Raw genomic sequence first — 57671 nt, 5'->3', positions numbered from 1 at the left:
AATCTTGTAGCTATGGAATACAAGTTTTCGTCGGACAAACTTTCTATAAATGCGAAGACGCGGTCTAATGAGACTGTATTATTTTTCAAATATGTTGTAATATATTGCTTTTGTTCAACCGTCAATAGTGGGGAGATTTTATCATTAATCTGTTGCCTTAGCTGTGCAAATAGTTGTGTCGGTAGCTGTTCTATAGATGGAGAAAGTGTTTTCCAAAAAGATATCATTTTTTTGGCTTCCTCCATTAATATCATTTTATTCTCAACCATTTTTGTTAGCTGAGAAGGTAAATTACCCATCAACTCTGGTCGTAAATTGCTTAGGGCTGCCCCCATTTCACTTGATAAGGCTGAATTAGGATTAGTTTTATTTACTTGTGCCATCAAGTTTTCTTGCTCAGTACTACGTATTCCTCCCCCACTCATACCAGTAAAACGAAAAAACCTGTCCATGTCATAACCTGCTACTTTCATTTCATTGTATAGTTGCCTGCTAACAATATTTTCTATACCTCGCGGACGTTGTAACAGATCATGTAATTGATCATGTAATACTCGGTGGTCGCCATTGTTTTGTAACTGGTTATATAAGGCTTTTAACTCTTCGTTTAGTGAAATGGAACCAAACCTCGTTTCAAAAGCTGCGTAGGTTGAAGTAGTTAAAGGGATTTTCCCTTCGATCATCTGCACTAGTATGCGAATGGCATCGGTTTTATTTTTTGTAGCCCCTAATAGCTGGAGTGCTTTTACTAATTGGTGTTTATCAAAAGGGATTTTTTTGTTAATTAATTCATCTACAAGAGTAGTGGAATATTTAGTTACCTTTAGACCTAAATGATTTATCAGCTCATCTATATTTTCTTTTCCCTTACTTTTGCTTATCTTTCCCAACACCTTTAATCGTACCATTTGGTCTGTAGAGGTTACTAAAAAATGATACCTTCCTCCAATTGTTAAGGAAGCTTCTAATTGAGCATTCATCCTTTTATTACCAAGCTGGATTAAAGCTTTATTATCAGGAAATATTTTCAAAATATGACCTTTTAGAATCTGACCAGACTGTAGCTTAGGTTGATTGGATATTATTTTGGCAGAATGATATCCATTTATTTTAAATGCATCCAATCAGAGAACCTCCTTGTAAATTATATTAAATCTTTTATTGGAGCAAATGATTTTCTATGGTACGGCGTTATACCAAATTCATCTATAGAAGCAAGGTGCTCCTTTGTTCCATAACCCATATTTGTAGCAAACTTGTACACAGGGTATTCTTTATGTAAATCCTTCATAATACGATCTCGAGTTACTTTGGCCAGCACACTCGCTGCTGCAATTGATATGCTTTTTGTATCCCCTTTTATGAGAGATTCTGATGGACATGATAAACCTTTCAGTTCAACTGCATCTATTAAAACGTAATCAGCATTTGGCTGAAGCTTATTAATTGCTTCGTTCATAGCTGTTTTTGTTGCCTCAAATATATTTATTGCATCAATTTGTTTACTATTAATAATGGAAATACCGTAACTGATTGCTTTCTCTGTTATAATTGAATAAAAACTATTTCTTTGGCTTTCGTTTAATTGCTTCGAATCGTTCAATCCAGGTAATTTAAACTCTTGTGGGAGAATTACTGCGGCAGCAACTACAGGGCCAGCTAAAGGCCCTCTTCCTGCCTCGTCCACGCCAGCAATTAATTGATATCCTTCTTTATAACATTTATTTTCATATGTACTCATTTTCAAAAAGGCTTCTTCCAACTCTCTCTCTTTTCGTTTTTTATTTTCAAACCGATTTAAAAGTTGCTGCACGCCTTTTCGCTCATCATTTTTCAGAGCTAAAAATAATTCTTCACTGATCTCTCCTGTATCAAATAAATTTCTTATTTCCTTAATTGATTGTTTTTCCACTGGCTCCCCATACCTTCCTCTATCTATTTATATCGGCAATTTATTCTATTTGTTTATGACCGGCCATAATAACAGTTTAATAAAATTACTTGTATACATTATTGTAGTAAAATAGAAAAGCCGAACTGATTCGAATTTCAATTAGAAAGTTCGAATAATCGTTCGGCTAAAACATTATTCCACCAATTCCCTTGAATCCTCCGGAGATTCCAAAGTAATTCTTCCAAGCCTGCCTGTTCTTAGATCACGAAGTACAAGGTCGGACACTTTTTGAAGATTAACATTTCCTCCGCTCTCTAGGGCTCCTCTATTCTTGCCTATCGATTCAAAAATATGCAGCATATCTGTTGTTTCACCGGCAAGATCATACCTTTGCTCTAGTAAACCAGGGTAATGTATTTGCATATATTTTATAACAAACACAACAATATCCTGTAAAGAGAGTAATTGATCTTTAATTGTTCCAATAGCGGCTAGTCGGTATCCGACAGTTTCATCTTCAAATTTAGGCCATAGTATACCTGGAGTATCTAGCAGTTCAAAGTCTTTTTTTACTTTTATCCAAAGCTGTTGTTTGGTTACACCGGGACGGTCGCCAGTCTTGGCAATTTTTTTGTTCGCAAGCCGATTTATCAGAGTGGACTTACCTACGTTGGGAATCCCGATAATCATCGCCCGCGCAGGTCTTGGTTGTATTCCTTTTTTCTTAAGTTTTTCCATTTTTTCTTTTCCTAGCTCTTTAGCTAATTGAATTACTTTGTTTATATCAGCTTTTTCATTTACATTTACTGCTAAAGAGGGTATGGATTGACTTTGAAAATAATTTATCCAGTTTTCCGTTTCCTTCTGATCAGCTAAATCCCTCTTCATTAAGACAACCATTTTCGGTTTATTTTGCAAAACCTGTTGCAACATAGGATTTTGTGATGATAGTGGAGCACGAGCATCAACTAATTCCATTACAAAGTCAACTAACTTTAATTTCTCTTCAACTTCACGTTTTGCTTTTGCCATATGGCCTGGAAACCATTGTATTGTCATATTTATTACCTACTCTCCTAATGTCTGTATCCTCTGAAAAGGCCAATATATAATACTTGTTCTTCCAACAAGCTCATCAACTGGAATAACACCGAGCATTCGGCTATCTGTAGAATTACCTCGGTTATCCCCTAATACAAGCACATGGCCTTCAGGGATCACTTCATGATTGCCAGGAAGCTCCTCCAATGTAAAGTCACTGGTGAGAATTTGATATGATTTCATGTCTTTTTTTTGTTCGCTTAAAAAAGGCTCTTCCACTAAGTCCCCGTCAATATAAAGATTGTTATCACTAACTTCGACATGTTCTCCAGGTAAACCGATGACCCTTTTAATAAAATCTTTTTCCTCCGAAGCATGAAATACAACTACATCAAATCGTTCTGGCTCGTGTAAACGATATACAAACTTATTTACAATCATTTGATCACGGTCGTGTAAGGTCGGCAACATCGAGGGTCCGTCTACCACAATAGGAGCGAAAAAAAACATACGCACGATAAATGCTAACCCAAATGCTATTAATAAAGCTTTTAACCAATCAAACCACTCATTTTTCTTTTTAGCCATGGCGCTTCCTCCGAATTTCTTCTTCCTCTATTGTATCCTTATTTACTTTTCTATAAAAGCAAAAAGGAGCTTGTACATAAGACAAGCTCCTTTCCAAGTTTTTATTATCTGCGTTCTTTAATACGTGCTGCTTTACCACGTAGATTACGTAGATAGTAAAGTTTAGCACGACGTACAATACCACGACGAGAAACTTCAATCTTATCGATACGAGGTGAATGTACTGGGAATGTACGTTCAACACCTACGCCATAAGAAAGTTTTCTTACTGTAAATGTTTCGCTGATTCCACCGTTTTGGCGCTTAATAACAACACCTTCGAATACCTGAATACGCTCACGAGTTCCTTCTACAACTTTAACGTGAACTTTTACAGTGTCACCCGGGCGGAAATCAGGATGATCTGTACGAAGCTGTTCCTTCGTAATATCTTCGATTAATTTTTGCATCCTGTTCACTCCTTCCAAACCAATGCTCATATCTCAATAAGTGACAGCGGAACATCGTTTATGCGGCTTAAATAACTCTTTAAGCACATCATATAATATACCATAACAAGAAAAATAGATCAATAATAATTAAGAATTATTTTTCCTCACTCATTACCTCTTCTAATAAAACGTTGTCTTCTTCCGTTAAGCACGTTTCATCAATTAAATCTCTTCTGCGTTGATAGGTTCTTTTTAATGATTCTTTTCTTCGCCATGTCTCTATCTTGGCATGATCTCCTGAAAGTAGTATTGGGGGCACCGATAACCCACGAAAGTTTGCAGGTCTTGTGTAATGAGGATATTCTAATAATCCTGTGGAAAAAGAATCTTCGGGAGCAGATTGCTTATTCCCCAATACATCTGGAAGCAGCCGAACAACACTATCAATAACTACCATAGCTCCAAGCTCTCCCCCGGTTAGGATATAATCACCAATAGAAATCTCATCTGTCACCAAATGTTCTCTGATCCTTTCATCATACCCTTCATAATGCCCACAAATAAATATTAGATGTTCCTCTTCTGAAAGCTCCTCCGCCTTTTTTTGAGTGTAAGCTTCCCCTTGTGGACACATTAAAATAATGCGCGGTTCTTTTGTGGAATTCGTCTGTTTCTTTGCACAATCAACCGCATCAAAAATAGGCTGGGGTGTTAACACCATTCCGGCGCCACCGCCATATGGATAATCATCTACTTTTTGATGCTTATTCTCCGTAAAATCACGAAAATTAATTAAATCATAACTGTATTTATTTTTCTCATGTGCTTTATTTAATATGGATGACTGGAACATCCCTGTCAACATTTCCGGGAACAGTGTCAAGACATCTATATGCATCTTAATCAAGCAACCCTTCCATCGGCTTAATCACAACTTTTTTTTCCTGAGTATCTACTTCCTTAACCACTTCTTCTATATATGGAATAAGCAAATCTTTTTGACCAGCACGTTGGACAACCCAAACATCATTGGCTCCAGGAGAAAGTATCTCTTTAATCTTTCCTATTTCTTCATTTTCTTCGGAAAATACGGTGCAGCCAATAATTTCGTGATAATAGAATTCATTCTCTTCCAGTTCAGTAAGCTGATCTTCTGTTATTTCTAAAGATGCTCCTTTAAAGCCTTCAACGTCGTTTATAGAGTCATAACCCTCAAAAACAAGTAAATCAAATCCCTTGTGTATACGGTGCGATTTAATTACTACTGGAAGTGGTTCTTTATTTTCTTTGATCACATAAACTGTATTTCCCTTATTAAAACGTTCTTCAAAGTCACTTATCCGAACCACTTTGATTTCCCCGCGTATTCCGTGGGTATTTACTATTTTACCTATTTTGTACATTATCTTATTCATGCTTTCACCTACTAACTATTCATCTATTCGAACGACAGTTTCGTCCTTAATTATAATTGCTTTTTCTTTTATTGGTTCATTCCAATCCATACCTACAGAAACCTCAACAAGAGCTTCAACTTGGTCTTCTATAATCTCACTACCCATTTCAAGCATATCCAATTGCTCAATTTTAAAGTCTGCTAACTTTATTTTTTCTTTTCGATTTTTTATCTCTTGTTGAAAACGTTGACTAATATCTTGTTTGGATACCCCTGGTTTATTTTGTAGCTTTCTTTGTTCAAAAAGCAGTTGTTGACACTCTTGTTCAAGCCGCATTTTATGGCTTGTAAAGTTGTTCTTTAACTTTTCTTTACTTCTCTCTGTTACAATTTGTTTAATCAGGACTTTTTGGATAATTTTCACGTAATTTCCTCACTCTCACAAGTAATACAACTACCAGAGATGTAGAAAAAGGGAAAGGTATCCCCCTTCCCCTTCACATAATATCAAGATAAATACGTTTTCCACTATCCGTCTTTGCAGCATAAACTACAGTACGGATTGCCTTTGCAATACGTCCATTTTTGCCAATCACCTTGCCTACATCCTCTTGATTTACAGAAAGGTGATAAACTACTTTTTCATTCTCTTCGGTCTCTGTCACCACGATATCTTCGGGATGATCAACGAGAGAAGTAACAATAGTTTCAATTAGGGCTTTCATGATATATCACACTACTTTACTATTGATTTTTCTGTTCGTGGAATTTCTTCATGATGCCTTCTTTTGAGAAAAGATTGCGAACTGTATCACTTGGCTTAGCACCTTTTGTCATCCAATCCAATGCTTTTTCTTCATCTATTTTAACTTCAATTGGATTAACTACTGGGTTGTATGTCCCGATTTGCTCAATCTGACGTCCATCACGAGGAGAACGTGAATCAGCTACAACGATACGGTAAAATGGATTTCTTTTTGAACCCATACGTTTCAAACGAATTTTAACAGCCATGATTTGCACCTCCAAATTTAAATGTCTCACACAAGATTAAATTCTAACAGAAAGTAATTTGTCTGTAAAGTGTTTTTACATTACATTATAATTTTATTCTAATACCAACATTTCATTTTGCTATCTTACATAAACGGGAAATTTAATCCTTTGCCTTTTTTCCCCTTTTGCATATTTGTCATTTGTTTCATCATTTTCTTCATTTCTTCAAATTGCTTTAACAAACGGTTTACTTGGGAAACCGAAGTCCCCGATCCTTTAGCAATCCTTTTCTTGCGACTAGCGTTCATAATACTTGGGTCTTTACGCTCTTTTTTTGTCATTGATTGAATGATTGCTTCCACATGTGAAAGTTGCTTTTCATCAATTTGGGCGTTTTTAAGACCTTTCATTTTATTAGCACCTGGAATCATAGACATTAACTCATCTAACGGGCCCATGTTTTTTACTTGACCCATTTGCTCGAGAAAATCATCGAAAGTGAAGGACATCGTCCGCATTTTTTCTTCTAATTCCTTTGCCTGTTTCTCATCCACATTTGTCTGAGCTTTTTCAATCAAAGAAAGGACGTCACCCATACCTAAAATCCTTGATGCCATACGGTCTGGATGGAATGCCTCGAGTTGGTCCAGTTTTTCTCCCATACCAGCAAATTTAATTGGTTTGTCCGTGACTGCTTTTATGGAAAGAGCAGCCCCTCCACGAGTGTCGCCATCAAGCTTCGTTAACACCACACCAGAAATATCCAATTGATCATTAAAGCTCTCAGCGACGTTTACTGCGTCTTGCCCTGTCATAGCATCCACAACTAAAAATATTTCATCAGGTTTTACAGTTGATTTAATTTGCTGTAATTCATCCATGAGGTCATTATCAACATGCAAACGACCAGCTGTATCAATAATTACATAATCCCGATGTTCTTCCTTTGCCTTTTCAATAGATTGTTTGGCAATATCTACTGGATTCGCATCAGTTCCCATAGAGAATACAGGCATATCAAGCTGTTCACCTAATGTCTCCAATTGATTTATCGCTGCAGGTCGGTATACATCACATGCCACCAATAACGGAGATCTATTATGCTTTTTTCGCAAGAGATTAGCCAGTTTGCCAGATGTAGTTGTTTTACCTGCACCTTGTAAACCAACCATCATAATCACTGTAGGCGAGCGGTCAGCAACAGCTATTTTACTTTGCTCTCCCCCCATTAACTCACGTAATTCATCCTGAACAACCTTAATAACCTGTTGACCAGGAGTTAAGCTTTCCATCACTTCTTGACCAATAGCCCGTTCTTTAATTCTTTTAATTAAATCTTTAACCACTTTAAAGTTTACATCAGCCTCTAACAAGGCAAGACGAACTTCTCTTGTCATTTCCTTTACGTCTTGTTCAGATACCTTCCCTTTACCAGTGATCTTCTTAATTGTACTCTGTAAACGGTCGGCCAATCCTTCAAATGCCATAGAAGGTTTCCCCCTAATCTATATCTTTTAATTGATGGAGTTTATGCAATAGCTCCGTAAATTCTTTGGGAACCATTGTCTCGAGTTCTTTAATTAAAACAACTCTATTCTTAAATTTACTGTATAAATGCAATTTTTCTTCATAAGATTCAAGCATCGCTTCCGTCCGTTTTATATTATCATATACAGCCTGTCTGGAAACATTGGAAACCTCGGATATTTCCCCTAATGAATAGTCTTCCAAGTAATACATTTCCATATAATTTCTTTGTTTGGGTGTCAGCAACGCTTGATAGAAATCGAAAAGATAATTGATTCTGGTAGTTTTTTCGAGCATTATACACCCCGCCTTGTTAAGTGATTTCACTTTACAATTTATATTTATCTTACAGAAATAAAACAAGACTTGTCAAGCTGGCTTAATTTATTCCTCTTCTTGTAGCATATCAGCAAAAAGACCGTAAACAAAGGCATGCGCATCAAATTCTCTTAAATCGTCCATTTGTTCACCCAAGCCAACGAACTTAACCGGTATTTGCAGCTCATTACGAATAGCCAGGACGATTCCACCTTTAGCAGTCCCATCCAATTTAGTTAATACAATGCCAGAAACATCTGTTGCCTCTGAAAAGGTTTTGGCCTGGGTAAGTGCATTTTGGCCAGTGGTCGCATCAAGTACGAGAAGTACTTCATGAGGAGCCCCTGGGACTTCTTTCTCAATTACTCGTTTTACTTTTGACAGTTCGTTCATTAAGTTCACTTTATTTTGCAGTCTACCAGCTGTATCACAAATTAAAACGTCAGCATTACGTGATTTAGCTGCTTTAATGCCGTCGAAAATCACAGCCGCTGGATCGCTTCCGGCATTTTGCTTGATTACGTCTACACTTGCACGCTCACCCCATATCTCTAATTGCTCTATGCTCCTGCCCTAAAGGTATCGCCTGCAGCAAGCACAACATTTTTCCCTTTTTGTTTTAATTGATGAGCTAATTTCCCTATAGATGTCGTTTTACCAACTCCATTAACACCAACAACTAATATAATGGAAAGTTGCCCTTCCTCCAAATGTAACTCTTCTATCTTTTCATCTGCTTCTCCGTAGTATATCTCTACTAATTTTTCGGAAATTATATCTTTAACTTCTTTCGTATCACTTATATTCTGTCGCTTCACTTCCATTTTCAATTCATCAATAAGATCCATTACCGTCATTACACCTACATCAGCAGAGATTAAGATCTCTTCCAACTCTTCAAAGAAATCTTCATCCACTTTACGATACCGGGCAATTAAATTATTGATTTTTCCTGAAAAAGAGCTGCGAGTCTTCTTCATACCTTCCTTGTATTTTGCTGATACTTCTTCTTTTTCTTCGCTCTGTTTAAATTTATTTCTAAATTTATCCATAAATCCCATGATCGATGGTCCTCCTTATGAATTCACTAGTTCTTTTGTATCCTCAAGCCGTACAGAAACTAGCCTTGAGACACCAGATTCCTGCATGGTCACCCCATACAATACATCTGCTTCTTCCATTGTACCTTTTCGGTGGGTGATTACAATAAACTGAGTATCTTCACTATATAATTTTACGTATTTCGCAAATCTGACTACGTTCGCTTCATCCAAGGCTGCCTCTACTTCATCTAGTATACAAAAAGGCACAGGTCTAACACGTAAAATAGCAAATAATAAAGCAATTGCAGTTAATGCTCTCTCTCCACCAGATAACAAGCCAAGGTTTTGTAATTTTTTCCCTGGGGGTTGGGCTACAATTTCTACACCAGTTTCAAGCAGTTTTTTTGGATCCGTCAGCTTTAACTCTGCACGTCCTCCCCCGAATAACTGATGAAATACGACTGCAAACTCCTCTTTGATTTGAGAAAATGTCTCATCAAAACGCTTAATCATTTCTTCGTCCATCTCTTTTATTATCGCATAGAGAGTTTGCTTTGCTTCTATTAGATCTGCTCTCTGTTCAGTTAAAAATGAATAGCGTTCATTAATCCGTTTAAATTCATCAATTGCGCCAATATTGACTGTTCCTAAGTTTTCTATTTGTTGCTTTAATTGATTAACAACGGCCTTTGATTTTTCTATATCCTTCGTTTTTTCGTAAGCTTGCAGTGCTTTTTCATAGGTAATCATATAGTCACTCTGAAGTTGAGAAAGATGGTTTTCCAACTCAACATCCAGCCGATTCGCTTTTACTTCCTTTTGTTGAATTAATTGTAACTGTGTTTGATGTTTTTTATTTTCTTCCTTAATTTCTCTTTCGTTATCTTCCAAAAGTTGGCTTCGATTGGTTCGTTCCAATCGTTTTCTTTGAATAGAGTCAGTCAGACTGGTTTTACTTTCTTTATTTGAAATAATAATATTATCTAATTCTTCTTCCGTGTGAGTGGAATTGTCTACATATTTTATCTCGACAAGTTCTTTCTGAAATAAATCATACTGTTGTTGTAATTCTTCTAATTGATTTTGTACTCCATTGGTCTTTTCCTTTTGGCTTTTCATTCGTTCTTCTTGCTCAGCCAATAAAACTTGTTTCTGATGAAGTTTGCTTTTGTTGGCATCTTGCTGCTCATTATACATCTTTTCCTGCTTGGTTAAATCATCCATTTTGTTTTGCAGAGAATTCAATTCCTCTTTAATCTTGGTAAGTTCAATGGTTAATTGTTTTTCACGTTGAATAAGAGAGTTATGGTCATTTTTATATTGGTTTCTATCATAATCATACATTTCAAGCTGGCTATTAAGTGCATCAAGCTTCATTTCTTGTTCTTTCGAATTAGAATAATGTTGCTGAAGCTTTTCTTTAGATTCAATTAATATCGATTCCTCATCGCTTAATTGTTGTTCAAGTTCTTTAATACGCTGCCTTTTATCCTTCACTTGCTGTTCAAACGAGAGTGTCTTCTCTTGAAAGTCTTTTAACTTATCCGTTAACTCTTGAAGTTCTTTTTCTCTTGTAAATAAAGATTGATTTGTTTTCTTATTTGCTCCGCCAGACATTGCACCACCTGGATTAACTACATCCCCGTCCACGGTAACAATACGAAACTTTCTCTTTACAATTCCTGCTATTTCGTTTGCATCTTTCAGCGACTGGGCAATAACCACATGTCCCATTAAATGTTTAACTGCTCGGGAAAATGATGCGTCTATTTTTATCAGATCGGCGGCAATGCCAACAAAGCCGGATGTTCTTTTAATTTATAGAGTAAATCTGGAGAAATATACCTTTCTTGAATGCTGTCTAACGGAAGAAAGGTTGCTCTACCGTTGTTTGTTTTTTTCAGCCAGTAAATAGCATCCCTAGCTGCTTTTTCATTTTTTACAACGACATGTTGGGATTGTCCACCAAGGACTGTCTCAATAGCAGTTATGTATCTATTTGGCACATCAATAAGTTCAATAACTGCACCATATATGTCATGCAATTTTTCATTCTCACGTGCTTTAAGTATTGCTTTTACCCCTTGGAAGAAACCTTGAAAATCCTGTTTCATTTCTTGGAGCATTTCTTGTTTAGATTTCAGCTTCTCAATATACTGGTATCCTTGATAAAGTTTACTTTGAGCTTGCTCGAAAACAGTCCTTTCAGCACTTATGGAATCCTTTATATGCTGGATCAATTTTTCTTTATCTTCAACTTCTGCTTTAGAGATTGATAAAGAGGAGGAGAGTTTCTTCACAGATAGTTGTGTATCTTCTCTGTTCTTTAGTAATTCCTTAAACTTCACATCCTGTTGATCCTTTTTACCATTAATTTGTTGCAATTGCTTTGCAATAGATTGTAATTCATTTCTTTTAGCTGCTTGCTGATTTAATAACTCAATATAATCAGATTTCAAATCCTCAATTTGTTCAGCAAGTGCTTCCTGATCAAGCTCTAAATAACCTTTTAGTTCCTTTATACTTTGCTGTGTAGATTTCTTTCTATCATTAAGTGCAGATAATTTCTTTTTTTCCTTGATAAATTCTTCATGAAGTTTACCAATTTTCACTGAAGTTTGATCTATTTGCTTCTCTAATTTCTCTCTATTCTCGGTAGCATGCTTTGTTCGTTCATGAAGCAACTTCTTTCTTCCTTCATACTTTTCCAATTCCTGGGTAGTCTTTAGCAAATCTTCCTGAAACTTTTCTATTTCTTGATCCAATAGCTGCAGCGCATTTCTTTCCCGTTCAACAGTAGCCTCCTTACCCTGTATCGCGGTTTTCAAAGAAATTTCTTTCTCTTTCTCCACTTCAATGTCTTTTAATAAATTTCTCCATTGGGTGTGAAGTGTATCTATGACAGTTATAAGTAAGGAAACTTCACTCTGTGTAAGTTCATCTTTAAACTGTAAATACTTCTCAGCCGTCTTGGCCTGATTCTCAAGAGAACTCATCTGCTGTTCAACCTCATTGACAATATCCTCTACACGGTTTAAGTTTTCCTGAGTTTCTGCTAATTTATATTCTGCTTTTTTCTTTCTTTGCTTATATTTTAATACTCCTGCAGCTTCTTCAAATATGGTTCTTCTCTCTACAGCTTTTGAACTGAGAATCTCTTCCACTTTTCCTTGGCTTATTATGGAGAAAGCCTCCCTGCCAAGACCAGAATCCATAAATAAATCGACAATATCTTTCAGTCTGCAAGCTTGTTTATTAATATAATATTCACTTTCTCCTGAGCGGTATACACGTCTTGTTACGCTAACCTCCTCATAATCCAAAGGAAGAGCATGGTCATTATTATCAAGAACTAAGGTAACTTCCGCGACATTTAATGCCCTTCTTGTGTCACTGCCTTGAAAAATGATATCTTCCATTTTAGAACCACGTAGCGATTTTGCTGATTGTTCCCCAAGGACCCATCGTACCGCATCAGTAATATTACTTTTCCCGCTTCCATTTGGGCCAACTACTGCAGTAACACCGGGCACAAAATCAACATGGATTCTCTCTGCAAAAGATTTAAAACCCACACTTTCCAACCGTTTTAAAAACATATACATTTCTCCTACAAATTATAAGACGAAATAAGTCTCATATTAAATTTCTTTAGAAACAATTTGGCTTTTTAACGCATTTATTTTATCATAAACATAGTAACAAAAGAAGTAGCGTAAACGTTGTTATTCTAGTAATAAGATATTAAGAGGTGTTAATATGACATTGGATCAAGCAACAGAGGAAAACTTAAAAATACTCTTGGATGAATTGGCCGATCGTTTAGGGGTTGTAAATCGCTCGATAATGGACCCTAAAGACTATGATTTGGCAAAGTACGATGAACTGAAAATGATGCATGATATGATCGTACAAAAAGGGCACTTAAGCGCTTCAGAAACACAAGCTTTTATCGAAGAGCTGCGATCAGTTCGCAAGAGTTAACGATAGAAAACAGGCTGTAATAACAGCCTGTTTTCTATGTTCTATTAAAAAATGCTGAGAGACGAATTATTTCGTAAAACTTCACTTTTTATAGCAGAAATGCTGGGAACTAGAGATGATTAAGAATTAAATTTATCCAAAGCTGTTTTAGCAGCTCTTTGTTCCGCTTCTTTCTTGGTTCTACCAACACCCATTCCTGAATCTTTTTCTTTAATCAGCACTTGAGCAACAAATTCTTTGTTATGAGACGGACCTCTTTCTTCAATAATTTTATACTCAACCGTTTGATCTTTGTATTGCTGTACCAATTCCTGCAATTGACTCTTATAATCCATCGCATGCGAAAAAGCACCTGTTTTAATTTTTGGAAAAACATATTTCTCTAGAAATTCCATTGCCACTAAAAAGCCTTTATCCAAATACAAAGCACCTAAAAATGCTTCAAAAACGTCTGCTAGTAATGCAGGCCTATCTCTTCCACCTGTTTGTTCTTCTCCTTTACCCAATAATATATATTGGCCAAAGTTTAAGTCCCTCGCAAAGTTCATAAGAGAGGCTTCACAAACAATAGAAGCACGCAATTTGGTCATTTCTCCTTCAGGCATCATGGTATTTTTTTTGTATAAATACTGAGAAACACCTAATTCCAACACAGCATCCCCTAAAAATTCCAACCGTTCATTATCTGAGAATGCTTCTTTTCGATGCTCATTCACATAAGATGAATGTGTAAAGGCTTGTCTTAACAGCTTTAGGTCATCGAACTTAATTTCAAGCTGATCTTCTAAATGTTTAACATCCATTTATGCCACCCTCAATCATTATAAATATACGGAAAGTCCCGCAAATGCGAGACTCTCAAAAAGTAAGATGCTATATAGGCCTTTTGTGAAACTGAAGAATCAACACCTATTGTAAACTATTTATGTAGTTTACAGCATCACCTACTGTATTAATTTTTTCAGCTTCTTCATCAGCGATTTCCATGTCAAACTCATCTTCAAGCTCCATAACAAGTTCAACAACGTCTAATGAATCTGCATCAAGATCATCTTTAAAAGATGCCTCCATAGTTACTTTTTCTTCTTCTACGTCAAGACGATCTATGATAATTGTTTTAACACGATCAAATACGTCTGCCATCATGCTTCACCTCCTTTCAAGTAAAGGTGGTCCTTTTCATTTTTAAACTACATTACCATACCACCATCTATATGAATAGTTTGTCCAGTAATATAGTTAGCGTCCTCCGATGCAAGGAAGCGCACTACCTTTGCAACATCCTCAGGTTCTCCCAATTTTGCAAGTGGAATCATATCAAGCATGTCTTTACGTTGTTCTTCCGTAAGTGCATTTGTCATATCGGTCGAAATAAAACCAGGTGCAATAGCATTGACAAGTATGTTACGTGAAGCCAATTCCTTTGCAGTAGTTTTTGTCAAGCCAATCACACCCGCTTTAGCTGCAACATAATTAGCTTGTCCCGGGTTTCCACTTACGCCAACAATAGAAGAAACATTAATAATTCTACCAGCCTTTTGCTTCATCATTTGTCTTGTTACAGCTTTGGTGCAGACAAACACACCTTTTAGATTTGTATTAATAACCTGATCAAATTCCTCTTCCTTCATCCGCATAAGTAGATTATCCCTTGTTATCCCTGCATTATTCACTAAAATATCCAAGCTGTTAAACTGATCGACAACTTGCTTTATCATTTGTTTAACTTCTGCTTCATTAGACACATCTGCTTTTACTTTAAATGATTTCACACCTAATTCTTCAATTTCTTCAACAACGGACTGAGCTTTTTCCTCATTACCAGAAAAGTTCACGGCAACGTTAGCACCTTGTTTCGCCAGCTCTAAAGCAATTGCTCTGCCAATACCTCGAGATGAGCCTGTTACAAGAGCACTTTTACCTTTCAACATTATGCTTCCCCCTTATACCAAGTAACAAATTCCTGCAATGATTCTTTATCCTGTACTGCGAACGTTTTTGCTTGTTTATCTATCTTTCTAACTAAGCCACTTAAGACTTTGCCATTTCCGACCTCAACAAAGGCATCAACACCTGCTTCTATCATTTTGCGTATTGATTCTTCAAAGCGAACGGGTGAATATAGTTGCTTAATAAGCAATTCCTTCATTCTCTGATGTTCTGTAACTGGCGAAGCAGAAACATTTGCATATACAGGTATGCTCGTGTCCGAGAAGTGTACTTCATTTAAATGATTAGAAAACTTCTCGTTTGCAGATTTCATTAATCTGGAATGGAAAGGTCCACTAACATTTAGTGGCATTACTCGTTTTGCTCCATTTGCTTTTAATACTTCTGTCGCCTCTTCAATGCCTTCTTTTGAGCCTGAAATAACTATTTGACCAGGGCAATTTAAATTTGCTATATCAACTATTTCATCCTCTACTTCATTTAAGCAATCTTGAATTTTCTCTTCATTCATCCCAAGTACAGCAGCCATGGTTCCCTGACCTTTAGGAAAAGCCTCTTCCATTAATTTTCCTCGAGTTGCTACAAGCGGAAGTGCTTCTTCTAATGAAATTGCACCAGCGGCTACTAATGCGCTATATTCTCCCAGACTGTGTCCTACTGTCATAACAGGCTGAATTTCTTCTTCGATCAATAATGTATGCACAGCGATACTGGATAGTAATAACGCTGGTTGAGTATTTTCTGTTTCGGTAAGTATCTCTTTCGGCCCTTCAAACATTATTTTTGTAATATCTTTTTTCAGTAAACTATTAGCTTCATCATACAATTCTCTAATTTTCTGGTATTCATTATAAAATGATTGGCCCATTCCTACAGCTTGTGACCCTTGACCGGGAAACATGAAAGCTACCTTTTTCAATTTTCTTCCTCCTTGCTGTTTTCCATTGATTCTACAGTTTCCTTAATGGTATCAGTCACATGATGTTCCACCATATGACAAGCTTGTTTTATAGCATTATATACTGCTCTGCGATTGGAAGACCCATGAGCTTTGATCACAGGAGAGCTTAATCCAAATAGACCAGCACCACCATATTCGGAATAATCGAGCTTACTTTTTAGCCCCTTTAAGTCATTCTTTACCATTCCTGCAGCGAGTTTTGTTTTTAAAGAAGTCATAAAGGTTCCTTTTAACATAGAAAACATTGTCTCTGCCGTACCCTCAATTGTTTTCAAAGCAATATTCCCACTAAACCCATCAGTTATTACTACATCTGCTGCACCATTTAAAATATCGCGTGCCTCTACATTTCCAATAAAATTAATAGGCGCTTCCTGAAGTAAAACAAATGCTTTTTTAGCAAGATCATTACCTTTTCCGTCTTCTGTCCCTACGTTTAATAAGCCTACAGTAGGATTAGAAATAGAGCGAACCTTCTGGGTATAAATGGAACCCATAATTGCATATTGCATTAGATGATGTGGCTTCGCATCTACATTTGCACCCACATCTAACATTAAAAATCCTTTTCCGTCAATAGTAGGTAGTGTTGGACTCAATGCAGGACGATCAATACCAGGAATTCTTCCAACAACGAATAATCCAGCACTCATTAGAGCACCTGTATTACCTGCAGAAATACAGGCATCGGCTTTGTTATCCTTAACTGCTTGTGCCATTAGAACAAGAGAAGCATTTTTTTTCCGCTTTACCGCTCGGACGGGCTCATCTTCACCCGTAATTCTTTCCGTTGTATGAACTATCTCTAAATTCGTATGATTACTCACATATTGTTTGATTTTCTTTTCATCACCAAATAAAGTGATTTGTAGATTTTCAATTTGGGCTAAAGCATCCATAGCACCAAGAACTATTTCTTTGGGTGCATGATCCCCTCCCATTGCATCAATTGCCAGTCTCATTAATTTCTACTCCTTTTCCGCTTGAATGGTACATTTGGAAAGTACCCATGAAGACCTTTTCCTCACCTACAAAACTGTTTACATGAACAACGGTTAATCCTTTACTGTTATTTCCCTCAACTATTGCCTTTGCAATTACCCTTTCGCCTTCCCGAACCTGTCTTGTAAATTTCAGTTGGGTTTTAGAAGTTAGAGCCAGTTCATCGTTAATAACAGCAACGGCCAATGAATTAGCTTGTGCAAACAGATGATGTCCCCTCGCTATTTTGTTTCGGGAAAACACATGCTCTTCACGGATGTCCAATATGGAAATAGCTCGTTTATCCAACTCCAAATCAATGATTTCACCAATAACCTCTTCTAATGGTAGAGCCTTTACTGTTTCATTCCATTGATCAGTTGCTACTGATTTGATTCGTTGTCGCAGTTCCGGAATAGAAAGCTCCAGTCTGTCCAAACGAATTGTCTGGATGCTAACCGAGAACTTTTTAGCTAGATCTTCGTCAGTAATAAAAGGTGTTTCGTCTATTGTTTTTTTTAATAAATTTTGGCGTTCGGCTTTTGTTCGTTTCATTAATGGCACCGTCCATATTACTAATATTGTCGATTATCTATAATAAAAAAATAGAAAAACAAAAATTTATGACTTGGTCCTAATAGTAATATATAATACCATATTTATTTATGCAAGTATCCCATTTAATCTAATTTATCTTCAATAAAGGAATTTTCTTCAAGATAACATTTAAGTTGATAGTAGTCCTCTTTTGTTTCTAACAAGTTCAAATCAATAATTTCCGCTGCATCCTTCCTTGCGGTTTCCAGGGCACGGTAATCATGTACCATGTCAGCAACTTTAAATTCAGGTATTCCGCTTTGTTTTTTTCCAAAAAAGTCCCCCGGTCCTCTCAATTTCAAGTCTTGTTCGGATAACTCAAAGCCATTTGTTGTTTCTGTCATGATCCGCATCCTCTCTTTTCCTACTTCGCCCTTTGGATCGGATATTAAAATACAATAACTTTGGCTTTTTCCTCTACCGACTCGCCTCGTAGCTGGTGCAGTTGTGAGAGACCAAAGCGTTCAGCATCATAAATAACCATAATAGTTGCATTTGGAACATTTACACCGACTTCGACTACAGTAGTTGATACAAGGATCTGAATTTCATTCGCTGCAAACTTCTTCATGACAGTATCTTTTTCTTCGTTACTTAGCCTTCCATGCATTAACCCTACCTCAATGGATGGAAGGTAATATTCATTAAGCTGATGATAAAGGTCTACTGCATTCTGGATATCCAGCTTATCCGACTCTTCAATAAGCGGGCAAATAACATAGGCTTGTTCCCCCTGCATTACATGTTTTTGCATAAATTCCAGTACACGTTCTATCGTATTTTCCTTTGTCCAGTACGTTTCTACTGCCTTTCTACCAACAGGCATCTCATCAATAACAGATACGTCCATGTCCCCAAATGCAGTTATTGCTAGTGTTCGAGGAATAGGTGTGGCCGTCATAAACAAAACATCCGGCAGCAGTCCTTTATCTCTTAATGCTCTTCTTTGCTCCACTCCAAAACGGTGCTGTTCATCTACTATTGCAAAGCCCAAGTCATGGAATCGAACATCATCCTGAATCAGAGCATGAGTTCCCACGACAATATGTATTTCATCACGCTCAATAGCTGCAACTAGTTCCTTTCTCTTCTTTCCTTTAACAGACCCTGTTAGCAATCCAATTTTCGCTTTGTCACCAAATAGTTCTTGCAATGATTGAAAGTGTTGTTCAGCTAAAATTTCTGTTGGTACCATAAGGGCCCCTTGCTTACCTGCTGTCACAGATGCGTAAAGGCAAATGGCAGCCACAGCTGTTTTACCGGACCCGACATCCCCCTGGAGAAGGCGATTCATTCGAAATGGAGACTTCATATCAGCTAAAATCTGTTTCAATGCTTTATTTTGTGCCTCAGTTAATGAAAAAGGAAACAGTTGTATGAATTCTTGTATTTTTTGAGGGTCATACTGTTGTTGATTTCCCTGGGTAGCTTCTCTTTTATATTTTCGCAGCAACTGCATTTTTAATTGAAATATTAGAAATTCCTCATAAACAAAACGTCGCCTGGCATGCTTTAAAGCTTTTCGATTGGGAGGAAAATGCATTACTTCATAAGCGTTTCTACGAGTTGGCAACTTATACTGGTTTAGAAATTGTTCTGGCAATAACTCAGGTATTTCCTTACCATACCCATTTATTGCAGATTGAATGGTTTTTCTTAATTTAGCATTGGTAACTTTTCCTTTCACAGAATACACCGGTTGAATTTTGGCGTGGACATCGGCTGGTCCCGTCTTATAATTACTCACTGTAATCTGCAGTCTATGAGCATCCCATTTCCCTGTCAATGTGACAATTTCTCCTGCATGGATATGCTTCTTAGCAAAAGCTCGATTAAACATTACTGCTTTTATAGCAATATTTTCAACTTCTATCGTGAAAGTTAATCTTGATTTCTTTTTTCCATAAAAAGTAAGGGAAGGCTCGTGCACAACCCTTCCCTCAATCGTCACTTTATCCTCATGAATCAATTCACTAAGTGGCTTAACTTCAAAAAAATCATATTTATATGGAAAATAATTAAATAAATTCTCGACAGTAGAAATGCCCATGATCTCCAGGTCTTCGGCGAATTTCTCACCTACACCTTTTATATTCGTTACTTCTTTGTTTAACAAGCGAATCACTCTTCCTACATTGACATTCCAAATATTTTTTCTTTTAGCAACCGTCCTGTTGGTGTATCAGCCAATCCACCCTCACCAGTCTCCCTTAGACTTGACGGCATCTGTTTGCCAATTCGATACATAGCACCAATGACCTCGTCACATGGAATCCGGCTTGTTACACCTGCTAATGCCATATCTGCGGATACAATAGCTAAAGAAGAACCAGCTGCGTTTCGTTTTACACATGGAACTTCTACTAAACCCGCCACAGGATCACAAACTAACCCAAGCATGTTTTTTAATGTCATTGCAAATGCTTCTGCAGATTGTTGAGGTGTCCCTCCTGCCATTTCGACTATTGCAGCAGACGCCATAGCTCCAGCTGAGCCAACTTCGGCTTGGCATCCGCCTGCTGCACCAGAGATAAATGCATTATTTGCCACTACAAAGCCAAAGGCTCCTGAAGTAAACAAATAACGAATCATTTGCTCACGTGTAGGATTCAATTGATTTTTAACAGCAAATAATGTACCTGGTACACAGCCGGCACTTCCTGCAGTAGGAGTGGCACAGATGGTCCCCATAGCAGCATTCACTTCATTTGTCCCCATTGCTTTGCTAACTGCATCCAGCAGCAGGTTTCCTGATAAGGGAGTTTTTTCTTGCATATATTTTTGAATTAACACTGCATCTCCACCCGTTAAACCTGTTACGGATTGGACTCCCTGCAACGCATCTTCAATTGCTTTTTCCATTACCTCAAGGTTTCTTTCCATTTCGGAAAACACTTCACTGCGTGTTTTTTCTTTTACATCCATTTCCTGACGGATCATCACTTCAGAAATTTGTATCTTCTCTTTTTCTGCCATTTCCACAAGTTCTTTTACTGTTCGAAACATTTATTAAAACCCCTCTCTTTTTCCTGCCTAGCTAACAAGTTTGGAAATCTGAATTATGTGATCAGCGCTTTGGAGTTCCTCTAGTACCCCATCTTCTACATTTTGGTCAACCTCAATTACCATAAGTGCTTCCTTACCCACATCTTTACGATTAACCTCCATATGTCCAATGTTAATTTCATGCTTGGCAAGAATTTTGGTCACAGAAGCTATTGCTCCGAACCTGTCGTTATGCATTATTAATATAGCAGGATGGTTTCCTGATAATCGTAACTCAAAACCATTTAATTCCGTAATCTCTACCTTACCTCCGCCAATTGAAATACCTATAAGTTCGATAGATTCTTCTTTGTCCCCAATGATTAGTCGTGCAGTATTTGGATGATCAACTGCAGAGCTATCTTCAATAAATTCGATTTCCAATTGGTTTTCCTTTGCAATATCTAGTGCTTTACTCATTCGTGGATCGTCCGTTTCAAATCCAAGCAGACCTCCAGCCAGAGCGAAATCTGTTCCATGCCCTTTATAAGTTTTGGCAAATGACTCATATAGATAGATTTTAGCCCAGGAAGGCTGTTTTCCCAAAAGGTTTCTAGCAGCTTTCCCAATTCTAGCTGCACCTGCTGTATGTGAACTGGAGGGACCTATCATTACCGGTCCAATAATATCAAAAACTGAATTATATTTCATAAATAGCCACCGCCTATTTAAACTATTAATTTTTCATTCATTGTAAAGTATATCAAAAAAGTTTATAATTATCATTCGTGGATTATATGTTTTATTTGTATATTACAAGAAACATAATCGGGTGGGAGAGGGACAAAAACGAAATATGAGGAGTTTTCATGCCTTTTAAGAATTTTGATGTTCGTAAAGAGGTATTAGCTGGGCTAATTGGCTACCTAACCACAATGTATATTATTGTAGTTAACGGGTCCATCTTAAATGAAGCCGGATTACCTTTAGAGAGTGGGATGATGGCCACTATTCTTGCCAGTTTTGTTGGCACCTTATGTATGGGGGTAATAGGACGATTGCCTCTAATTTTAATACCTGGCATGGGGATTAATGCGCTTTTTGCATACTCCATTGTAGAAGGATCAGGATTATCGTTTGAAGAAGGCTTGGCTGTTGTACTTGTAGCTTCCGTGCTGTTTTTAATTACGGCATTCACTAAAATTGGTATTATATTAAAAGAAGCTATACCTGACTCATTAAAACATGCGATATCAGTGGGCCTTGGCTTTTTCCTTATACTCATCGGACTTGAAAAAAGTGGTCTGGTTGTAGGCGGAAGTAATACAATAATAGCCATTGGTGATTTTTCCTCACCGACAGTGATTGCGAGTCTTTTGACGCTTTTCCTGGCAATATTTTTATTTATTAAGAATGTGCCTGCTAATTTTCTGCTAACCATGATATTAGGAACGGTGATAGCATATTTTTTAGGGATCATTTCACCAAAGAACGGTACCTCAATGAGTTTAAATATAGGGGAGCTCATACATTTACCAGCTTTTTCAGCTGTTGATAGTTTATCATTTTGGCTTGCGGTATTTCCTTTAGTAATGATTCTTGTTTTTGAAAATATGGGGTTATTACATGGTCAACTTCATATGCTAAAACGTGATGAGAGCTACAGTAAGGCTTATCAACTAACGGCTTTTTCAACACTTACATGTGCATTTATTGGCACTTCTCCTACAGTTTCAGCTGCAGAGAATGCTGCTGTTATTGCATCAAAGGGAAAAACTGGTCTAACAGCGGTAACAGCTAGTATTTTATTTTTACTAACTATCTTTGTTATTCCATATATAACAGTGATTCCAGCTACTGCTATAAGTCCAATTCTAATCATTGTTGGGGTAATCATGGTGCAAAATATTAAAGAAATTCCTTTAAACGATTTATCTGAAGCATTACCTGCGTTTCTGATCATAGCCATGATCCCTTTCACGTATAGCATAGCTGATGGTATGGCATTTGGCTTTATTGCATATCCTATTGTAAAAATAGCTATAGGAAAACAAAAAGAACTAACCATGTCTTTAGTCATAATCTCAGCTTTATTTATATTAGATTTTGCAATGAAAGTTATTGGTATATAAAAATAGTCGCCTCAAAAGAGGCGACTATTTTATTCTACTGACAAAATATAGGAGTAAATTGGTTGGTTACCTTTGTGCACTTCTATTTCAATATCTTCATAAGCTTCTTCTACATATTTTACTAGTGTATTAAGCTCTTCGTCTTTTACATCTTCACCTTGCAGAATTGTCAGGATTTCATCTTCCTCGCCAATCATTTCCTTCAGAAGAAGTTTCACAGTCTCAAAATGATCCTGATTCGTTGAGGTTATTTTACCGTCTAAAATCCCCATGAAGTGACCATTTTCTATTGTAATTCCATCAATTTGTGTATCACGTACAGCATACGTAACTTGTCCAGTTTTAACATGCTGTCTGGCTTCGTTCATTGTTTCCTTATTCATGTCAATGTCGGCTTCCGGATGGAAAGCAAGCATGGCACTTATACCTTGAGGAATTGTCTTCGTTGGAACAACTCGTACCTCTTCGTCAGCTAATTCAGCTGCCTGATCTGCTGCCATTATTATATTCTTATTATTAGGTAAGATCAGTACTTGTTTAGCATTTGCCTGTTTAATTGCATCCGTTATATCCTTAGTACTTGGGTTCATTGTTTGACCGCCTTCGATAACTACGGTCGCTCCTAAACTTTCAAGCAACTCTTTTAAGCCCTTACCCATAGCAACAGTTACAATTGCATACTCGGATTTTTCTTTAGGTGTTTCTTTTTTATTCTTTCCTACAATTGCCGTATGTTGCTCTCGCATATTTTCTATTTTCATATTAATCAAGCTGCCATATTGCTGACCCAGGGTCAAACATGCTCCAGGGTATTCTGCATGAATATGAACTTTAACTATTTCATCGTCGGAAACAACTAATAATGAATCTCCATGCTCACTTAATTCATTTCGGAATGCTTCTTCACTAAATGGATTTTCCGAAGTTTTTTCTTCCTCAAACTTCACCATAAATTCCGTGCAATAACCAAATTCAATTTCAGAGGTGTCCATAAAATCCTGAGTAATTTTATGGTGCTCTGCGTTTACCATGTCTTCCATATCAATATCTGCATTATTCTCTGGTAATTTCTCACCTTTTAAAGAAGCCAAAAATCCTTCATAGATCGTAACAAGTCCTTGCCCACCTGAGTCAACTACTCCTACTTCTTTTAAGACTGGTAATAATTCTGGTGTACGCTTTAGTGAGGCTTTCGCTTCTTCAACTACTATTTCCATTAATTCAACAATATTATTTAATGAACCTGAATGCTCTCTTGCTGCAGAAGCTGCATCCTTTGCCACAGTCAAAATAGTTCCTTCAACAGGTTTCATTACAGCTTTATATGCTGCTGTAACACCACTTTCGAAAGCAACTGCTAAGTCCTCTACAGTTACGGTTTCTTTTTTCTCCAGACCTTTAGAAAAACCGCGAAATATTTGTGATAAAATCACTCCAGAATTCCCTCTTGCGCCCATTAACAAACCCTTGGCAAAGGCATCAGCTACAATAGAAATACTATTACTGTCTTGTTTCTTTACTTCAGACGCACCAGATGTAATAGATAAATTCATGTTTGTGCCGGTATCCCCATCAGGAACCGGGAAAACATTCAAAGCATCAATTTTTTGAGCATTGTTTGACAAATGATGAGCTCCCGAAAGCACCATCTGTGCAAAGGTAATGCCATCTAACTTTTGTATAGTCACCATATTTCCTCCTCTAAAGCAACAAAGCTAACGCTTATTTGATAAATATGTATTTTTTTTAATATCTAAGCCTCATATAGGACCATTGTTCCCGCAACATCTTTGCGGGATTACCACGGCCCCAGGCTTCTTCCTATTGGGTAATTACTGCACTGTTTATAATTCTCTTCCGAATCTAAATTCGTTAAACTAAAAATTTTAATCCTTAGCTACTCTTACTCCCTGAATGTAAATATTTACTGAGTCAATAGATAATCCTAGGGATTGACTTAAAATATATTTCACTTGTGATTGAACATTATGAGCAACCTCTGAAATTTTCGTTCCATAACTAACAATAATATACATATCTATATGCAACTTGTCATTCTCTTGCCGAACTACTACTCCTTTTGAGAAGTTTTCTTTTCTAAGGATTTCTGCAATACCATCTCTAATTTGACTTTTAGACGCCATGCCAACAATGCCATAACATTCAACTGCTGCTCCGCCAGCAATGGTGGAAATAACATCGTTTGTTATCGTTACATGACCATCATTTGTATTTAATTCAATGGACATAATAATCCTCCTTTAACAAAATTAGTCAAGAACCTCTTAACTTCAATTGAGTTAATTCTTAACTTGAGCTCCAGAATTAACTTACATCTGTTAAGCAAAGGTTTAAAACATGCTGATTATCAAACATAAGTCACCATCAAATTATAACTTGTTCCTCATATTTTGGTGTTTCATTTTCTTGATATAAGAATATTTTACTACATGCATGATAATATTAAAAGTGAGTAAATGCTATCCATTTTACCCCTTTTAACAATGAACGATACACTTTATTCTGTCAAGTGATTTTTCTTTATATTAACGCATTTAGTAATTGCAATATCTGTCTAGTTATGGTAAATTGTATAAGTATTAATTGACACATGCTAGAGAGTAGGAGGGATAACATGGCTAGAAAATGTGTTGTTACTGGACGTAAAACTCGTACTGGGAATCAACGTTCTCACGCGATGAATTCCAATAAGCGTAGTTGGAAAGCTAATGTACAAAAAGTACGTATAATGGTAGATGGTAAGCCGAAACGTGTTTATGTTTCTGCACGTGCACTTAAATCAGGTAAAGTAGAACGCGTATAATATACCAGAGCATACAACTTAACATTAGTTATAGTCAAGAAAGCACCCATCATATACATGATACACGGGTGCTTTTTTTGATGTTCTAATATATATTGGATTATCCAATAATTCGCAAAATAGATATATTACGAAGTAACTTGTGGTGGATGGAGTAATTCATTATAAAGAAAAAGTACCCATTGATTTACGTTTCAGGCGGACGCTTTCACACCTCCGGGTACAAGTGCGACGTAATCTCGCAGTGTCTTCTTCGCCGCCCGACATGGCCTCATCGCTTTCTCCGACTTCGACAGATAGGTTGTACACCACCATTTGCAGTAGACCTTTTTTGATTGTGTAAATATTTATCGTAAACGCTGTACAACTGATAGATAATCCAGTTCATATTATACTTGAAATAGTTAGAGAATAATATGACTATGTTACATCAAGATATATTTTTAGAGCCTTAATTAAGACTCTAAACGAAAAAAGCTTTTGCCATATATGACAAAAGCTTTTTTCCAGGACATAAGAAGGTTATAAAATTAGAGACTTTAAAATATTTTTGCCAGCAAGAGCTTTTTCCAGCTCGTGCGTCTCCCTCTCCAGACCTTAAGCTTTTCTATAGTTTGTCGGGGGTAAGCATGACGACGCAATTGTTTTTAATCTTTTTTGAAGGTGCCAATTATTACCCTCACAAATCCACCGATAAACCTTGGGAGCTTAATAGTATAAAATTTCATGAGTTCGCCCTCCTCTTTTACAAACAAAGCTTACTTCTGAATCGTGTCACGACTCTTTACTAGTAATAGTATGCCTTCTTCATAAGAAAAAGTACCATTTTTTCCAATAAGCTTGTTAGAGATACAGAGTGTAGAACCCCATGTAATATCTTGTTTTGTAAGTGGATAGTAAAAACCTGTCAGCGATAGTCCTTTTACTACCTTCGTATATGGAATAAAAGAAACCGTTGGGTAATATGCATCTGCAGATATTTTATGAGTTCCAGGCATAGTAAGCTCAAGTACATTATTTTTATCAATAATGCTCCCTTTTATATTGTTGCATACAATTTTATACAATAGTTGAATATTTACTAATTCATGATCTAGTCTTCCCCCGGTAACTCCAAATAGCAATATACATTGAGGCTGTAACGAAAAAGCCTTTAGAAGGGCAAGCTCGAGATCTGTTTCATCCTTTTCGGAAGGGTATTCCTCAAATTCGTTACAGTAATCTTTGATTATTCCCCTCTCTTCTTCAGTTGTAGAATCAAAGTCACCAATAGCGTAATCTACTGGTACTTTTTGTCGGATCAATTCTATTGAACCTCTGTCTGCTCCAATCCAAATATCAACATCATTTTTATAGATTTGAAGATCTGGATAGGTATGGGGACTGTTCCCTATAATTGCTATTGTCCGCATAATTTATCTACCCCTTTATTGCATCCCTTATCTCCTTAATTGCTAGTTTTCTGTCTTGCTTATTAAAAATTGCACTCCCTGCTACTAATACATCAGCACCTGCATCTGTACAAAGTTTTGCAGTGCTTGAATTAACTCCTCCGTCTACTTCAATCTCGAATGACAGATTCTTTTCATTTCTCCACTGTGCCAGTAGTTTGATTTTTTCTAGCATTCCATGGATAAAAGATTGACCGCCAAACCCTGGATTAACAGTCATTACAAGAACCATATCCACATCAGATAAAATAGGGAGTAAGAATTCAGCAGGTGTTGCCGGATTAATAACTACACCAGCTTTCACTCCATTGTCTTTGATAAGTTGAATCGTACGGTGTAAATGTTTAGAAACTTCTTGATGGACAGTTATAATATTAGCCCCTGCTTGCGCAAATGCAGGAATATAACGATCAGGGTCGTTGATCATTAGATGAACATCTAATGGCAGTTCAGTAACTGGTCTAATTGCTTCTGTTACTAAAGGGCCTATTGTAATATTTGGCACAAAATGCCCGTCCATTACATCTACATGAATATAATCCGCACCGGCTTGCTCTACTTCCTGAATTTCTGATCCTAAATTCGCAAAATTTGCTGATAAAATAGATGGTGCAATCTTAGTCATAGTTAATACCTCGGCTTTCTTGTTTTAATCTCTTCAAAGAACCGGAGATAATGTTCATAGCGGTAGAGGGGGACCTTGCCGATTTCCACTGCATTTTTCACTGCACATTTAGGCTCTTTGTGATGTAAACACCCCCGAAATTTACACTGGTCCTGTAATTCTCTCATTTCTGGAAAGCAAGCTGATAACCTCTCCAACTCAATTTCACCAAAATCCAATGAACTAAACCCTGGAGTGTCAGCTACCAGCCCGCCATGGACTTCTATTAGCTCTACATGTCGAGTCGTGTGCTTACCTCTTCCCAAACTCGAAGAAATTTCACCTGTTTTTAAGGTAAGAGAAGGATTTAAAGCGTTAAGTAAAGATGACTTCCCTACCCCGGACTGCCCTGCAAATACAGTTACCTTGTCACGGAAATAGTGGCCTAACTCCGGGATCTCCTCTGGGTATTTAGAAGAAACCATTTCAACTTCATATCCAATATTATTATAATCCTTTTTAAATTCTTCTATTTTTGCTGAACTTTCTCCCTTAACTGTGTCAATTTTAGTTATAAAAATAACTGGCCTTATACCCTTTGCTTCTATTAAGACAAGAAATCGGTCTAATAATGTTGTACTAAAATCAGGTTCTTTAGCGGAGCTCAAAATAATTGCTTGATTAATATTAGCTATTGGGGGCCTGACTAGTTCATTTTCTCTTTGTTTAATATCTGTTATATATCCCTCATTATGTTCATTCGGTTCGAAAGTGACAAAATCTCCTACCAGCGGAGTTATCTTTTTATTACGAAAAACTCCTCTTCCTCTGCATTGAAAAACACTCTCTCCAGCCTGTACATAGTAAAAGCCACTTAGTGCTTTAATTATTCTTCCCTCTGCCATTTATTCACCTTCTTTGTACGGAACTGTTTTATTTATAATAATATCGTCATCTCTCATAATTAAATACTCCGCTTCTTCTCCTGGTGCTATAACTAAAGTAATTGTATCTTCATAGTCTTCTGTTATTGTTTCTTCTTTATAAACATTAGAAATATCATTCTCTGCATCGTCCACATAAATTTTCACTGTCTGTTCTTGCTGTTCCTCGCCTTCCTCATTTTTTTCAGGTTTGAACGGGACTGTAAAAGTTACAGATCTTGAAACAGGAGGTTTTTCTTCGGGGCCTGTGGATATATATACAGTTACAGAAGACCCCTCTTCGATTTCAGAACCTGCAGCAGGTTCTTGATTGATCACTTGCCCTTCAGGGATACTTTCATCATGCTTTTCTTCACGATTAAAAACCATTTTCATACTCTCAAGGTACTTCTTTGCTTCCTCTTCTGTATCTCCAGATAAATCTTTTAGTGCTACCCTTTCAGGCCCACTGCTTATCTCAAATATTACCTTTGTTTCACTTGGCACCACTTCTTGTCCAGGTGTTGGTTGGATTTGGTTGATTATTTCACCAACTGGCTTATCAGAAGGTTTTTCATAGTCAATTACTTGTTCATATTCACTCTCCAACAGCCGTTTAATTTGGTCAAAATCTCTCCCAATATAATCAGGAAAACTTATCTTTTCCTTACCTTGACTTATATAAAGGGTTATTTCGGTCTCCTCTTTTACAGTTTTGCCCGGTTTTGGATCTGTCCTGACTATATGACCTTCCTCTATCTCCTCGGAAAACATTTCTTCTTTCTTCACTTGGAGATTAATTTTGGCCAACTCTTCTTCCGCTTCTTCCTCTGACATATTAATCACATCAGGTACTGTTACGTCCTTGGGCTGAAGAAGATCTGGTAAAAAGAACAATGCCAGAATCCCTGAAGCCAGGAGAATAAACAAAATTATACTGATGCCTAACCACTTTTTCTTCTTGTTTTTTTTCTTCTTTTTGTCTTTACTTTTTTGTTTCTTTGGTTTTGTATTTTTCTTACCAACTTTTCCTTTTTCAATACCAATCATTTGTTTCGTTGGTACCGTATCATCTCTTACTAACGTATCTTGATTGGAAGACTGTTGAAGCTGATCATCCGTAATAATCGGGATAGCTTTAGTCTCTTCACCAGCTTCTAGAGGCGGGGCAAACATTTCTTCATTTAATTTATCTGGGTCGAGAGCTGATTCCAAAGCTATTTCCATGTCATAAACTGTTTCATATCGATGAAATGGATCTTTAGCAGTAGCTTTTAAGACAATGTTTTCAACACTTTGTGGGACATCTGGATTGAATCTTTTCACAGAGGGCGTATCGCTCTGTAAATGCTTTAAAGCAATAGATACAGGGGATTGGCCCGAAAACGGCAGTCTACCTGTTAATAGCTCAAACAACACAATCCCAATCGAGTATATATCTGATTTCTTGGTAGCCATGCCTCCTCTTGCTTGCTCAGGAGAAAGATAATGTACAGAACCTAATATGGAATTTGTTTGGGTGAGAGAAGTAGCACTCAAAGCAATGGCAATCCCAAAATCAGTAACCTTCACTTGACCATATGTATTTATTAATATATTTTGAGGCTTAATATCTCGATGAACAATGTCATTTGCATGGGCGTGAGATATTGCCGCAGTAATCTGTTTCATAATATCCAAGGTTTCATGAACATCCAAGGGACCGTAACGTTGGATGTATTCCTTTAACGTCATCCCATCTACATATTCCATAACCATATACAAAATATTGTCTTCCTCGCCAACATCATATATATTGACAATATTAGGATGTGATAGGCTTGTCGCTGATTGAGCCTCCCTGTCGAAACGCGCAATAAACTCTTCATCATTTGCATATTCAAGACGTAATACTTTAATTGCTACATCTCGCTCTAGAATAAAGTCTCTGGCCAGATAAACATTTGCCATGCCACCCCCACCGATTGTCTCTTTAATCTGGTAGCGTTCGTTTAAAAGGTGGCCATTTAACATAATGTTTCACCAACTTCCACTGAATTGGTATCTTTAACAATTACCAGTGAAATATTATCTTCGCCACCACGTTCATTGGCAAGTTCTATCATTTCTTCTCCAATTTGACAAATATCCTTAGAAGAACTCAGAAATTCACCAAGTTCAAGATCTGTTACCTTGTTTATTAAACCATCGGAACACAATATAAGTATATTATCATTTTGCCACTCCAGGGAACGTACAGATGGGGCTATATCCTCCTCCGTACCAAGTGCCTTAAGCAACACATTTTTGCGTGGATGATATTCCGCCTCTTCCTTTGTAATTTGGCCTGAGCGTACTAACTCATTTACTAATGAATGGTCCTCTGTCATTTGTCTTAAAATATTATCATGTAATAAATAGCACCGGCTATCGCCGATATGGGCTATAGTCATAAATTCCTTTGTGCAGATAGTGATTACTACTGTTGTGCCCATCCCTCTACATTCTTCCTTTTCGATTGCTTTCTTATAAATAGATTTGTTAATGTCTGAGATAGCGCGTGATACCCAATCTTCCGCTTCCTGAGGAGAGGTAAGTTTATCACATTGTTCCCACTTTTCTTTTAATAAACCAGTGGCCATCTGGCTTGCCACGTCGCCCGCCTGATGTCCGCCCATGCCATCTGCTATAATTGCGAGAAGCTGTTTTGAGGAGCTATAAAAAACACCACCGGAGTCTTCATTATGATTCCTAACCTGACCTTTATCTGTTAGAAATTGTCCTTCCATCCTTTCACCTCTTTAAACTTCAGGTTTATTTACTACAATTATGACATACTTTTTAATTAAAATGTAATTGTTCTATTATGTTGTTCTTATTAAACGGGTTAAAAAGAAACCATCGGTATTGTAGTTCTGTGGAAATAATTGAAATCCATATTGCGAAATCCCTTCAGATTCGCGTACCGAGTTTGGTAAATCAGAAAAGAACTCCGTATCCACATGAAAATCTACATGCTCACTTAAAAATTTTTTAACTACATTTTCATTTTCTTCGGCATCCACTGTGCAGGTACTATAAATTAACAATCCGTTTCGCTTTAGCAACGGAGCTACACTATTTAGTATAGATAATTGAATTTCCGCTAACCTTTCAACATCCTCTTCTGCTTTATGATACTTTATTTCAGGCTTTCCACGTATAACTCCTAGACCAGAGCAAGGTGCGTCAACTAAAATTCGATCAAAGGTTTCCAGTTCATATTGTTCTTGCAGCTGTCTAGCATCAGCCTGAGACGTATTAACTATATCTAATTGTAATTGTTCAGCTTTTTGGTCAATTAGTTTTGTCTTCTTTTTATGCAGGTCATGTGCATAGATAGTTCCTTTATTTTCCATTTTTTCGGCAATATGCGTTACTTTCCCTCCGGGTGCACTGCAAGCATCTAAAACAGTCATGCCTGGAATAACATTCAGCATTTCTGCAGCCAACATGGAACTTTGATCCTGTATGGTAACGTAACCTTGCTTGAATAGATCTGTTTGTAAGATGTTCCCTTTTATTATAACAATTCCTTGTTTGGAAAGCGTTGAAGCTTGAACCTCAAATCCCTGGTCAGTAAGAATGCGTATTGCTTCATCACGATTTATTCTCAGAGGTTGTATACGTACGGCTGTTAGTTTGCGAGTAACATTGGTTTCACACATCGCCTTTGTTGTTTCATAGCCATAGGTCCCTATCCAACGCTTGACAAGCCACTCAGGATGACTGGTTTCTACTGAAATCCTTAAGGCTGGATCCTGTATCTCCTCTGTATCAGGTACTCCTTGTCGTTGTATATTTCGTAATACCCCATTGACAAAGGAAGAAATTCCTCGATGTCCTCGTCGCTTTGCAATTTCAACAGCTTCATGGATAATAGCGTGATCTGGTATTCTATCCAAAAAAACCATTTGATATAAGGACATTCTCAAAAGTGCTTTTACCCAAAAATCGAGTTTCTTTTTCGAATCTACAAATTTTGAAAGAAAATAATCTAGAGTGATCTGGCGTTGAAGTGTACCATATACAATTTCTGTAAGCAATCCCTCATCCTTTGGGTTGAGCTTTTTGGATTTAAGCTCTTGATTTATGAGAAGATGGCTAAAACTTTGATCCTTTTCTATTCTCAGAAGTATTTCTAATACTGCATTTCTTAATTGATAATTACTCATTTAATGACCCAACACCTTACCTTGTTTAATTCGATCCACCGAACCTTGCAAATATTCTTTTACTGACATTCTTTTCTTGCCTGCCGGCTGAACCTCAGTAACTTTTATGCCTTTATTATCCCCACAAACTACAATAAAAGCTTCGTCATCTATTTTCGATATAATTTCACCTGGTTGCCCTTGATATATTGTCTCATCCATCTGAGCCCACCAAATCTTCATTATTTTCCCTTCATAGGTAGTAAAAGCTACTGGCCATGGATGCAAGCCACGAATATGGTTGTATATTTCCCTGCTTCCTTTCGTCCAGTCAATTTTTTCTTGCTCTCTTGTTATATTCCTTGCAAAAGTAGCATTAGCTTCTTTCTGTTTAATTGGTGTTAATTCATTTGAGAATAAACGTGGTAAGCATTCTACTAATAACTTTGCACCCGTTTGTGATAATTTATCATGCATAGATCCAACATGATCTTTCTCTTCTATAACTACAGAGCGTTGCATTAATATATCACCAGCATCCAATTTTTCTGCCATGTACATAATAGTAATACCAGTTTCTTCTTTTCCCTGCATAATTGCATAATGGATTGGTGCACCCCCTCGTAATTCAGGAAGCAAAGACGCATGAACATTGATACACCCAAACTTCGGTGCATCCAACAAAGCTTTCGGTAATATTTGACCATATGCTGCTGTTACAATCAAATCTGGTTGATAATCCAGTATAGTTTCATAATCGTTCCTTAGCTTTTCCGGCTGAAATACAGGAATACCATATTTCTCTGCTTCTGTCTTTACTGGTGGGGGAGTGATGACCCTTTTTCTGCCTTTGGGTCTGTCCGGTTGGGATACAACCAGAACTACCTCATACTCTGAATTTATAACTGACTTTAAAACAGGTACTGAAAAATCAGGAGTACCCATAAAAACTATACGTTTCATATTTAACCTACTTTCTGCATATCTAGTTTTTGCGGAGTATTTTACATTAAATGATATGGTTGCATGTCAATAGAAATAAAAAGATCCTCTTTTCGCATTTCATCATAGAATTGTTCCAGAATTTTATTTAAGTAAAAACGTAGTTTCGGTTCATTTTTATATTTTATCATGCACTGATAACGATATCTATCTTTCATACGAGGAATAGGGGATGGCGTTGGTCCTAAAATCACTGTATTATCGTTAACAACTTTCTGTAATAACTGAACAATATTTTGAGTTGTTTGTGCTGTTTTAACCTTATTTTGGTGAGATACTGTTACTAATGCCAAATAATAATAAGGTGGATACTGAAAGGTTTTTCGCATCCTCATTTCATTTTCATAAAATGTCTGGAAATCATATTGGCTTGCCAACTCAATACTATAATGGTCCGGAGTATATGTCTGTACAATTACTTCACCTTCTAAGGAATGCCTTCCAGCTCTACCACTTACTTGTGTAAGCAGTTGAAAGGTTTTTTCGGATGAACGAAAATCAGGTAAATGTAACATGGAATCTGCGGTTAGAACCCCAACGAGGGTAACATTTTCAAAATCCAACCCCTTTGCTATCATTTGGGTTCCTAATAATATGTTCGCCTCTTGCCTTGCAAACTGGCCGAGCAGTTTTTCATGGGCTCCCTTTCGTCTCGTTGTATCCACATCCATCCGTATGATGCTTGCTTCAGGTAAAAGCTGAGTTAAGGCTTCTTCTACACGCTGTGTCCCTGTACCAAAATAACGGATTAAATCACTTTCACATTCAGGACAGACAATAGGCATAGGCTCTTCATAAGAGCAATAGTGGCACTTTAAATGGTTAGTATTTTTGTGATAGGTTAACGCAATGTCACAATGTGGACATTCCTTCACATGGCCACAATCACGACACATTACAAAAGTAGAATAACCTCTTCGGTTTAATAACAATACAATCTGTTCTCCCTTTTGAAGCCGATCTTCCATCTTCTCTTTTAATTGTCTTGAGAACATCGTCCGATTGCCTGCATGAAGTTCTTTTCTCATGTCTACAATTTCAACTTGTGGCATGCCTTGTTCATTTGTCCGCTTGCTAAGTGTAAGAAGTTTATACACTTCTTTTTTAGCCCTTGCAAACGATTCAAGAGTAGGGGTAGCGCTGCCCAGTACCACAGGACACTTATGTGTTTCGGCACGTCGGATCGCTACATCTCTTGCATGGTATTTGGGCTGGTCCTCTTGTTTATATGTTGTTTCATGTTCCTCATCAATGATAATAATGCCGATGTTTTCAAAAGGAGCAAATATTGCGGACCTGGCGCCAACTACTACTTGAACTTCTTTTCTCTGAATCTTTCTCCATTCATCGTATTTCTCACCCTTGGATAATGCACTATGCATAACAGCAACATTTGTACCAAATCTTCCTTTAAAACGACTCACCATTTGAGGGGTAAGCGCTATTTCTGGAACTAAGACGATTGCTTCCTCACCTTTGTTAATTACCTTTTCGATTGCCTGAAGGTAAATTTCTGTTTTCCCACTTCCTGTTACTCCATGTAATAAAAATACTTCGTGTAATTCTTCTTCAATACTTTTATTAATAGGGGTGATTGCTTTTTGTTGTTCTTTTGTTAATGTCAAAGCAGTTGTGGGCTTAAAATCATTTTCATTATACGGGTTTCTATACACTTCTACGGTGTATGCTTCCAGTAGCGATTTATCCAACAAAGGTTTTAAGGTTGAAGCTGTAGTTCCAATCTTTTTTAAAAGCCCCTGTCTCTCGATCGGTTCTGGATTTTCAATAAAATGCATTAATAGCTGACGTTGTTTTTTTGCATTTTTAGACATATCAACAAGAATTTCTTCCAGATGAGTAATATCTTTTGCAGGTTTTATCATGCTTACTTGTTTCTTTGTGATTTTTGACTTAACAAGATAATTTACGGATACCCCGCCTTCTTGAATCGTCTTTTGTAATTGATAATAACTAATTGTAGAGTATTCAAATTCTTCATACGGAATTGCATCTCTGCCTGCAAATAGAAACTCTAATGGTTCTGGCAACCTCTCTCCTGTTGTTCGGATTAATTCTTTTTTGTACTGGGCTTTTAATACTTGAGGCAGCATCGCTTGTAAAGCAGTAATATAAAAACTGACACTGTCCTTAGCAACCCATTTTCCAAGCTTTAATAGCTCTTCTGTTAAAACAGGGGTGATATCCAAAACTCCATTTATTTCTTTTAGTTTGTCAAGCTCAGAATCATTCGTTTTACCGACTACAAAACCCATCACTTTTCTTGGTCCAAAAGGCACCGTAACACGCATGCCTATTTGAAGTATCTCCATATATTTTTCTGGTATAAGATAATCAAAGGTTTGGTTTATTGCTTTTGATGGTACATCGACAATCACTTTAGCTATATTCAATTTACTTCATCCTTCATATCACGATAAATTAAATTCAGGATATGTTTTGCTACTTCTGCCTTTGTGTTCATTTCCAGTTCCTCTATCTGTTGGTGTTTATTAATATATGTGACAACATTTGTATCACCTTCAAAGCCTGCTCCCTCTTCTGCTACATTATTTACAATAATGGAATCAAGATTTTTCCGTACGAGTTTATCGATTCCATATTCAATTGGCATAGATGTTTCCGCAGCAAAACCAACAAGGTACTGTGTTGTCTTTTTTTCTCCAAGAGAAAGAAGAATATCTTTTGTCCGTTCCATTTCCACATGCCATTCTCCCGGTTGTTTTTTCATTTTATTATCATAAGTTACTTTGGGGCGATAATCCGCCACAGCAGCTGCTTTAATCACAATATCACTCGTATCAAAGTGATGGTGCATAGCTTCATACATATCTTGCGCAGAAACAATATCTATTCGCTTAATTGCTGGGTTTTTTATAGAAAGACTGCAAGGGCCTGCTACAAGGGTAACATCTCCCCCAGCCTCGGCTGCAGCTTCAGCCAAAGCAAAACCCATCTTTCCGGACGAGCGATTACTGAAAAAACGGACTGGATCAATAACTTCTCTTGTTGGACCAGCTGAAATTAATATATTTTTTCCGACAAGAGGCTTAAGCCTGTTTTGATGATTTTCTACTGCTTTAATAATGCTCTCAGGCTCTTCCAACCTTCCTTTTCCAACGTAACCACAAGCTAAATATCCAGCGCCAGGCTCAATAAAATGATGCCCCCATTCCTCCAGCTGTTGCATGTTTCGTTGAACTGCAGGATGTGCATACATGTTCACGTTCATTGCTGGGGCAATATAGATTTCAGCTTGTGTTGCCAAAAGGGTAGTTGAAAGCATATCATCAGCAATACCTGTGGCGATTTTTCCAATGATATTAGCGGTTGCTGGAGCCAGCAATGCTATGTCTGCCCAATCAGCAATATCTATATGCGCAATTTTTTCAGGGTCTTTTTCATCAAATGTATCTACATATACCGGGTTTCTCGATAACGCTTGGAACGTGAGTGGCGAGACGAATTTGGCGGCATGCTCTGTCATCATTACTTTAACATTTGCACCTCGCTGGGTTAATTGACTTGTTAAAGCACAAGCTTTATATGCAGCAATACCTCCTGAGACTCCAAGTAAAATATTCTTTTCAATCAACATATTTAGACCCCTCTCACCTGTAAATAATCTACTCTATTTATACCATACAAAATAGTATAAAGGATAAATACTTACGTTTATACATATACAAATTCATTTGCAGCATTTAGTTACAGCCGTTTTTGACGAACCAAAAATTCCCTTCTTAGCAATAAGCTTAATAGAGATTAAAAATGTAATCAATCGTTTTCTAAATTAAGAAACCCCTCGTCTATCCAACGATGGGGTTTATAGAGAACATATTCATTTAGTTTGAAAAGAGGCATGTACATTTAGTTAGTAAAGCCTCTCACTATTTCAGCCTCTACTCACTGTCTTTTTTTGTCCATCTGCAATCGTAAGCTTCTCGGCAAGTATTTCTTCCAAAGCCATCCCAACATATTTATGTGAGAATGGGTGGTCTACTAAAGGGTTCTTTGTCTCACTCATTTGTCTTGCCCTCATAGCAGATAAAGTTACTAACGTGTACTTAGAATTAATTTTCTCTTGAAGAGCATCAATCGATGGTTCTAACATTACAATTCATCCTCCAATAACTGTTTATATTGCTTTGCAATTCGTTCCCGCTTCAGGTGTTCACTTTGAATAATGGATTGTACTTTTTCTACTGCTAATTCAACTTGATCATTCACAACTACATAATCATACGCATCCATCATCTCAATTTCGTTTCTTGCTTCCTTCAGCCTGTTCAAAACTAACTCTGATGTTTCTGTTCCTCTATTTATGATTCTGTTTTTCAGTTCTTCCAAACTTGGAGGAAAAAGAAAGATGAATACACCCTCAGGAAAATTTTCCTTTACCTGCAAGGCGCCTTGCACCTCAATTTCCAGAAAAACATCATAACCTGCTTCTAGCATTTCCTCTACATATGCTCTGGGTGTACCATAATAATTATTGACATATTTAGCATATTCCAAAAGCTGGTTGTTTTTAATCAGATTTTCAAACTCTTCTCTACTTTTATAGAAATAATCCACTCCATCCTCCTCGCCTGGTCGGATGTCTCTTGTTGTCATGGAAATTGAATATTTCAAATCTGTAGCCTGATTAAAAAGTTCCTTTCTTACTGTACCCTTTCCTACTCCTGATGGGCCAGAAAGAACAAATAAAATACCTTTCTCTTCAATCAAAATAGTTCCTCCTACTATTATACGCTTTAATTATCATCCGTAACTTCTTCGTGACTTAGTACGCGCTGACCAACAGTTTCCGGTTGCACAGCAGATAATACTACATGATCACTATCTGTTATTATAACAGCCCTCGTTCTTCTTCCATAGGTTGCATCAACTAATTTATTATTCTCTCTAGCCACAGCAATAATACGCTTAACCGGTGCGGATTCAGGTGACACAATTGATATCACCCTATTAGCTGACACTACGTTACCAAAACCAATATTTATAAGACGTAAACTCAAATTTGCTCCCCCTAACTACAATGTATCTCATTATACTACAAAAAGTATACATTAAAAAAGTATATCATACTTATCTTTATTACCAAATTACACATAGTGCAAATGATAGTGTATGTTAATATTGGAAAACAGGTTGACGTCATGCTGTCATGTCTATTTATTTAATTATACCTGTGAAAGACTGAGTTGAAAACTTTTTTGTGTGGTTAGTGAAATACTTAGATAAGAAAGTAATAAGTGACTAGTGTTACCTCTTGGAAACTTAAGCAAGAAATCTTAATTATGAGTGTGACCAAGTCGAACTAGTATTTAAGAAGTAAACATAATTGAGTGGTTAAAATGTATCTAATCAGTAAAAGATTATTAATATATTATAATTTTATAGTTATTTAGAGAAAAAGAGGCTGGGCCAAATGAAATTTTATAAAGTTAAAATCCGAACCGATTCATACTAATAATGAATTATGGTTCGGATTTATTTTTTGGAACGAATTAGCGGAGGAAAAACACGCAGACTCCTGGGACTGCGATTACTCGTCCCACCGAAAACCATTGTGGGAGAAAAAGCCTAGCTAAGACCCCGGAGTGCATAGCACGAGGAGGCTTAGCAGCGCCCACGGAAAGCGAAGTGTTTTTCCGGAGCGGGGTTCCCACATTTTAAATAGTTCGTCTTTAGAATAACGTTGTTTAGTTATGTCCCAGCCCCTTATTTTTGGTCATTATTTTTTAGTGAACCCAAATAATACAGTTGGTAACGCGCTTAGACCAAGGATCAGCATCCAATCTCGCAAATTTAGAGATGTTGTATGGAATATTGGCTGCAACGGCTCCCAATAAATCACAATAAGAACTAATAGTAGGGAAGAAATTACGGCAAATACTAGATACATATTTTCAAATGGATTTCTTGAAAATACGGAGTGTTCACTTCGACAATCAAAAACATGAATTAATTGGGCCATAACTAGCGTGGTAAAAGCCATGGTTTGTCCATATACAAGATTGTCGGGGTTGTTCTGATAGGTAATAATAAACGCAAGCAGGGTTACAATCCCGATTACTATTCCTCTTGTAATAATTTTATAACCTAATCCTCTTGCGAAAACGCCTTCACGCGGATTTCTTGGAACTTTCTTCATTACGTCACTTTCCGCCTTATCTAAACCTAACGCCATTGCAGGTAAACCATCTGTAACAAGATTAACCCATAAAATTTGGACTGGGACCAGTGGGAGTGGTAAAGCTAACAACATAGCAAATAACATAACAAGAATTTCACCTACGTTTGATGCTAAAAGATATCGAATAAATTTGCGGATGTTTTCATAAATATTTCTGCCTTCTTGAATAGCAGATTTTATTGTTGCAAAATTATCATCCATTAAGATTAACGAAGAAGCTTCTTTCGTAACATCCGTCCCACTGATTCCCATACTTATTCCAATATCACTAGCCTTTATTGCAGGAGCATCGTTTACCCCATCCCCTGTCATTGCCACAATATGTCCTTTTTCCTGAAAAGCCTCTACAATCTTTAATTTATGTTCTGGTGTTACTCTGGCAAAAACATAAGTGTCTTCAATAACATCTTTTAACTCATTTACAGTTAATTTATTTAATTGATGCCCCTCTAATACAAGCCCATGTTCTGGTAATATGTTTAGTTTTGAAGCTATTGCCTTTGCAGTCTTAACATGGTCGCCAGTTATCATTACGGTACGTATGCCCGCCTGCCGACACTCTTCAATTGCAGACTTCACTTCTTTACGTGGAGGGTCCATCATTCCATACAACCCAATAAAAGTAAGATCCTTTTCAAGAAAGGAGGTTTCCAGAGAGTCATTTTTAGCAAGTGGTTTAACAGCAATAGCAAGAGTTCTTAAAGCCTTATCTGCCATACGTCCAACAGCTTCCTGTATAGATTGGCTATCTACAGCATCAAGTCGGGCTCTTCCACTGGCATTGAAATGAAAGGTGCTCCTTGGGAGTAGTACATCAGGTGCTCCCTTTGTTATCAAAAAACGCATCCCATTTTCATCTTCTATAACTACACTCATCCGCTTTCTATCAGAATCGAAAGGTATCTCTTTCACTATTCGATAATTCTCTTCAATCACAGCAGTTAAACCTAGTTTTCTAGCTACTACAAGCAATGCGCCATCTGTTGGATCCCCATCTACCAAATACTTACCTTTTTTCACTTGTAAATTAGCGTTGTTACAAAGCATTCCATACATAAGCATTTCTTGCAGGTTAGGATATTTCTCATCTAATTTTGTATCAGAGAGGTAGAAGTCCCCTCGAATGTCATAACCATCCCCACTTACGTATAATTGTTTTCCATTTAGAAACAATTCTTTAACAGTCATTTTATTTTCAGTCATCGTTCCCGTTTTATCAGAACAAATGACAGAAGCACATCCCAATGTCTCTACAGCAGAAAGCTTCCTGACAATTGCCTTTTTCCTGATCATACGCTGAACTCCAAGAGATAAAGCTACGGTAACTATGGCTGGAAGACCTTCAGGGATAGCAGCAACAGCCAGTGATATTCCTGCAAGAAACATGTTGTAGACGGGGTGCCCCTGAATTACTCCTAACACTACCACTAATGCAGTTAAGAATAGTGCAACTACGATGAGAATTTTACCTAATTCGGCTAGTTTTCTTTCAAGTGGTGTCATCACTTTCTTTGTATTCACCATTAATGATGCAATTTGCCCCATCATCGTATTCATTCCAGTTCCAACAACGATCCCTATTGCTGAACCTCTTGTTACCAAAGTACCCATGAACCCCATGTTCACTTGGTCTTGCGCATCTACATGATCTCTGTTGATTGGTGTTGCATGTTTCGCTACGGGTAAAGATTCTCCTGTAAGTGCAGATTCCTCGGTTTCCAGACTATTCGATTTAGTTATCCGTACATCCGCAGGAACTCTATCACCACTTGTTATTCTAACAATGTCTCCTACAACTACTTCTCTGGAAGAAACTTTTTCCCATTTTCCATCACGGAAAACATTTGCCATGGGGGCAGAAAGTTCTTTTAACTTCTCAAGTGAATTTTCAGCCTTTTGTTCTTGAAAGTAACCAATAAATCCATTTACCAAAACAATTACCATAATGGCAATAGCATCTACATATTCACCAAGAATTCCTGCTATTAGTGTGGCAGCAAGTAATACAAGTACCATAAAGTCCTGGAACTGTTTTAAAAACAGTAACCATTTAGATATGTTTTTTTGGGATTCCAAAACGTTAAACCCATACTGCTTACGGCGTTGCTCTACTTGCTTTGGACTGAGCCCTCTGTTTGTAACTACGTGCAACTTCTGTTCTACTTTTTCTACGTCTAATTGATACCATTTCATCCACCATTCCTCCAAATCAGCCCTATTATTAACTATGAATACAAACTTAGTTAAAAAAGCTGGTTTTCGCTATTATAGTTAATATCTATGCAGACTTGTCCTAAATAATGCTATAATTGGCGAGAGGTGATTGTATGCCATTTGACGGAATTGTTACGCATGCAGTAACAGAGGAACTAAAAAAAGAGTTAGTACCAGGAAAAATCACAAAAATATATCAACCAACTTCTACAGAAATTGTATTCACAATTAGAAGTCAAGGAACTAATCACACATTAGTACTGTCCATACACCCCACTTATACACGTTTCCATTTGACAAATGACCATTATGTCAATCCACAGGAAGCTCCAATGTTTTGTATGGTGTTAAGAAAGTATTTATCAGGGGCACAACTTGAAAGCATCGAACAGTTTAGTATGGAGCGAATCGTCTCCTTTACCGTTAAGTCAAGAAATGAAATAGGAGATATAAGTACGAAGACACTTACCATCGAATTAATGGGAAAGCACAGTAATATTCTATTAATTGATCAGGAAAAGGGAACCATTATAGATAGTCTCAAACATATCACTATGTCTCAAAATCGACATCGTACGATCATGCCTGGGCATCCTTATAAACTTCCTCCGATGCAGGATAAATTAGACATTTTAACCGCTGATGAGAATGATTTCATAAAAAAACTGGATTTTAATAGTGGAAAAATGGAGATGCAAATAGTTCATGCACTAACTGGATTTTCCCCTTTTATTGCGAAAGAAATAGAAAGAAGAGCAAATCTTGGTTCCGAGCAGAGGTATATGGAGATTTACAAAGAGTTTCAAGCTAATGTTATTAATCATCAGTATGAACCAGCCATTTATCTTGGCACGAAGGAAGACTTTCATGTTTTGCCTTTATCCATCACTAATACAGAAAAGCATTCATTTCACTCAGTTAGTGAAATGCTTGATCATTTCTTCTCAGGTAAGGCGGAACGGGATCGCGTAAAACAACAGGCAAAAGATCTGTATCGTTTTATCAAAAATGAACGAGATAAGAATCAACGTAAAATAAAAAAGCATCAGCAAACAATTAAAAAAGCAGAGAAAGCCGATTTATATCAAAAGTCAGGAGAACTGCTTACTGCTCACTTACATCTTGTGTCAAACGGGGATACATCCGTAACCGTTCAGGATTACTATGATCCAGAACAAAATGATTTGATCATCGAATTAGATCCTCATAAGACGCCAAGTGAAAACGCACAGAGCTACTTTAAAACATATCAAAAGCTGAAGAAATCCAAGGAAGTAATTGAAAAGGAAATGCTGAAAACAGAAAGTGAAATAAATTATCTCGAACAGTTACTTCAGCAAATTGATGTCGCTGGATTGGAAGATATTGAAGAAATACGAGAAGAACTAAGAGAAGAAGGCTATCTTAAGAAACAGTCAAAAAGCAAAAAGAAGAAAAACAAATCAAAAAAGCCGGAACCCGAGAGCTTTGTCTCTTCAGATGGGACTTCAATTATTGTGGGTAAAAATAATAAACAAAATGAGTATGTAACTATGAAGTTAGCTCATCGAGATGATATATGGTTACATACAAAGGATATACCGGGCTCCCACGTGCTCATACGAGCTAAAGAGCCTACTGAGGAAACGATTATGGAAGCAGCCCAGCTCGCAGCTTATTTTAGTAAGTCACAGCAATCTTCCTCTGTTCCTGTTGATTATACAAAAATTCGCTACGTTAAAAAACCAAACGGAGCCAAACCAGGTTATGTTATTTATGAAAATCAGAAAACAGTATTTGTTACACCTAGTAAACAGCTAGTGGAAAAATTAAAAGAAAAAGAGTGAGCTTAGAAGCTCACTCCTTTTTTATACTGCCTTCGCATTAATTTTTACATCGACATTTCCTCTTGTTGCTTTAGAATAAGGACATACTTGATGCGCCGCTTCTGTAAGTTCATCTGCTTCTTCAGGATTAACACCTTCTATATTAACTGTTAGTGTAACCCCAATTTTAAAACCATCATCTTCAGGATCTTTTAAAAGACTTACATCAGCTGTTGTTTCAGAACTTATTTTTTTCTTTTGTTTGGAAGCAACTAAATTTAATGCTCCATCATAACAGGCTGCATATGCAGCAGCAAAAAGCTGCTCTGGGTTCGATCCTTTATCTTCTTTGTTCGTTATTGGGTTAACCAATTCAAGGTCAATAAGCTCATCTTTTGATTTTACATGGCCTTCTCTACCATTTTTTGCAGTTGCTGTTGAAGTAAATAATACATCACTCATTTTTATTCCTCCTTTTAACTACATAAATAGGTATTCCTTTTTAAAGAAGAAAATAAACATCTAAAGAAATGATTGACTTGTTATTGAATTAATAAAGTGGTTCACCTGTGGGAGTTGCTTTACCCCTTCCTGATAACAAATCCATGTGTCTCTGGTCACAGGAATACCTTCCAGGTGAAGAGGAACAAAATGATATTCCTCTTTCATAGAATCAGAAACACTTTCCGGTAAAACCGCCATCCCAAGCCCCTGCTTCATTAATTGCTTACATGTTTCAATCTGATCGACGGTAATTGTTTTTACTGGTTTAATATCTCCCTGATGATGGTACAGCCAATGATCTACCAATTCATTCATACTGTCATCACTTTTAAAAGAGATCAACGGTCTTTCTTTTAAAGTATTGACTGGGAAGGGTTCTGTATCAAAGATATAAAGAGGATCATCAAATAAATGTATACAGGTACTTTCTTTTAGTTTCTCTCCTCTGATGATACAAATATGATAACTTTTATGATGACGTTTAATATTTTCGCTGATTCCAGTTACCAGATCAATCGCAACTTTAGGATACTGTGTTGTGAAGTCTCCAAGTATTGATGGTAAAAAACGTTGACTAATTAATGACGAACAAGCAATGGATAACGTTCCTTGAACCTCTTTGCTGGATTGGGCAATTTTGTTTTTAATTGTTTGTTCCTTTTCGATTACAGTTGCTGCATGCTCCAATATCATCTCACCACTAGGGGTAGGGACTAAACGTTTAGAAGTACGAATGAAAATGGTTTGCCCAAAGTATTCTTCCATATATTTGAGCCTTTGAGTAACTGCAGGTTGGGATATAAGGATTGCCTTAGCTGTTCCTCTGATCGTCCCAATCTCATTTAATTTCAGTAGTAGCATATAATCTTCTATTCTCATTTCTATAACCTCTGATCAAGTATAGTTATTATCCCCATTATAAAGGAAGGCGATATAGGTTGCACGATAGTTAACTTGGTCTGAGAATAATTCTTCTCTACAATCAGATTTAGAATAATTAAGAAAAGCAAAGTGTTTAGTAGCTTTATAATTGATTACGCCACTCCAGCAACCCCGCCTTTTTTTCGGGTGGGAGTTCCCCGTCTTCTACAAGTAGATCCACTAGAGAATCAAAGTTGGTAATAGTATGTAAGTATATTTTTTCTTTTTTAAAGTTTTCTGAGGCTATAGCTAAACCGTAAGTAAAAATAGCTAATACTCCAAGTACTTCTGCACCCGATTTTTCCAATGATTTTGCGGCTTCAATTGAAGATCCTCCTGTAGAGATTAAGTCTTCAATCACTATTACGCGCTGACCTTCTCTTAGATCCCCTTCTATCTGGTTTCCCTTCCCATGCCCTTTAGCTTTACCTCGGACATAGACCATAGGCAAGTCTAGGGCTTCAGCAAGCCACGCAGCATGTGGGATACCTGCAGTGGCACATCCCGCTATAACCTCTGGCTGTTCTTCCATATTTTCGATAAATTGTTTAAAAGCACTAACTATTTTTTTCCGTACCTTTGGATAAGACATTGTCATTCTGTTGTCACAGTATATCGGTGACTTGATTCCGGAAGTCCATGTAAAAAACTTATTTGGATTTATTTGAACTGCTTTAATTTTAACTAACTCTCTTGCCAATTCTTTATTTACTTCCATGTTCAAACTCCTTTATTATTTGGTCATATGCTTGCCTCGGATTAATAGCCTTGGTGATGCTTCTACCAACCACCAAAATATCTGCTCCATTTATTTTAGCAAAATGGGGTGTAGCAATCCGTTTTTGATCATTCTGCTTTGAATCTTCCAATCGAATCCCTGGGGTAACAGTTAAGAATGATGACCCACAAGCTGTTTTTATTGCGTTTGCTTCATGTACGGAGCACACGACTCCATCTGCTCCACTTTCTTTACTCAAAGTAGCAAGACGCACGACTTGCTCTTCTACTTCTCCAGATAAGCGAAGCTCTTTGTTCATCACCGCTTTATCCATGGAGGTTAATACGGTGACTGCTATTAGCTTCGTATTAGGTGATGAAGATGAACCATTGATTAAGCCCTCCTTTGCACGCTTAATCATTTCACTACCACCCGTAGCATGTACGTTTACAATATCCACTTCCATACTTGCCAGGTTGGCCATTGCCCGCATAACCGTTGTAGGAATATCATGAAGCTTTAAATCTAAAAAAATGGGGTGCCCTTTTTCTTTTAATTTTTCAATTAAGGCAGGTCCTTCCCTATAAAACAACTCCATCCCCACTTTCACGGGAATATGTTCCAATTGATGTACTTGTAAAAATTTTTCCGCTTCTTTCCATGTGGGGAAATCCAATGCTAAATAGATTTTGTTGTTCATACGATTACTCCTTTTCCAATTACGTCACTTACCGAACTAAATCCATATTTATCTAATATAGAAGGTAATTCATCAATTAATTCAGAGCATACAAATGGATTTTGAAAATTAGCTGTTCCGACGGCTACTGCACTTGCCCCCGCCAATAAGAACTCTAGGACATCTTCAGCGCTCGTTACTCCTCCCATACCAATTATAGGTATGGATACATGCTGGCTAACATCATGTATCATTCGAATAGCGACTGGTTTAATTGCCTGTCCGGATAGGCCACCTGTTTTATTTGCTAATAAAGGTTTCCTAGATTTAAGATTTATTTGCATTCCAGTAAGGGTATTAATCATCGATAACCCATCAGCACCTGCTTTCTCTACCGCTTTTGCCATTTCCACGATATTGCTTACATTAGGTGATAATTTTACATAAACTGGTAGATCGCTAACCCTTTTGACCATTGCTGTAACTTCTGCAGCCATCAATGGGTCAGTACCAAATTGGATTCCCCCTTCTTTTACGTTAGGACAGGAAATATTTAATTCCAGTGCAGCCACTTGTGGCGCTTCATTAAATGCAGCTGCAACTGCTACATATTCTTCTATAGAACTGCCAGCAATATTCGCAATAATTGATGTATCAAAGTTTGATAAGAACGGAACTTCAGATGCAATAATTTTTTCCACTCCGGGATTCTGCAATCCTATTGCGTTAAGCATACCTGATGAGGTTTCTGCAACCCTTGGGGTGTTATTCCCATACCTTTTGGTTCCTGTCGCAGCCTTCGTAATGATTGCACCTAATTTACTAAGGTCATAAAAGTTACTGTATTCACGTCCAAAACCAAAACAGCCAGATGCGGGCATGATAGGATTTTTTAATTGTAGACCAGGTAATTCAATACGTAAATCTGTCACAAAGATACCTCCTTTGAATGAAAAACAGGTCCATCTTTACATATTTTTTTATAGCCAAAATGATCATTTGTAGGAATAACGCATGCAAAGCAAGCTCCAACTCCACAACCCATTCGCTCTTCCAGCGAGATATAACCACTGCAATCATTTAATTTTGCCGTAACTGCTTTTAGCATTGGTAAAGGCCCACATGTATAATAACACTCAAAATCCTCTACTAAACGTAATGCATCGGTTACAAATCCTTTTTCTCCATAAGAACCATCATTTGTTACAATGATGGTTCTACCTAAAGCTTCAAATTCATCTTCATAAAAAACATGCCCTGCTGATTGAAAACCCAGTATGGAGATAACTTTCTTTCCTTGCTCCACAAGATGTTTTCCAAGAAAGTACATAGGGGGAACTCCAATGCCCCCTCCAATTAATAAGATGGTGTTATCATGTTCTTCAATTTGGAAGCCATTGCCATTAGGCCCTAGGACGTCAAGGTACATTCCATTTTTGTATTCTGAAAGCTTTTTTGTCCCCGGACCATTTATTTTAAATAAAACAGTAATTGTTTCAGCAACCTTATTTATGGATGCAATTGACAGTGGGCGTCTTAACGAGTGGCCTTCAACGAGAATATGCAAAAACTGACCAGGCCTTGCTGTTTGGCTAATATATTTATTTTTAAGTGTTAATTCTACCGTGTCTAAAGCAATAATTCTCCTTTGCGAGATGAGCATTTCAACTTTTTTAATCATACAATTTCAACCTCTTTATTCACAATAGGCTTGGCACTAAATGAAGTAGAATCTATAACATTAACAATGGCATTTGCAGTATCCAGGTTGGTCAAGCAAGCAATGCCATGCTCAACTGCTTCCCTTCTGATTCGAAATCCATCTGAGCGTGGTCGCGTGCCAGATGTTAATGTGTTAACAACAAACTGCACAAGTCCATTTTCAATAATTGATAAGACGTTTGGTTCGTCAGCCCCAATCTTACCTACCTTGGTTACTGGAATTCCAAATCTCTGTAAAAATGCACCAGTCCCCTCTGTTGCATACAAATGAAAGCCGAGTTGATGAAATCGCTCCGCTATAAAACGAACTTCCTCTTTATCCTTATCCGCTACTGTAAGCAACACTGCTCCTTCATGTGGTACACGCAGTCCAGCAGCAATCAAGCCTTTATATAACGCTTTTTCTAGTGTTTTGTCGTAACCAATCGCTTCCCCGGTAGATTTCATCTCTGGTCCAAGCGTAGTATCTACACTACGTAATTTTTCAAAAGAAAAGACTGGAATCTTGACTGATACTTGATCATCTTCTGGTAGGATTCCTGTACGAAACCCTAAGTCTGTCAGCTTTTCACCCAAAATACACTTGGAAGCTATCTTCGCCATAGTTACTCCTGTTATCTTACTAAGGAAAGGAATGGTACGGCTTGCACGTGGATTTACTTCCAATACATAAACCTCTTCATCACGTATGATAAACTGTATATTGATTAGTCCTTTTACTTTTAATGCTTTAGCTAGCTTTATGGTAGCATCCAGACATTTTTGTTTTATTTGCTCACTTAAACGTTGAGGAGGATATACTGCAATGGAGTCACCGGAATGCACACCTGCACGTTCAATATGCTCCATTATTCCTGGCACGATAATTGTTTCTCCGTCACTTATTGCATCAACCTCTACTTCAATACCAGTAATATATTTATCAATCAGAATAGGATGCTCGTTTGTAATGCTGTTTGTTTTTAGTAGGTATGCTTGCAATTCTTCATCATTATAGACAATTTCCATTCTGCTGCCACCTATTACATATGATGGCCTTACTAGTACTGGATAACCAATATGGTTTGCGACTGATGTTGCTTCTGTAAGAGCGAGTACAGACTTCCCTTTGGGTCTTAACAGATTAAGCTCTTCCAATAATATTTCAAATTTATCACGATCTTCAGCCTGATCAATTGCTTCTAAACTTGTACCTAAGATTTTTACCCCTCTCCGTTCAAGCCCAGCTGCAAGGTTGATGGCGGTCTGACCACCAAACTGTACAATGACTCCTTCAGGTTTCTCCAAATCAATCACATGCATAACATCTTCTAATGTTAATGGTTCAAAATATAGTTTATCTGATATGCTAAAATCAGTAGATACTGTTTCCGGGTTGTTATTCATAATAATTGCTTCATAACCCATTTCTTTAATGGCTAATACAGAATGAACTGTAGCATAATCAAACTCAATTCCTTGTCCGATGCGAATCGGACCAGAACCTAATACTAACACTTTCTTTCTTTCAGTGATTATTGATTCATTTTCATCCTCATAGGTACTGTAAAAATATGGAGTAACAGATTCGAACTCAGCAGCACATGTATCAACCATTTTATAAATTGGTATTAAATTGTTTTCTTTTCTGAATTGGTAAATTTCATCAATATCCCTATTCCATAACCCTGCAATATGTTCATCTGAAAATCCTCGTTCTTTGGTTGACTTTAAAATATTGTACTCATACAGATTTTCACGTAATTCCATTTCCATCTGTACTAATTTTTGTATCTTATTAAGGAAGTATCGATCTATTTTTGTATAGTGGAAGAGCTCATCAATAGTCATCTCTCTTCTAAAGGCCTCAGCGATTACAAAGATTCTTTCATCATCTGCTTTAATTAGACGTTCAATGATTTTCTGTTTGGATAGTTTTGCAATATGTTCCATATAAAGTGATTCCGTGCCAATATCCAATGAACGTACCCCTTTTAACAATGATTCTTCAAAATTACGCCCAATCGACATAACTTCTCCTGTTGCTTTCATTTGGGTACCGAGATAACGATCACCTGTAATGAATTTATCAAATGGAAAGCGCGGAAGTTTTGAAACTACATAGTCAAGAGCAGGTTCATAACAGGCGTAGGTTTTCCCTGTTATTGGGTTAATGATTTCATCCAAGCTCAGACCAACAGCTATCTTGGCGGCCATTTTCGCAATTGGATAACCGGTTGCTTTAGAAGCGAGCGCAGATGATCGGCTTACCCTTGGATTAACTTCAATAATATAATATTGAAAACTATGAGGATCAATAGCTAATTGTACATTACAGCCACCTTCAATTTTCAATGCCCTAATTATTCTCAAAGATGCGTTTCTTAATAATTGGTTTTCTCGGTCACTTAACGTTTGCGAAGGAGCAACCACGATCGAATCTCCTGTATGTATACCAACAGGGTCTACATTTTCCATATTGCAAACAACAATTGCTTGATCTTTTTGATCTCTCATTACTTCATATTCAATTTCTTTAAAGCCAGCGATATTCTTCTCAATTAAACATTGGTTTACTGGAGATAGTGACAATCCATTTCTTGTAATTGCCTTTAATTCTGAAAGGTCTGCACACATACCTCCCCCTGTTCCCCCAAGAGTATAAGCAGGTCGGACAATTAATGGAAAACCTATTTGTGCAGCAAATTCACAAGCTTCTTCTACTGTATGAACAATTTGACTATCAGGGACAGGCTCATTTAGCTCCTTCATTAGTTTTCTAAATTTATCACGATCTTCCGCCTGTTGGATTGCTTCTAAAGAACTACCTAATAAATTCACATGATATTCTTCTAATATTCCAGATTCATCTAATGCCACTGCCAAATTTAAACCAGTTTGTCCCCCAAGTGTAGGAAGAAGAGCATCCGGCTTTTCTACCCTGATAATCTTCGTAAGAAATTCAACAGTTAATGGTTCCATATATACTTTATCAGCTACCGTATGGTCCGTCATAATTGTAGCTGGATTTGAATTGGCCAAGATAACTGTATAACCTTCTTCTTTTAGCGCTTGACATGCTTGCGTACCAGAGTAATCAAATTCTGCGGCCTGCCCGATGACGATGGGCCCTGACCCAATAACGAGGATTTTTTTTATTTTTGTATTTTTAGGCATATATCTTCTCCTCCTTCGGTTGGTCTACAATTAACTTGCTAATAAATGAATCAAAGAAATGACTGGTATCTTCGGGACCAGGGGAGCTTTCCGGATGGAACTGAACGGAAAACGCAGGATAAACCCGATGTTTTATACCTTCTACTGTATTATCATTAAGTGCAACATGAGTTAATAACAATTCAGTATTATTAAGAGAAGCTTTCTTTACAGCATAGCTATGGTTTTGAGAGGTGATATACGTTTTTTCTGTTTCCAGATCCTTCACTGGATGGTTACCACCTCGATGTCCAAATTTCATCTTTTCTGTGTCAGCTCCACATGCTAAGGCTAATAGCTGGTGCCCTAAGCAAATACCAAAAATAGGAAGTTTATCAATAATATTCTTTATCATATGTATAGCTTCTGGAACGTCTTTTGGATTTCCAGGCCCATTTGTTAGGACAATGCCATCTGGCTTTAAGCGTAAAATTTGTTCAGAACTGTAATTATATGGCACAACCGTTACATGGCATTGCCGTTCTGTCAGCTCTCGTAAAATACCATGCTTCATTCCAAAATCTACAACTACAATCCGCTTTCCTCTGCCTGGCACCACGTATGGTGTTACTGTAGAAGTCTGCTTCACCTGATCTGCAGGTAAATTTGTTACGTGCATAGTTTCTTTTACTTCTTCAACCGGTTGATCTATTGGAACAATTGTTGCTTTCATTGTCCCATGCTGCCGAATGATTCTAGTCAGTTTCCTTGTGTCAATCCCTGTTATTCCGGGAATATTATTTGCTTTTAAATAACTGTCTAATGTTTCTTCACTTCGGAAGTTTGACGGGTGCTCACAGACTTCCTTCGCAACAAAACCTCTTATAAAAGGGGTCACCGTCTCAAAATCTTCACGGTTAATGCCATAATTTCCTATTTGGGGATATGTCATCATAACAATTTGTCCACAATAGGAGGGGTCAGAAATAACTTCCTGATAGCCGGTCATGCCTGTGTTAAATACAATTTCTCCAAATGCAGAAGTGTCACTGCCAATACTTTCTCCTGTAAATACAGTACCGTCCTCTAATATAAGCTGTCTATTATCCATTCATATCCCCCTCGAAAACTATTTCCCCATCAACTATTGTCATTACAGGTATACCTGATACTATCCAATCTTGAAAAGGTGTATTTCTCCCCTTGGATTGAAATGTTTCCTTATTTATTTTTAACTCTTTTTCCAAGTTAACAATCGTAATATCTGCAATCGTGTTCTCATCTAATTTTCCATATGGCAATTGGAAAACTTCTGCAGGTTTTTTGGTTAACCAATCAACTAGCTGGTGCAGCTTAATTTTTTCTGTTTTAACCAAATATGTATAAAGTAGAGAAAATGCTGTTTCCAGACCTACAATGCCAAAAGGAGCATTCAAAAACCCTTGTGATTTTTCTTCCTCTGCATGTGGAGCATGATCTGTTGCGATAAAATCAATCGTACCATCTAACAGTCCCTCTAATAATGCTTCCTGATCTTCCTTGGCGCGTAATGGAGGATTCATTTTATAATTTGAATCTTGATCTTTAATATTGTTTTCATTTAATAATAAATGATGAGGGGTAACCTCAGCTGTTACGTGGATGCCAGCCCTTTTTGCATCTCTAATTACTCTAACGGATTCTTTGGAGCTTACATGACAGACATGATAATGACATCCGGCAGCTTCAGCCAATAACACATCCCTGGCAATTTGTACTGACTCACTTAGTGCAGGTAATCCTGGAAGATTTAGTCTATTACTTACATCCCCATCATGCACAACACCACCATAGACAATAGAGTTATCTTCGCAATGAGCAACAATAGCTTTTCCAGAAGCGGCTGCCTGCTTCATAGCTTTTAACATAAAATCAGCAGTTTGTATGCCCACGCCATCATCTGTAAAGGCAAAAGCCCCTGCCATGACTAATTCATCAATATTTGTTAATTCTTCACCTTTTAAATCTTTTGTGATTGCTGCATATGGCAACACACGAACCTTTGCCTCTTTTTTAATTTTTTCGACCAATTTTTCCAAAGTTTCTTTTCGATCAGGAACCGGATTCGTATTCGGCATGGCACATACAGTTGTAAAACCACCTTTCGCAGCCGCCAGCGTTCCCGTTTTAATTGTTTCCTTGTGTTCCCCGCCGGGCTCGCGCAAATGTATATGCACATCAATAAACCCTGGTAAGACAACATTTCCATTACAATCTATGTTGCGATCTGCGTTTTCACGGATAGCTGATTTTATTTGTTTAATACGATTTCCTTCAATTAAAATTTCACATGGTTCTAATTCATACACTGACGACAGTCTTCTCGCGTTTTTCAATAATATTTTCATTTAATAACCCCCATTCTTGTAATAATTCAATCATTATTGCCATCCTTATAAACACTCCATTATTCATTTGCTTAAAAATTCTGGATCGCTCACATTCTACCAAGTCAGAGTCTATTTCCACTCCACGATTTATTGGGGCAGGATGTAAAATAATTGCATGCTTCTGCATTCTTTTTTCTCTTTCCTTTGTCAGCCCATAATTTTTCAGGTAATCATCAATAAATGAGTTGGTTGTGTGCCGCTCATGTTGAATACGCAAAAGCATCAAAGCATCGCATTTCTTAGTAGCTTCATCTATCGTTATATAAGGAAAGTCTAAGCTATGATCTTCAAAACCAGGAGCTGCACAAAGGCTAACCTTTGCCCCAAGCCTTTTAAGAGCATTAGCGTTGGAACGAGCAACCCTACTGTGCTTAATATCTCCTACAATAACTACATTTAATCCTCTTAATCTACCAAACTCTTGATATAAAGTTAAAAGGTCTAATAAACATTGGGTAGGGTGTTCCGCCTTTCCAGCGCCTCCATTAATAATTGGTATCGAAATTTGATCTTGCAGGTCCTCAAACCATGTATCAGCATGGTGTCGAACAATAAGTAAATTAGCTCCTATCGATTCGAACGTCTTCGCAGTATCATATAGTGTTTCACCTTTTCTCGTGCTGGAAATATCCTCGTGCAGATCTAACACTTCCAATCCAAGCTTTCTCTGTGCAACAATAAAACTCATTTTTGTTCTTGTACTTGGTTCGAAAAATAAATTTGCAGCAAAGATTTGGTCGTTGACTTTTTTATTTTCGTTTCGCAGTGATTCGGCAGTATCTAAAAGGGAATGAATTTCTTTCACACTCAATTGGTTTACTGAAATAAAATGTCTCATAATTCCTCTCCTTTATCATCAACGAATAGATTTTTCTTACAAATTTCAAGTGCCTTCTTTTTTTCCATAAAAAAACCTCCTTGCAAAAGGCTGCAAAGAGGTATACGTATTGAGCATACGTATTTTCAGGGCAACCTTATAGACCTCTCTGGATCTAGTTAAAGGTTTCATAATTTAGTTTTACTTTTCATAAATAGATACTTGATCTGCATTATCTATTTCATCTAGCTGAACAACAATGATCTCCTTATCCGAGGTAGGTATGTTCTTTCCTACATAATCTGCACGGATTGGTAATTCTCTGTGTCCTCGGTCTACTAATACACCAAGCTGAATTTGTGATGGACGGGCAATGTCCATAATAGCATCCAAAGCTGCTCTTACAGTACGTCCCGTATATAACACATCATCTACAAGGATAACTGTTTTTCCTGAAAGGTCAACCTCAATATTGGTTTCTTTTAATTCAGGGTCCTGGTGCGTTGTGCTTTTTTCTAAGTCATCTCGATACAATGTAATATCCAATTCCCCAATAGGAACTTCAATATTTTCTATTTGCCGGATTTTATCATGTAATCGTTTGGTCAGCGGGACTCCTCTTGTCTTAATACCCACTAGCACAACATCTTCTACCCCTTTGTTCCTCTCAACAATTTCATGGGCAACTCTTGTTAAAGCTCGACTAATTGCAGGTTTATCAAGAATGTCTGTCTTCTTCTTCATGTTCATCACCCTTCTCATAGAAAAATCCCTTTCTCTATGAGGAGAAAAGGGATTGGTTTATGCATATCATACATATTCCAAACATAACGCTTCCTTTAAGCCTCACAGGACTAGATTAAAGGTTCATCCATTTGCTATATTATTTCAAATTGCTCTCTCTCTGTCAATACATTTTTTCAATATAAGATAAAACTTCTTTAAACTGCTCAGGAGCTTCAACTTCAAAATCCAGCCAATCTTTCGTTATAGGGTGAGTAAATCCAAGCTTTTTGGCATGTAAAGCTTGACCACCTATATCCATTGTTTTTCTTGGCCCGTACTTAGGATCCCCTACTAATGGATAACCAATATATTTCATATGTACCCGGATCTGGTGAGTCCTTCCAGTTTCCAACTGACACTCAATATACGTATAATCTGGAAAATGCTGCAAAACACGAAAATGCGTTACTGCTGGTTTTCCATTATCGACTACCGACATTTTTTGCCGGTCCTTGGGATCACGACCAATCGGTGCATCAATTAAACCAGTCTCATGAGCAATCTCCCCATGAACTATTGCTACGTACTTACGCTCTATCGTTTTTGCGGCCATTTGATCTGAAAGATGGGTATGGGCAATATCGTTCTTAGCAACAACTAACAGACCGCTTGTATCCTTATCAATACGATGAACAATACCTGGACGTTCTACACCATTTATTCCGGATAAATCATTGCAGTGATATAATAAAGCATTAACTAAAGTACCTGATTGATGGCCTGCTGATGGGTGAACTACCATTCCTTTTGGTTTGTTGACTACCAATAAGTCAGTATCCTCATATACAATATCTAACGGAATATTTTCTGCTTGTATATTTAATGGTTCAGTCTGTGGAACCGTCCACTCTATCACATCACCAGGTTGGCATTTATAATTTGCTTTAACATCTTCACTGTTAACTTTTACTAAATTCAAGTTAATCCACAACTGTATTTGTGAGCGGGAAGTATCTGGATTGACGTCTGACAATAACTTGTCGAGTCTCGTTTTAGCCTGCTCTGATGTAACACTATAATTAAATATCTTCGTCATTTATTATTTTCCTTCCTTTCCTTTCTCTCATCTAAAACTGTAGTAATGATGATAAGGAAAACACCCACTACTAAAGCAGAGTCTGCAACATTAAAAATAGGAAAGTCGTAATTGAAAATGATAAAATCAAAAAAGTCTACCACTTCGTGTCGAAATAACCTATCTATAAAGTTCCCGATTGCACCACCTAAAATAAAGGCTAACGATACTCCAAGCAACCTATTTGTTTTCGCATATTTTTGCATATAAACAACTACACCTATAACCACCACAATGGTAATGATATAAAAAAATATCATCTGGCCCTGGAGAATTCCCCAGGCAGCACCTTTATTACGATGTGATGTGAGATAAAAGAAATCATTAATTATTGTTATTCTTTCGCCAATCTGCATTGATTGTTCTATAAGCCACTTTGTTAATTGATCCAATCCGATGATAATCAATGCAAAAAGATAATATAAATACATTCTATTTCCCCCGATTCCAATAGCTAAGTCTTTTTTATCTTAAACGCAAACTCATAAATTATCAACAGATTATAACAAAAGACTAAACAAGACTCCATTTAACCTAACGAATAAAACAATAGTTACCAACTAATTGTTCTTTTATATTACCCTTTATTTCATAGTTGGAGGAAACTGCGACGTAGTGAAAACTTATTTCCCAATTAATATAAAATAGCTAAATAACACCGCTACGGAAAAATACTACGCATTCCGGGGTCTCACCGATGCCTCACCTTCCCCAGGAGTCTCCGTATTTTTCCTTCGCTACTATTTACTATTATACCTAGGAAGAAAAATTGCGTCTGCATACCCCAGAATATGCTGTGTACGAATTGATTGGAGTGGAGGGCGGCGACTCCTGCCGGAATAGCAT

53 protein-coding genes and 3 pseudogenes (1 of these 56 running past the window's edge) are annotated in these 57671 nt (G+C 37.2%); 4 read left to right on the top strand and 52 right to left on the bottom strand.

Annotated features, from left to right (window positions below; genetic code table 11):
• From JCM12304_RS12950 to smc, 14 genes and pseudogenes are all read right to left on the bottom strand, one after another.
• Positions 1–1124: the 5' portion of a TP0910 N-terminal domain-containing protein gene (locus JCM12304_RS12950; protein ID WP_060680817.1), read on the bottom strand. Its footprint begins 649 nt before the window's first position; only the first 1124 of its 1773 coding nucleotides appear in the window; it begins with the start codon at positions 1122–1124; the stop codon falls past the left edge of the window.
• Between the two features lie 20 nt (positions 1125–1144).
• Positions 1145–1912, bottom strand: a complete 768-nt coding sequence (gene rnhB / locus JCM12304_RS12945; protein WP_060680815.1) for a ribonuclease HII — start codon at positions 1910–1912, stop codon at positions 1145–1147.
• 174 nt (positions 1913–2086) lie between these two features.
• On the bottom strand, positions 2087–2953 hold the full coding sequence (ylqF, locus tag JCM12304_RS12940; RefSeq protein ID WP_019376489.1) for a ribosome biogenesis GTPase YlqF: 867 nt from the start codon (positions 2951–2953) through the stop codon (positions 2087–2089).
• Positions 2954–2962: 9 nt separating this feature from the next.
• Positions 2963–3523 carry a signal peptidase I gene (gene lepB, locus JCM12304_RS12935; protein WP_019376490.1) on the bottom strand — a complete coding sequence of 187 codons (561 nt, stop codon included), beginning with the start codon at positions 3521–3523 and terminating at the stop codon, positions 2963–2965.
• Between the two features lie 104 nt (positions 3524–3627).
• Entirely contained in the window at positions 3628–3972 is a 345-nt protein-coding gene (rplS, locus tag JCM12304_RS12930; RefSeq protein WP_019376491.1) for a 50S ribosomal protein L19, read from the bottom strand.
• Positions 3973–4108: 136 nt separating this feature from the next.
• Complete coding sequence (gene trmD / locus JCM12304_RS12925) at positions 4109–4852, bottom strand: tRNA (guanosine(37)-N1)-methyltransferase TrmD (protein WP_060680825.1); 744 nt, start codon at positions 4850–4852, stop codon at positions 4109–4111.
• A 1-nt stretch (position 4853) separates the two neighbouring features.
• The gene (gene rimM, locus JCM12304_RS12920; protein WP_019376493.1) at positions 4854–5369 is read right to left on the bottom strand and encodes a ribosome maturation factor RimM; all 516 of its coding nucleotides are present in this window, start codon (positions 5367–5369) and stop codon (positions 4854–4856) included.
• Between the two features lie 15 nt (positions 5370–5384).
• The gene (locus JCM12304_RS12915) at positions 5385–5774 is read right to left on the bottom strand and encodes a YlqD family protein (protein WP_019376494.1); all 390 of its coding nucleotides are present in this window, start codon (positions 5772–5774) and stop codon (positions 5385–5387) included.
• Positions 5775–5847: 73 nt separating this feature from the next.
• Positions 5848–6075: a KH domain-containing protein gene (locus tag JCM12304_RS12910; protein WP_019376495.1), complete on the bottom strand. Its 228-nt coding sequence runs from the start codon at positions 6073–6075 to the stop codon at positions 5848–5850.
• Positions 6076–6094: 19 nt separating this feature from the next.
• Positions 6095–6364, bottom strand: a complete 270-nt coding sequence (gene rpsP, locus JCM12304_RS12905) for a 30S ribosomal protein S16 (protein ID WP_019376496.1) — start codon at positions 6362–6364, stop codon at positions 6095–6097.
• A 125-nt stretch (positions 6365–6489) separates the two neighbouring features.
• On the bottom strand, positions 6490–7833 hold the full coding sequence (gene ffh / locus JCM12304_RS12900; protein WP_019376497.1) for a signal recognition particle protein: 1344 nt from the start codon (positions 7831–7833) through the stop codon (positions 6490–6492).
• A gap of 13 nt (positions 7834–7846) precedes the next feature.
• Complete coding sequence (locus JCM12304_RS12895) at positions 7847–8170, bottom strand: putative DNA-binding protein (RefSeq protein WP_019376498.1); 324 nt, start codon at positions 8168–8170, stop codon at positions 7847–7849.
• Positions 8171–8257: 87 nt separating this feature from the next.
• Positions 8258–9252, bottom strand: a pseudogene (gene ftsY, locus JCM12304_RS12890) (signal recognition particle-docking protein FtsY).
• Positions 9253–9267: 15 nt separating this feature from the next.
• Positions 9268–12833 (bottom strand): annotated as a pseudogene (gene smc, locus JCM12304_RS20470) (chromosome segregation protein SMC).
• Between the two features lie 160 nt (positions 12834–12993).
• On the opposite strand from smc, the gene JCM12304_RS12880 reads away from it, so the two are divergent.
• Complete coding sequence (locus JCM12304_RS12880) at positions 12994–13218, top strand: DUF1128 domain-containing protein (protein WP_019376501.1); 225 nt, start codon at positions 12994–12996, stop codon at positions 13216–13218.
• Positions 13219–13337: 119 nt separating this feature from the next.
• Here the strand turns inward: JCM12304_RS12880 and rnc are convergent, their stop codons facing one another.
• The 9 genes and pseudogenes from rnc to sdaAB form a co-directional block, all read right to left on the bottom strand.
• Positions 13338–14021, bottom strand: a complete 684-nt coding sequence (gene rnc, locus JCM12304_RS12875) for a ribonuclease III (protein WP_019376502.1) — start codon at positions 14019–14021, stop codon at positions 13338–13340.
• A 106-nt stretch (positions 14022–14127) separates the two neighbouring features.
• A complete protein-coding gene (locus tag JCM12304_RS12870) occupies positions 14128–14361 on the bottom strand; it encodes an acyl carrier protein (protein WP_026041346.1) in 234 nt (77 codons plus the stop codon).
• A 47-nt stretch (positions 14362–14408) separates the two neighbouring features.
• Positions 14409–15149 carry a 3-oxoacyl-[acyl-carrier-protein] reductase gene (gene fabG / locus JCM12304_RS12865; RefSeq protein WP_019376504.1) on the bottom strand — a complete coding sequence of 247 codons (741 nt, stop codon included), beginning with the start codon at positions 15147–15149 and terminating at the stop codon, positions 14409–14411.
• Positions 15149–16087, bottom strand: a complete 939-nt coding sequence (fabD, locus tag JCM12304_RS12860) for an ACP S-malonyltransferase (protein ID WP_060680813.1) — start codon at positions 16085–16087, stop codon at positions 15149–15151. Before fabD ends, fabG begins: the two co-directional genes overlap by 1 nt.
• Positions 16084–17091, bottom strand: coding sequence for a phosphate acyltransferase PlsX (plsX, locus tag JCM12304_RS12855; RefSeq protein ID WP_019376506.1), 1008 nt, complete (start codon positions 17089–17091; stop codon positions 16084–16086). The genes fabD and plsX overlap by 4 nt, the downstream gene beginning before the upstream one ends.
• Positions 17075–17665 carry a transcription factor FapR gene (fapR, locus tag JCM12304_RS12850; RefSeq protein WP_060680811.1) on the bottom strand — a complete coding sequence of 197 codons (591 nt, stop codon included), beginning with the start codon at positions 17663–17665 and terminating at the stop codon, positions 17075–17077. The genes plsX and fapR overlap by 17 nt, the downstream gene beginning before the upstream one ends.
• Positions 17666–17790: 125 nt before the next feature.
• A pseudogene (gene recG, locus JCM12304_RS12845) lies at positions 17791–19823 on the bottom strand (ATP-dependent DNA helicase RecG).
• A gap of 14 nt (positions 19824–19837) precedes the next feature.
• Entirely contained in the window at positions 19838–20713 is an 876-nt protein-coding gene (gene sdaAA, locus JCM12304_RS12840; RefSeq protein ID WP_060680809.1) for an L-serine ammonia-lyase, iron-sulfur-dependent, subunit alpha, read from the bottom strand.
• 27 nt (positions 20714–20740) lie between these two features.
• Positions 20741–21403 (bottom strand): L-serine ammonia-lyase, iron-sulfur-dependent subunit beta, encoded by a 663-nt coding sequence (gene sdaAB, locus JCM12304_RS12835; protein ID WP_019376510.1) that lies wholly within the window; start codon positions 21401–21403, stop codon positions 20741–20743.
• Between the two features lie 158 nt (positions 21404–21561).
• On the opposite strand from sdaAB, the gene JCM12304_RS12830 reads away from it, so the two are divergent.
• The gene (locus tag JCM12304_RS12830; protein WP_060680807.1) at positions 21562–22824 is read left to right on the top strand and encodes an NCS2 family permease; all 1263 of its coding nucleotides are present in this window, start codon (positions 21562–21564) and stop codon (positions 22822–22824) included.
• Between the two features lie 29 nt (positions 22825–22853).
• Here JCM12304_RS12830 and JCM12304_RS12825 read toward each other — a convergent pair whose 3' ends face one another.
• Positions 22854–24512, bottom strand: a complete 1659-nt coding sequence (locus JCM12304_RS12825) for a DAK2 domain-containing protein (RefSeq protein WP_060680806.1) — start codon at positions 24510–24512, stop codon at positions 22854–22856.
• A gap of 198 nt (positions 24513–24710) precedes the next feature.
• Positions 24711–25073, bottom strand: coding sequence for an Asp23/Gls24 family envelope stress response protein (locus tag JCM12304_RS12820; RefSeq protein ID WP_019376513.1), 363 nt, complete (start codon positions 25071–25073; stop codon positions 24711–24713).
• Positions 25074–25459: 386 nt separating this feature from the next.
• Between JCM12304_RS12820 and rpmB the strand changes: the two genes are divergently transcribed.
• Entirely contained in the window at positions 25460–25648 is a 189-nt protein-coding gene (rpmB, locus tag JCM12304_RS12815) for a 50S ribosomal protein L28 (protein WP_019376514.1), read from the top strand.
• 647 nt (positions 25649–26295) lie between these two features.
• Here rpmB and spoVM read toward each other — a convergent pair.
• From spoVM to JCM12304_RS12745, 14 genes are all read right to left on the bottom strand, one after another.
• A complete protein-coding gene (spoVM, locus tag JCM12304_RS12810) occupies positions 26296–26376 on the bottom strand; it encodes a stage V sporulation protein SpoVM (protein WP_019376515.1) in 81 nt (26 codons plus the stop codon).
• Between the two features lie 30 nt (positions 26377–26406).
• Positions 26407–27060 (bottom strand): thiamine diphosphokinase, encoded by a 654-nt coding sequence (locus JCM12304_RS12805; RefSeq protein ID WP_060680804.1) that lies wholly within the window; start codon positions 27058–27060, stop codon positions 26407–26409.
• Positions 27061–27067: 7 nt separating this feature from the next.
• Positions 27068–27724 (bottom strand): ribulose-phosphate 3-epimerase, encoded by a 657-nt coding sequence (rpe, locus tag JCM12304_RS12800; protein ID WP_060680802.1) that lies wholly within the window; start codon positions 27722–27724, stop codon positions 27068–27070.
• A 2-nt stretch (positions 27725–27726) separates the two neighbouring features.
• Positions 27727–28608: a ribosome small subunit-dependent GTPase A gene (gene rsgA, locus JCM12304_RS12795; protein WP_019376518.1), complete on the bottom strand. Its 882-nt coding sequence runs from the start codon at positions 28606–28608 to the stop codon at positions 27727–27729.
• Entirely contained in the window at positions 28609–30639 is a 2031-nt protein-coding gene (pknB, locus tag JCM12304_RS12790; RefSeq protein ID WP_019376519.1) for a Stk1 family PASTA domain-containing Ser/Thr kinase, read from the bottom strand.
• The gene (locus JCM12304_RS12785) at positions 30633–31394 is read right to left on the bottom strand and encodes a Stp1/IreP family PP2C-type Ser/Thr phosphatase (RefSeq protein WP_060680800.1); all 762 of its coding nucleotides are present in this window, start codon (positions 31392–31394) and stop codon (positions 30633–30635) included. The genes pknB and JCM12304_RS12785 overlap by 7 nt, the downstream gene beginning before the upstream one ends.
• A 75-nt stretch (positions 31395–31469) precedes the next feature.
• On the bottom strand, positions 31470–32819 hold the full coding sequence (gene rsmB / locus JCM12304_RS12780) for a 16S rRNA (cytosine(967)-C(5))-methyltransferase RsmB (RefSeq protein ID WP_019376521.1): 1350 nt from the start codon (positions 32817–32819) through the stop codon (positions 31470–31472).
• Positions 32820–33761: a methionyl-tRNA formyltransferase gene (gene fmt / locus JCM12304_RS12775; protein WP_060680798.1), complete on the bottom strand. Its 942-nt coding sequence runs from the start codon at positions 33759–33761 to the stop codon at positions 32820–32822.
• Positions 33762–33802: 41 nt separating this feature from the next.
• Positions 33803–36211, bottom strand: a complete 2409-nt coding sequence (priA, locus tag JCM12304_RS12770) for a primosomal protein N' (protein WP_060680796.1) — start codon at positions 36209–36211, stop codon at positions 33803–33805.
• Positions 36208–37416 (bottom strand): bifunctional phosphopantothenoylcysteine decarboxylase/phosphopantothenate--cysteine ligase CoaBC, encoded by a 1209-nt coding sequence (gene coaBC / locus JCM12304_RS12765; protein WP_060680794.1) that lies wholly within the window; start codon positions 37414–37416, stop codon positions 36208–36210. The genes priA and coaBC overlap by 4 nt, the downstream gene beginning before the upstream one ends.
• A 297-nt stretch (positions 37417–37713) precedes the next feature.
• Complete coding sequence (gene rpoZ, locus JCM12304_RS12760; RefSeq protein WP_060680792.1) at positions 37714–37932, bottom strand: DNA-directed RNA polymerase subunit omega; 219 nt, start codon at positions 37930–37932, stop codon at positions 37714–37716.
• Positions 37932–38549 carry a guanylate kinase gene (gene gmk, locus JCM12304_RS12755; protein ID WP_019376526.1) on the bottom strand — a complete coding sequence of 206 codons (618 nt, stop codon included), beginning with the start codon at positions 38547–38549 and terminating at the stop codon, positions 37932–37934. Before gmk ends, rpoZ begins: the two co-directional genes overlap by 1 nt.
• A 26-nt stretch (positions 38550–38575) precedes the next feature.
• Positions 38576–38839 carry an extracellular matrix/biofilm regulator RemA gene (remA, locus tag JCM12304_RS12750; protein ID WP_019376527.1) on the bottom strand — a complete coding sequence of 88 codons (264 nt, stop codon included), beginning with the start codon at positions 38837–38839 and terminating at the stop codon, positions 38576–38578.
• A gap of 719 nt (positions 38840–39558) precedes the next feature.
• Complete coding sequence (locus JCM12304_RS12745; protein WP_019376528.1) at positions 39559–42213, bottom strand: calcium-translocating P-type ATPase, SERCA-type; 2655 nt, start codon at positions 42211–42213, stop codon at positions 39559–39561.
• 134 nt (positions 42214–42347) lie between these two features.
• On the opposite strand from JCM12304_RS12745, the gene JCM12304_RS12740 reads away from it, so the two are divergent.
• Positions 42348–44060, top strand: a complete 1713-nt coding sequence (locus JCM12304_RS12740) for an Rqc2 family fibronectin-binding protein (RefSeq protein ID WP_060680790.1) — start codon at positions 42348–42350, stop codon at positions 44058–44060.
• A gap of 21 nt (positions 44061–44081) precedes the next feature.
• Here JCM12304_RS12740 and JCM12304_RS12735 read toward each other — a convergent pair whose 3' ends face one another.
• From JCM12304_RS12735 to lspA, 13 genes are all read right to left on the bottom strand, one after another.
• Positions 44082–44501, bottom strand: a complete 420-nt coding sequence (locus JCM12304_RS12735; protein ID WP_019376530.1) for an organic hydroperoxide resistance protein — start codon at positions 44499–44501, stop codon at positions 44082–44084.
• Between the two features lie 60 nt (positions 44502–44561).
• Entirely contained in the window at positions 44562–45422 is an 861-nt protein-coding gene (locus JCM12304_RS12730) for a LysR family transcriptional regulator (protein WP_019376531.1), read from the bottom strand.
• Between the two features lie 145 nt (positions 45423–45567).
• Entirely contained in the window at positions 45568–46182 is a 615-nt protein-coding gene (pyrE, locus tag JCM12304_RS12725; protein ID WP_060680788.1) for an orotate phosphoribosyltransferase, read from the bottom strand.
• On the bottom strand, positions 46169–46882 hold the full coding sequence (pyrF, locus tag JCM12304_RS12720; RefSeq protein WP_060680785.1) for an orotidine-5'-phosphate decarboxylase: 714 nt from the start codon (positions 46880–46882) through the stop codon (positions 46169–46171). The genes pyrE and pyrF overlap by 14 nt, the downstream gene beginning before the upstream one ends.
• Complete coding sequence (locus JCM12304_RS12715) at positions 46879–47793, bottom strand: dihydroorotate dehydrogenase (RefSeq protein ID WP_082388043.1); 915 nt, start codon at positions 47791–47793, stop codon at positions 46879–46881. The genes pyrF and JCM12304_RS12715 overlap by 4 nt, the downstream gene beginning before the upstream one ends.
• Positions 47790–48542, bottom strand: coding sequence for a dihydroorotate dehydrogenase electron transfer subunit (locus JCM12304_RS12710; RefSeq protein ID WP_060680783.1), 753 nt, complete (start codon positions 48540–48542; stop codon positions 47790–47792). The genes JCM12304_RS12715 and JCM12304_RS12710 overlap by 4 nt, the downstream gene beginning before the upstream one ends.
• Complete coding sequence (gene carB, locus JCM12304_RS12705) at positions 48539–51739, bottom strand: carbamoyl-phosphate synthase large subunit (RefSeq protein ID WP_060680782.1); 3201 nt, start codon at positions 51737–51739, stop codon at positions 48539–48541. Before carB ends, JCM12304_RS12710 begins: the two co-directional genes overlap by 4 nt.
• Positions 51732–52829 (bottom strand): carbamoyl phosphate synthase small subunit, encoded by a 1098-nt coding sequence (locus tag JCM12304_RS12700; protein WP_019376537.1) that lies wholly within the window; start codon positions 52827–52829, stop codon positions 51732–51734. The genes carB and JCM12304_RS12700 overlap by 8 nt, the downstream gene beginning before the upstream one ends.
• On the bottom strand, positions 52822–54105 hold the full coding sequence (pyrC, locus tag JCM12304_RS12695) for a dihydroorotase (protein WP_060680780.1): 1284 nt from the start codon (positions 54103–54105) through the stop codon (positions 52822–52824). Before pyrC ends, JCM12304_RS12700 begins: the two co-directional genes overlap by 8 nt.
• Positions 54059–54985: an aspartate carbamoyltransferase catalytic subunit gene (locus JCM12304_RS12690; protein WP_060680778.1), complete on the bottom strand. Its 927-nt coding sequence runs from the start codon at positions 54983–54985 to the stop codon at positions 54059–54061. The genes pyrC and JCM12304_RS12690 overlap by 47 nt, the downstream gene beginning before the upstream one ends.
• Positions 54986–55165: 180 nt before the next feature.
• On the bottom strand, positions 55166–55708 hold the full coding sequence (gene pyrR / locus JCM12304_RS12685; protein WP_019376540.1) for a bifunctional pyr operon transcriptional regulator/uracil phosphoribosyltransferase PyrR: 543 nt from the start codon (positions 55706–55708) through the stop codon (positions 55166–55168).
• Positions 55709–55871: 163 nt separating this feature from the next.
• Positions 55872–56786: an RluA family pseudouridine synthase gene (locus JCM12304_RS12680; protein WP_019376541.1), complete on the bottom strand. Its 915-nt coding sequence runs from the start codon at positions 56784–56786 to the stop codon at positions 55872–55874.
• Complete coding sequence (gene lspA / locus JCM12304_RS12675; RefSeq protein ID WP_019376542.1) at positions 56783–57256, bottom strand: signal peptidase II; 474 nt, start codon at positions 57254–57256, stop codon at positions 56783–56785. Before lspA ends, JCM12304_RS12680 begins: the two co-directional genes overlap by 4 nt.
• Positions 57257–57671: the final 415 nt, after the last annotated feature.

Origin of the sequence: Virgibacillus halodenitrificans JCM 12304 (assembly GCF_001310895.1) — a bacterium.
Taxonomy (GTDB): Bacteria; Bacillota; Bacilli; order Bacillales; family Amphibacillaceae; genus Virgibacillus_Q; species Virgibacillus_Q halodenitrificans.
The sequence above is the reverse complement of the archived record's forward strand: the minus strand, read 5'-3'. Positions and strand labels throughout refer to the sequence as shown.

What these genes read in the sequence shown, in the direction of transcription:
- ylqF (WP_019376489.1), bottom strand. Translation starts at nt 2,953, where the DNA reads ATGACAATACAATGGTTTCCAGGCCATATGGCAAAAGCAAAACGTGAA.
- lepB (WP_019376490.1), bottom strand. Translation starts at nt 3,523, where the DNA reads ATGGCTAAAAAGAAAAATGAGTGGTTTGATTGGTTAAAAGCTTTATTA.
- rplS (WP_019376491.1), bottom strand. Translation starts at nt 3,972, where the DNA reads ATGCAAAAATTAATCGAAGATATTACGAAGGAACAGCTTCGTACAGAT.
- trmD (WP_060680825.1), bottom strand. Translation starts at nt 4,852, where the DNA reads ATGCATATAGATGTCTTGACACTGTTCCCGGAAATGTTGACAGGGATG.
- rimM (WP_019376493.1), bottom strand. Translation starts at nt 5,369, where the DNA reads ATGAATAAGATAATGTACAAAATAGGTAAAATAGTAAATACCCACGGA.
- JCM12304_RS12910 (WP_019376495.1), bottom strand. Translation starts at nt 6,075, where the DNA reads ATGAAAGCCCTAATTGAAACTATTGTTACTTCTCTCGTTGATCATCCC.
- rpsP (WP_019376496.1), bottom strand. Translation starts at nt 6,364, where the DNA reads ATGGCTGTTAAAATTCGTTTGAAACGTATGGGTTCAAAAAGAAATCCA.
- ffh (WP_019376497.1), bottom strand. Translation starts at nt 7,833, where the DNA reads ATGGCATTTGAAGGATTGGCCGACCGTTTACAGAGTACAATTAAGAAG.
- JCM12304_RS12895 (WP_019376498.1), bottom strand. Translation starts at nt 8,170, where the DNA reads ATGCTCGAAAAAACTACCAGAATCAATTATCTTTTCGATTTCTATCAA.
- JCM12304_RS12880 (WP_019376501.1), top strand. Translation starts at nt 12,994, where the DNA reads ATGACATTGGATCAAGCAACAGAGGAAAACTTAAAAATACTCTTGGAT.
- rnc (WP_019376502.1), bottom strand. Translation starts at nt 14,021, where the DNA reads ATGGATGTTAAACATTTAGAAGATCAGCTTGAAATTAAGTTCGATGAC.
- JCM12304_RS12870 (WP_026041346.1), bottom strand. Translation starts at nt 14,361, where the DNA reads ATGGCAGACGTATTTGATCGTGTTAAAACAATTATCATAGATCGTCTT.
- fabG (WP_019376504.1), bottom strand. Translation starts at nt 15,149, where the DNA reads ATGTTGAAAGGTAAAAGTGCTCTTGTAACAGGCTCATCTCGAGGTATT.
- plsX (WP_019376506.1), bottom strand. Translation starts at nt 17,091, where the DNA reads ATGAGACTGGCAATTGATGCAATGGGAGGGGATCATGCACCCAAAGAA.
- fapR (WP_060680811.1), bottom strand. Translation starts at nt 17,665, where the DNA reads ATGAAACGAACAAAAGCCGAACGCCAAAATTTATTAAAAAAAACAATA.
- sdaAA (WP_060680809.1), bottom strand. Translation starts at nt 20,713, where the DNA reads ATGTTTCGAACAGTAAAAGAACTTGTGGAAATGGCAGAAAAAGAGAAG.
- sdaAB (WP_019376510.1), bottom strand. Translation starts at nt 21,403, where the DNA reads ATGAAATATAATTCAGTTTTTGATATTATTGGACCGGTAATGATAGGT.
- JCM12304_RS12830 (WP_060680807.1), top strand. Translation starts at nt 21,562, where the DNA reads ATGCCTTTTAAGAATTTTGATGTTCGTAAAGAGGTATTAGCTGGGCTA.
- JCM12304_RS12820 (WP_019376513.1), bottom strand. Translation starts at nt 25,073, where the DNA reads ATGTCCATTGAATTAAATACAAATGATGGTCATGTAACGATAACAAAC.
- rpmB (WP_019376514.1), top strand. Translation starts at nt 25,460, where the DNA reads ATGGCTAGAAAATGTGTTGTTACTGGACGTAAAACTCGTACTGGGAAT.
- spoVM (WP_019376515.1), bottom strand. Translation starts at nt 26,376, where the DNA reads ATGAAATTTTATACTATTAAGCTCCCAAGGTTTATCGGTGGATTTGTG.
- JCM12304_RS12805 (WP_060680804.1), bottom strand. Translation starts at nt 27,060, where the DNA reads ATGCGGACAATAGCAATTATAGGGAACAGTCCCCATACCTATCCAGAT.
- rpe (WP_060680802.1), bottom strand. Translation starts at nt 27,724, where the DNA reads ATGACTAAGATTGCACCATCTATTTTATCAGCAAATTTTGCGAATTTA.
- rsgA (WP_019376518.1), bottom strand. Translation starts at nt 28,608, where the DNA reads ATGGCAGAGGGAAGAATAATTAAAGCACTAAGTGGCTTTTACTATGTA.
- pknB (WP_019376519.1), bottom strand. Translation starts at nt 30,639, where the DNA reads ATGTTAAATGGCCACCTTTTAAACGAACGCTACCAGATTAAAGAGACA.
- JCM12304_RS12785 (WP_060680800.1), bottom strand. Translation starts at nt 31,394, where the DNA reads ATGGAAGGACAATTTCTAACAGATAAAGGTCAGGTTAGGAATCATAAT.
- rsmB (WP_019376521.1), bottom strand. Translation starts at nt 32,819, where the DNA reads ATGAGTAATTATCAATTAAGAAATGCAGTATTAGAAATACTTCTGAGA.
- fmt (WP_060680798.1), bottom strand. Translation starts at nt 33,761, where the DNA reads ATGAAACGTATAGTTTTTATGGGTACTCCTGATTTTTCAGTACCTGTT.
- coaBC (WP_060680794.1), bottom strand. Translation starts at nt 37,416, where the DNA reads ATGTTGATTGAAAAGAATATTTTACTTGGAGTCTCAGGAGGTATTGCT.
- rpoZ (WP_060680792.1), bottom strand. Translation starts at nt 37,932, where the DNA reads ATGTTAGAACCATCGATTGATGCTCTTCAAGAGAAAATTAATTCTAAG.
- JCM12304_RS12745 (WP_019376528.1), bottom strand. Translation starts at nt 42,213, where the DNA reads ATGAAATGGTATCAATTAGACGTAGAAAAAGTAGAACAGAAGTTGCAC.
- JCM12304_RS12740 (WP_060680790.1), top strand. Translation starts at nt 42,348, where the DNA reads ATGCCATTTGACGGAATTGTTACGCATGCAGTAACAGAGGAACTAAAA.
- JCM12304_RS12735 (WP_019376530.1), bottom strand. Translation starts at nt 44,501, where the DNA reads ATGAGTGATGTATTATTTACTTCAACAGCAACTGCAAAAAATGGTAGA.
- JCM12304_RS12730 (WP_019376531.1), bottom strand. Translation starts at nt 45,422, where the DNA reads ATGAGAATAGAAGATTATATGCTACTACTGAAATTAAATGAGATTGGG.
- pyrE (WP_060680788.1), bottom strand. Translation starts at nt 46,182, where the DNA reads ATGGAAGTAAATAAAGAATTGGCAAGAGAGTTAGTTAAAATTAAAGCA.
- pyrF (WP_060680785.1), bottom strand. Translation starts at nt 46,882, where the DNA reads ATGAACAACAAAATCTATTTAGCATTGGATTTCCCCACATGGAAAGAA.
- JCM12304_RS12710 (WP_060680783.1), bottom strand. Translation starts at nt 48,542, where the DNA reads ATGATTAAAAAAGTTGAAATGCTCATCTCGCAAAGGAGAATTATTGCT.
- carB (WP_060680782.1), bottom strand. Translation starts at nt 51,739, where the DNA reads ATGCCTAAAAATACAAAAATAAAAAAAATCCTCGTTATTGGGTCAGGG.
- JCM12304_RS12700 (WP_019376537.1), bottom strand. Translation starts at nt 52,829, where the DNA reads ATGGATAATAGACAGCTTATATTAGAGGACGGTACTGTATTTACAGGA.
- pyrC (WP_060680780.1), bottom strand. Translation starts at nt 54,105, where the DNA reads ATGAAAATATTATTGAAAAACGCGAGAAGACTGTCGTCAGTGTATGAA.
- JCM12304_RS12690 (WP_060680778.1), bottom strand. Translation starts at nt 54,985, where the DNA reads ATGAGACATTTTATTTCAGTAAACCAATTGAGTGTGAAAGAAATTCAT.
- pyrR (WP_019376540.1), bottom strand. Translation starts at nt 55,708, where the DNA reads ATGAAGAAGAAGACAGACATTCTTGATAAACCTGCAATTAGTCGAGCT.
- JCM12304_RS12680 (WP_019376541.1), bottom strand. Translation starts at nt 56,786, where the DNA reads ATGACGAAGATATTTAATTATAGTGTTACATCAGAGCAGGCTAAAACG.
- lspA (WP_019376542.1), bottom strand. Translation starts at nt 57,256, where the DNA reads ATGTATTTATATTATCTTTTTGCATTGATTATCATCGGATTGGATCAA.